At 39.2% G+C, this 57,671-nt stretch carries 58 protein-coding genes and 1 tRNA gene (2 of these 59 running past the window's edge); 8 read left to right on the forward strand and 51 right to left on the reverse strand.

The genetic code is table 11. From position 1 onward, the window contains the following. Positions 1–1,433, reverse strand: the 5' portion of a protein-coding gene (locus EHQ70_RS03170) for a fumarate reductase/succinate dehydrogenase flavoprotein subunit (RefSeq protein WP_135583488.1). Its footprint begins 493 nt before the window's first position; 1,433 of the gene's 1,926 nt are visible here — the first part of the coding sequence; it begins with the start codon at positions 1,431–1,433; its stop codon lies beyond the left edge, outside the window. Between the two features lie 18 nt (positions 1,434–1,451). Continuing rightward, a complete protein-coding gene (locus EHQ70_RS03175) occupies positions 1,452–2,141 on the reverse strand; it encodes a succinate dehydrogenase cytochrome b subunit (protein ID WP_135583489.1) in 690 nt (229 codons plus the stop codon). 200 nt (positions 2,142–2,341) lie between these two features. Between EHQ70_RS03175 and EHQ70_RS03180 the strand changes: the two genes are divergently transcribed. Both EHQ70_RS03180 and EHQ70_RS03185 read left to right on the forward strand, forming a co-directional pair. Beyond that, a complete protein-coding gene (locus tag EHQ70_RS03180) occupies positions 2,342–2,848 on the forward strand; it encodes a hypothetical protein (RefSeq protein ID WP_244288202.1) in 507 nt (168 codons plus the stop codon). A 111-nt stretch (positions 2,849–2,959) separates the two neighbouring features. Next, the gene (locus EHQ70_RS03185) at positions 2,960–5,125 is read left to right on the forward strand and encodes a SulP family inorganic anion transporter (protein WP_135583490.1); all 2,166 of its coding nucleotides are present in this window, start codon (positions 2,960–2,962) and stop codon (positions 5,123–5,125) included. A 127-nt stretch (positions 5,126–5,252) separates the two neighbouring features. Here EHQ70_RS03185 and EHQ70_RS03190 read toward each other — a convergent pair whose 3' ends face one another. Then, positions 5,253–5,636: a DoxX family membrane protein gene (locus EHQ70_RS03190; protein WP_135583491.1), complete on the reverse strand. Its 384-nt coding sequence runs from the start codon at positions 5,634–5,636 to the stop codon at positions 5,253–5,255. A gap of 214 nt (positions 5,637–5,850) precedes the next feature. On the opposite strand from EHQ70_RS03190, the gene EHQ70_RS03195 reads away from it, so the two are divergent. Together EHQ70_RS03195 and EHQ70_RS03200 are read left to right on the forward strand one after the other, a co-directional pair. After that, complete coding sequence (locus EHQ70_RS03195; protein ID WP_135583492.1) at positions 5,851–6,438, forward strand: hypothetical protein; 588 nt, start codon at positions 5,851–5,853, stop codon at positions 6,436–6,438. 987 nt (positions 6,439–7,425) lie between these two features. Beyond that, the gene (locus EHQ70_RS03200; protein WP_135583493.1) at positions 7,426–8,892 is read left to right on the forward strand and encodes a flavin-containing monooxygenase; all 1,467 of its coding nucleotides are present in this window, start codon (positions 7,426–7,428) and stop codon (positions 8,890–8,892) included. 243 nt (positions 8,893–9,135) lie between these two features. On the opposite strand, the gene EHQ70_RS03205 is transcribed toward EHQ70_RS03200, so the two are convergent. Beyond that, positions 9,136–9,885, reverse strand: coding sequence for a L,D-transpeptidase family protein (locus EHQ70_RS03205; protein ID WP_135583494.1), 750 nt, complete (start codon positions 9,883–9,885; stop codon positions 9,136–9,138). Positions 9,886–9,894: 9 nt separating this feature from the next. Then, a tRNA-Asn gene (locus EHQ70_RS03210) sits at positions 9,895–9,967 on the reverse strand. A 222-nt stretch (positions 9,968–10,189) separates the two neighbouring features. Here EHQ70_RS03210 and EHQ70_RS03215 point away from each other — a divergent pair. Further along, the gene (locus tag EHQ70_RS03215) at positions 10,190–13,810 is read left to right on the forward strand and encodes a vitamin B12-dependent ribonucleotide reductase (RefSeq protein WP_135583495.1); all 3,621 of its coding nucleotides are present in this window, start codon (positions 10,190–10,192) and stop codon (positions 13,808–13,810) included. Positions 13,811–14,139: 329 nt separating this feature from the next. Here EHQ70_RS03215 and gspN read toward each other — a convergent pair whose 3' ends face one another. From gspN to EHQ70_RS03285, 14 genes are read right to left on the reverse strand one after another with little or no spacing between them, the layout of a single operon-like run. Next, positions 14,140–15,105: a type II secretion system protein GspN gene (gspN, locus tag EHQ70_RS03220; RefSeq protein ID WP_135583496.1), complete on the reverse strand. Its 966-nt coding sequence runs from the start codon at positions 15,103–15,105 to the stop codon at positions 14,140–14,142. Between the two features lies 1 nt (position 15,106). Beyond that, a complete protein-coding gene (locus EHQ70_RS03225) occupies positions 15,107–15,631 on the reverse strand; it encodes a hypothetical protein (protein WP_100742889.1) in 525 nt (174 codons plus the stop codon). Then, entirely contained in the window at positions 15,631–17,253 is a 1,623-nt protein-coding gene (gene pilM / locus EHQ70_RS03230; RefSeq protein ID WP_135583497.1) for a cell division protein FtsA, read from the reverse strand. The genes EHQ70_RS03225 and pilM overlap by 1 nt, the downstream gene beginning before the upstream one ends. A 2-nt stretch (positions 17,254–17,255) precedes the next feature. Then, a complete protein-coding gene (locus EHQ70_RS03235) occupies positions 17,256–18,356 on the reverse strand; it encodes a type II secretion system minor pseudopilin (RefSeq protein WP_244288203.1) in 1,101 nt (366 codons plus the stop codon). Next, a complete protein-coding gene (locus EHQ70_RS03240) occupies positions 18,319–18,960 on the reverse strand; it encodes a type II secretion system protein GspJ (protein ID WP_135583499.1) in 642 nt (213 codons plus the stop codon). Before EHQ70_RS03240 ends, EHQ70_RS03235 begins: the two co-directional genes overlap by 38 nt. Continuing rightward, entirely contained in the window at positions 18,960–19,487 is a 528-nt protein-coding gene (locus EHQ70_RS03245) for a prepilin-type cleavage/methylation domain-containing protein (RefSeq protein WP_135583500.1), read from the reverse strand. The genes EHQ70_RS03240 and EHQ70_RS03245 overlap by 1 nt, the downstream gene beginning before the upstream one ends. Then, positions 19,465–20,097: a type II secretion system protein gene (locus tag EHQ70_RS03250; protein WP_425270006.1), complete on the reverse strand. Its 633-nt coding sequence runs from the start codon at positions 20,095–20,097 to the stop codon at positions 19,465–19,467. Before EHQ70_RS03250 ends, EHQ70_RS03245 begins: the two co-directional genes overlap by 23 nt. Continuing rightward, positions 20,072–20,533, reverse strand: a complete 462-nt coding sequence (locus EHQ70_RS03255; RefSeq protein ID WP_135583501.1) for a type II secretion system protein GspG — start codon at positions 20,531–20,533, stop codon at positions 20,072–20,074. The genes EHQ70_RS03250 and EHQ70_RS03255 overlap by 26 nt, the downstream gene beginning before the upstream one ends. 5 nt (positions 20,534–20,538) lie before the next feature. Then, entirely contained in the window at positions 20,539–21,765 is a 1,227-nt protein-coding gene (locus tag EHQ70_RS03260; RefSeq protein WP_135583502.1) for a type II secretion system F family protein, read from the reverse strand. Positions 21,766–21,770: 5 nt separating this feature from the next. Then, positions 21,771–23,447, reverse strand: coding sequence for a type II secretion system ATPase GspE (gene gspE, locus EHQ70_RS03265; RefSeq protein WP_135583503.1), 1,677 nt, complete (start codon positions 23,445–23,447; stop codon positions 21,771–21,773). Continuing rightward, on the reverse strand, positions 23,444–25,207 hold the full coding sequence (gene gspD, locus EHQ70_RS03270; protein ID WP_135583504.1) for a type II secretion system secretin GspD: 1,764 nt from the start codon (positions 25,205–25,207) through the stop codon (positions 23,444–23,446). Before gspD ends, gspE begins: the two co-directional genes overlap by 4 nt. A gap of 1 nt (position 25,208) precedes the next feature. After that, positions 25,209–26,123, reverse strand: a complete 915-nt coding sequence (locus EHQ70_RS03275) for a general secretion pathway protein GspC (RefSeq protein WP_135583505.1) — start codon at positions 26,121–26,123, stop codon at positions 25,209–25,211. Positions 26,124–26,152: 29 nt separating this feature from the next. Next, on the reverse strand, positions 26,153–27,151 hold the full coding sequence (locus EHQ70_RS03280; RefSeq protein ID WP_135583506.1) for a peptidoglycan DD-metalloendopeptidase family protein: 999 nt from the start codon (positions 27,149–27,151) through the stop codon (positions 26,153–26,155). A 17-nt stretch (positions 27,152–27,168) separates the two neighbouring features. Further along, positions 27,169–27,534, reverse strand: coding sequence for a type II secretion system-associated lipoprotein (locus tag EHQ70_RS03285; protein WP_135584323.1), 366 nt, complete (start codon positions 27,532–27,534; stop codon positions 27,169–27,171). Positions 27,535–27,654: 120 nt separating this feature from the next. Between EHQ70_RS03285 and EHQ70_RS03290 the strand changes: the two genes are divergently transcribed. Beyond that, complete coding sequence (locus EHQ70_RS03290) at positions 27,655–29,100, forward strand: ATP-binding protein (protein ID WP_135583507.1); 1,446 nt, start codon at positions 27,655–27,657, stop codon at positions 29,098–29,100. Here EHQ70_RS03290 and EHQ70_RS03295 read toward each other — a convergent pair whose 3' ends face one another. The 28 genes from EHQ70_RS03295 to rfaE1 form a co-directional block, all read right to left on the reverse strand. Beyond that, entirely contained in the window at positions 29,101–29,301 is a 201-nt protein-coding gene (locus tag EHQ70_RS03295) for a hypothetical protein (protein WP_135583508.1), read from the reverse strand. Positions 29,302–29,404: 103 nt separating this feature from the next. Then, on the reverse strand, positions 29,405–29,752 hold the full coding sequence (locus tag EHQ70_RS03300) for a YraN family protein (protein ID WP_135583509.1): 348 nt from the start codon (positions 29,750–29,752) through the stop codon (positions 29,405–29,407). Positions 29,753–29,792: 40 nt separating this feature from the next. After that, complete coding sequence (locus EHQ70_RS03305; RefSeq protein WP_135583510.1) at positions 29,793–30,980, reverse strand: HD-GYP domain-containing protein; 1,188 nt, start codon at positions 30,978–30,980, stop codon at positions 29,793–29,795. A gap of 34 nt (positions 30,981–31,014) precedes the next feature. Then, positions 31,015–31,275, reverse strand: coding sequence for an EscU/YscU/HrcU family type III secretion system export apparatus switch protein (locus EHQ70_RS03310; protein WP_135583511.1), 261 nt, complete (start codon positions 31,273–31,275; stop codon positions 31,015–31,017). Then, complete coding sequence (locus EHQ70_RS03315; protein WP_135583512.1) at positions 31,272–31,934, reverse strand: hypothetical protein; 663 nt, start codon at positions 31,932–31,934, stop codon at positions 31,272–31,274. The genes EHQ70_RS03310 and EHQ70_RS03315 overlap by 4 nt, the downstream gene beginning before the upstream one ends. Beyond that, positions 31,915–32,565 (reverse strand): ribonuclease HII, encoded by a 651-nt coding sequence (locus EHQ70_RS03320; protein WP_244288206.1) that lies wholly within the window; start codon positions 32,563–32,565, stop codon positions 31,915–31,917. The genes EHQ70_RS03315 and EHQ70_RS03320 overlap by 20 nt, the downstream gene beginning before the upstream one ends. 113 nt (positions 32,566–32,678) lie before the next feature. After that, positions 32,679–33,122: a 50S ribosomal protein L19 gene (rplS, locus tag EHQ70_RS03325; RefSeq protein ID WP_167481685.1), complete on the reverse strand. Its 444-nt coding sequence runs from the start codon at positions 33,120–33,122 to the stop codon at positions 32,679–32,681. Positions 33,123–33,130: 8 nt separating this feature from the next. Then, a complete protein-coding gene (trmD, locus tag EHQ70_RS03330; RefSeq protein ID WP_135583515.1) occupies positions 33,131–33,784 on the reverse strand; it encodes a tRNA (guanosine(37)-N1)-methyltransferase TrmD in 654 nt (217 codons plus the stop codon). After that, positions 33,774–34,310, reverse strand: a complete 537-nt coding sequence (rimM, locus tag EHQ70_RS03335) for a ribosome maturation factor RimM (protein WP_135583516.1) — start codon at positions 34,308–34,310, stop codon at positions 33,774–33,776. Before rimM ends, trmD begins: the two co-directional genes overlap by 11 nt. Beyond that, on the reverse strand, positions 34,300–34,530 hold the full coding sequence (locus EHQ70_RS03340; protein ID WP_002974362.1) for a KH domain-containing protein: 231 nt from the start codon (positions 34,528–34,530) through the stop codon (positions 34,300–34,302). Before EHQ70_RS03340 ends, rimM begins: the two co-directional genes overlap by 11 nt. A gap of 7 nt (positions 34,531–34,537) precedes the next feature. Continuing rightward, complete coding sequence (gene rpsP / locus EHQ70_RS03345) at positions 34,538–34,795, reverse strand: 30S ribosomal protein S16 (protein WP_002973959.1); 258 nt, start codon at positions 34,793–34,795, stop codon at positions 34,538–34,540. 47 nt (positions 34,796–34,842) lie between these two features. After that, positions 34,843–35,505: a ribulose-phosphate 3-epimerase gene (gene rpe / locus EHQ70_RS03350; protein ID WP_135583517.1), complete on the reverse strand. Its 663-nt coding sequence runs from the start codon at positions 35,503–35,505 to the stop codon at positions 34,843–34,845. Between the two features lies 1 nt (position 35,506). Beyond that, positions 35,507–36,526, reverse strand: coding sequence for a PASTA domain-containing protein (locus EHQ70_RS03355; protein WP_135583518.1), 1,020 nt, complete (start codon positions 36,524–36,526; stop codon positions 35,507–35,509). After that, positions 36,523–37,491, reverse strand: coding sequence for a methionyl-tRNA formyltransferase (gene fmt / locus EHQ70_RS03360; protein WP_135583519.1), 969 nt, complete (start codon positions 37,489–37,491; stop codon positions 36,523–36,525). Before fmt ends, EHQ70_RS03355 begins: the two co-directional genes overlap by 4 nt. A 12-nt stretch (positions 37,492–37,503) precedes the next feature. Further along, on the reverse strand, positions 37,504–39,456 hold the full coding sequence (gene priA / locus EHQ70_RS03365; RefSeq protein ID WP_135583520.1) for a replication restart helicase PriA: 1,953 nt from the start codon (positions 39,454–39,456) through the stop codon (positions 37,504–37,506). A 1-nt stretch (position 39,457) separates the two neighbouring features. Further along, positions 39,458–40,276, reverse strand: coding sequence for a hypothetical protein (locus EHQ70_RS03370; protein WP_135583521.1), 819 nt, complete (start codon positions 40,274–40,276; stop codon positions 39,458–39,460). 1 nt (position 40,277) lies between these two features. After that, complete coding sequence (locus EHQ70_RS03375; protein WP_135583522.1) at positions 40,278–41,630, reverse strand: sigma-54-dependent transcriptional regulator; 1,353 nt, start codon at positions 41,628–41,630, stop codon at positions 40,278–40,280. Beyond that, on the reverse strand, positions 41,630–43,453 hold the full coding sequence (locus EHQ70_RS03380) for an LIC_11548 family sensor histidine kinase (protein ID WP_135583523.1): 1,824 nt from the start codon (positions 43,451–43,453) through the stop codon (positions 41,630–41,632). The genes EHQ70_RS03375 and EHQ70_RS03380 overlap by 1 nt, the downstream gene beginning before the upstream one ends. Then, the gene (locus EHQ70_RS03385; RefSeq protein ID WP_135583524.1) at positions 43,443–43,718 is read right to left on the reverse strand and encodes an HPr family phosphocarrier protein; all 276 of its coding nucleotides are present in this window, start codon (positions 43,716–43,718) and stop codon (positions 43,443–43,445) included. Before EHQ70_RS03385 ends, EHQ70_RS03380 begins: the two co-directional genes overlap by 11 nt. After that, positions 43,693–44,661, reverse strand: a complete 969-nt coding sequence (hprK, locus tag EHQ70_RS03390; protein WP_135583525.1) for an HPr(Ser) kinase/phosphatase — start codon at positions 44,659–44,661, stop codon at positions 43,693–43,695. The genes EHQ70_RS03385 and hprK overlap by 26 nt, the downstream gene beginning before the upstream one ends. Positions 44,662–44,665: 4 nt before the next feature. After that, a complete protein-coding gene (gene rpoN, locus EHQ70_RS03395) occupies positions 44,666–46,087 on the reverse strand; it encodes an RNA polymerase factor sigma-54 (protein ID WP_135583526.1) in 1,422 nt (473 codons plus the stop codon). Beyond that, positions 46,088–46,795, reverse strand: coding sequence for an LPS export ABC transporter ATP-binding protein (gene lptB, locus EHQ70_RS03400; protein WP_135584325.1), 708 nt, complete (start codon positions 46,793–46,795; stop codon positions 46,088–46,090). A 49-nt stretch (positions 46,796–46,844) separates the two neighbouring features. Next, a complete protein-coding gene (locus EHQ70_RS03405) occupies positions 46,845–48,182 on the reverse strand; it encodes an LptA/OstA family protein (protein WP_135583527.1) in 1,338 nt (445 codons plus the stop codon). Beyond that, positions 48,179–48,724: an LPS export ABC transporter periplasmic protein LptC gene (gene lptC / locus EHQ70_RS03410; RefSeq protein WP_135583528.1), complete on the reverse strand. Its 546-nt coding sequence runs from the start codon at positions 48,722–48,724 to the stop codon at positions 48,179–48,181. Before lptC ends, EHQ70_RS03405 begins: the two co-directional genes overlap by 4 nt. A 10-nt stretch (positions 48,725–48,734) precedes the next feature. After that, a complete protein-coding gene (kdsA, locus tag EHQ70_RS03415; protein ID WP_135583529.1) occupies positions 48,735–49,580 on the reverse strand; it encodes a 3-deoxy-8-phosphooctulonate synthase in 846 nt (281 codons plus the stop codon). 1 nt (position 49,581) lies between these two features. Next, positions 49,582–51,204 carry a CTP synthase gene (locus EHQ70_RS03420; RefSeq protein WP_135583530.1) on the reverse strand — a complete coding sequence of 541 codons (1,623 nt, stop codon included), beginning with the start codon at positions 51,202–51,204 and terminating at the stop codon, positions 49,582–49,584. 63 nt (positions 51,205–51,267) lie between these two features. Further along, the gene (gene rfaE2 / locus EHQ70_RS03425) at positions 51,268–51,756 is read right to left on the reverse strand and encodes a D-glycero-beta-D-manno-heptose 1-phosphate adenylyltransferase (RefSeq protein ID WP_135583531.1); all 489 of its coding nucleotides are present in this window, start codon (positions 51,754–51,756) and stop codon (positions 51,268–51,270) included. Further along, the gene (gene rfaE1, locus EHQ70_RS03430; protein WP_425270008.1) at positions 51,753–52,772 is read right to left on the reverse strand and encodes a D-glycero-beta-D-manno-heptose-7-phosphate kinase; all 1,020 of its coding nucleotides are present in this window, start codon (positions 52,770–52,772) and stop codon (positions 51,753–51,755) included. Before rfaE1 ends, rfaE2 begins: the two co-directional genes overlap by 4 nt. A 111-nt stretch (positions 52,773–52,883) precedes the next feature. Between rfaE1 and EHQ70_RS03435 the strand changes: the two genes are divergently transcribed. After that, positions 52,884–53,435 (forward strand): LON peptidase substrate-binding domain-containing protein, encoded by a 552-nt coding sequence (locus EHQ70_RS03435; protein WP_244288207.1) that lies wholly within the window; start codon positions 52,884–52,886, stop codon positions 53,433–53,435. Here EHQ70_RS03435 and EHQ70_RS03440 read toward each other — a convergent pair. The 3 genes from EHQ70_RS03440 to EHQ70_RS03450 form a co-directional block, all read right to left on the reverse strand. After that, the gene (locus EHQ70_RS03440) at positions 53,419–54,090 is read right to left on the reverse strand and encodes an LIC11631 family protein (RefSeq protein ID WP_135583534.1); all 672 of its coding nucleotides are present in this window, start codon (positions 54,088–54,090) and stop codon (positions 53,419–53,421) included. The genes EHQ70_RS03435 and EHQ70_RS03440 overlap by 17 nt on opposite strands. Before the next feature lie 78 nt (positions 54,091–54,168). Next, on the reverse strand, positions 54,169–56,103 hold the full coding sequence (locus EHQ70_RS03445) for an AMP-dependent synthetase/ligase (RefSeq protein ID WP_135583535.1): 1,935 nt from the start codon (positions 56,101–56,103) through the stop codon (positions 54,169–54,171). Between the two features lie 135 nt (positions 56,104–56,238). Next, positions 56,239–56,772 (reverse strand): TlpA family protein disulfide reductase, encoded by a 534-nt coding sequence (locus EHQ70_RS03450; RefSeq protein ID WP_425270009.1) that lies wholly within the window; start codon positions 56,770–56,772, stop codon positions 56,239–56,241. On the opposite strand from EHQ70_RS03450, the gene EHQ70_RS03455 reads away from it, so the two are divergent. Then, positions 56,763–57,158 (forward strand): hypothetical protein, encoded by a 396-nt coding sequence (locus EHQ70_RS03455; RefSeq protein ID WP_244288208.1) that lies wholly within the window; start codon positions 56,763–56,765, stop codon positions 57,156–57,158. The two genes, EHQ70_RS03450 and EHQ70_RS03455, sit on opposite strands and share 10 nt — an antisense overlap. Here EHQ70_RS03455 and EHQ70_RS03460 read toward each other — a convergent pair. Continuing rightward, a protein-coding gene (locus EHQ70_RS03460) for a glycosyltransferase family 4 protein (protein WP_135583536.1) crosses the window boundary here: on the reverse strand, positions 57,141–57,671 show its 3' end. Its footprint extends 612 nt past the window's final position; the window shows 531 of its 1,143 coding nt (coding positions 613–1,143); its start codon lies beyond the right edge, outside the window; the stop codon is at positions 57,141–57,143. The two genes, EHQ70_RS03455 and EHQ70_RS03460, sit on opposite strands and share 18 nt — an antisense overlap.

Below are 57,671 nucleotides of genomic sequence, written 5' to 3' on the forward strand. Positions count from 1 at the left end.
TCCGGTCTGTCTGTGGAGATATTTTTATGACCTTCTTTGGCAAAATAATCACCAATGGTATAAGGAATCACAAAGTATCCATCGGCAAGACCCTGCATCAGAGCAGAGGCTCCGAGTCGGTTTGCACCGTGATCAGAGAAGTTTGCTTCTCCTAGAACGTGAAGGCCAGGAATGTTAGACATTAAATTGTAATCCACCCAAAGCCCACCCATAGTGTAGTGAACCGCAGGGTAAATACGCATTGGCACTTTGTATGGGTTTTCTCCCGTAATGCGTTCATACATTTGAAAGAGGTTGTCATAACGGTCAGCAACGACAGGTTCACCCAATCGTTTGATGGAATCAGAAAAATCTAAATACACACCAAGACGTTTGTCGCCAACCTTTGGACCCACACCAAGACCGTTGTCACAAGCTTCTTTTGCAGAACGTGATGAAATGTCCCGAGGTGCTAAGTTTCCGTAAGAAGGATATTTTCTTTCGAGGTAATAATCTCTTTCGTCTTCTGGAATTTCATGAGGAGCACGAAGATCATCTTTTTTCTTAGGAACCCAAACCCGTCCGTCGTTACGGAGAGATTCAGACATAAGAGTTAGTTTGGATTGGTAATCTCCTGCTTGTGGGATACAAGTAGGGTGGATTTGCGTATAACAAGGGTTTGCAAATCCTGCACCTTTTTTATAAGCACGGTAAGTAGCAGTTACATTCGATCCTTTTGCGTTTGTAGAAAGGTAAAATACGTTTCCGTATCCACCAGATGCGAGAATGACTGCATCTCCTGCATGGGAAGAAATTTCACCAGTGACTAGATCACGAACCACGATTCCTTTGGCATGACCATCCACGAGGACTAGTTCCAACATCTCTGTTCTTGGATACATTTTGACTGCACCACGAGAGATTTGTTTTTCTAGAGCGGAGTAGGCACCAAGCAACAACTGTTGTCCGGTTTGTCCTTTGGCGTAAAAAGTACGGGATACTTGCGCTCCACCAAAAGATCTGTTGGATAGGGTTCCACCATACTCACGAGCAAAAGGAACACCTTGTGCCACACACTGGTCAATGATGTTTGTGGATTCATGAGCCAAACGATAAACGTTTGCCTCACGAGCTCGGAAGTCACCACCTTTTACAGTATCGTAGAACAAACGATAAACGGAGTCACCGTCGTTTTGGTAGTTTTTTGCCGCATTGATACCACCTTGGGCAGCAATGGAGTGAGCTCGTCTTGGACTGTCTTGGAAACAGAAAACAGAAACTTGGTATCCAAGTTCTGAGAGTGTAGCAGCAGCAGAAGCTCCCGCAAGACCAGTTCCCACGATAATGACTTTATACTTACGTTTGTTTGCCGGGTTTACAAGTTTGATGTCTTGTTTGTGTTTGTCCCATTTTTGTTCTAATGGACCCGACGGAATTTTTGCGTCTAATTTCATAACTTCTCCTAAAAACCCTTAACGAACATACCCGAGTAAAATCGAGATTGGCATGGAACAATTTCCAAGGAAAACAAGAAGACCAAGTCCTGTAGAAACTTTCTGAATGGCTGGGTTGTGTTTTGGTGCAAGGATTCCCAAAGTCTGAAACATTGATCCCAATGCATGAGAAAAATGTAGAGCAAGGAAAACCATGAATACGATATAAGTTCCGGAAATGATTGGATCTTGAAATCCTAAGATTACCATCGCATAAACATCATGAACCACATCACCGTTTTTGAGGATGTATTCAAAACTGTAATGTTCTGGGTTAGTGATTCCTAAAGTAAAATGTGCAAGGTGGTACACAAGAAACGTAAGGAGAAGGAGTCCGCTATAAGCCATTGTGCGAGAAGCTACAGAGGCTTGGATGGTAGAACCCTTAGCATAAGATACGGGCCTTGCACTAGAGTTCTCAAATTTTAGAAGGATGGCTGTGCAAACGTGACCAAAAAAAGCCACAATAAGTCCAATCCTTGCTACCCACAGTAGGGGTCCTAAATCCTTGAGAAACTTTGCATAGGTGTTTAATTTTTCTGGTCCTTGGAAAACTTGAAGGTTTCCGACCATATGAACGATCACGAATCCAAACCAGATAAATCCGGTAATGGCCATTATGATCTTCTTTCCAATTGAGGATCGAAAGAAGTCTAGACTCAACGTCATGGAAGAGCTCCTGATAGATTATAGGTGTAAATTTTTCTATTACGTCCAGTTTCAGACTGATTCCACTTCCCGTAAATTCATAAATCTTAGTGATTCAAAACTTAGGAATTTGAGTTTGTTTCTCAATAAAAGTATGTTGGAACATATCTCCTGGAAAAGGGGTTGAGCCAGGATCCAAAGCCAATGAATCTTGGAAAATCTTGCAAAGTAAACAAAGAGGGAATGTCCGGTTTCTAATCATGCGGGTTTCGACTCCCATTTTGGTTCTTTTTTGGTTCCCTCTATTGTTATGCTCCAAACCAAGTGGAAGTTTTGCTGAAAATCGTAAGGCCTATTTAAAAGAAGCTGGCCTACCGATTTTAGTGACAATCAATCCTCGTCATAAATTAAATGCAAAAGAACTACAGTTATTTATCAAAACAGAAAACCTAACAAAAGATAGTATTTCGAAGTTTCAAATTTTATTTTTTGCCAGAGACAAAGAGAACCAGATTTTGATTCCGGAAGACAAAAAAACTCCTGAGTTAATTTGTGCGATCGAAAAAAACATCCAACCTAACGTGATCATTAAATGCCATGTTGGTCCTTATGTTTATCCAAACCTTTGGTCATCCATCCAAATCCAATCCATTTCCTTTACTACTGAGAACCAAATTCGACATGTCATCAGCGAGGAAGACTTGGACGATGTGACCATCTGGTTGTAGATATTAGTCATTTTATTGCAAAAAAATTTGTTTCAAATTTAAAATTCTCACTGAACTAAAATCCAATGGGTTGACACCCATTAAATGGAATTTTAACCTTCCTAGACCATTATGTTTTCCAAACTCAAAAATGATCTTCCCGCAGGCCTAGTTGTCTTTTTAGTCGCACTTCCTCTCTGTTTGGGGGTGGCTTTAGCCAGTGGGGCACCGTTACTTTCGGGGGTAATCTCGGGAGTGATCGGTGGGGTAATTGTTGGAATTCTCAGTCATTCGAATACTAGCGTTAGTGGTCCTGCTGCCGGTCTTGTTACTTTAGTATTAGCTTCCATTGCTGGACTTGGGGATTACCGAACCTTTCTCCTTGCTGTTTTTCTTGCGGGGTTCATTCAAATCGCAATCGGATTTTTACGCGGTGGATTTATCGCTAATTACATTCCTTCCAACGTAATCCAGGGTTTACTCGCATCCATAGGAATCATCCTTATCCTCAAACAAATTCCCCATGCAGTAGGATTTGATGTGGATCCAGAAGAGGACTTTATCTTTTTCCAAAAAGATGGTGAGAACACTTTCTCCGAACTTTTTAATATTATAAACTTTTTCTCATGGGGTGCCGTCACCATTGCCATATCTTCTCTTATTTTAATGATTGGTTATGACAAAACGAAATGGAAACCTTTAAAGTTTTTACCATCACCAGTGCTAGTCATCCTTTTGGGAGTATTTCTCAACGGTATTTTTCAAAGCTTTTTTCCAGAGTTCTATCTCACCGAAAAACATTTAGTATCCATTCCCAATATCAAAAACTGGGAATCTGTTTTTTTCTTTCCTAATTTTCCAGCAATTACGCAAACCAAAGTTTGGTACTATGCCTTTACCATTGCAGCATTTGCAACTTTAGAAACTCTATTAAATTTAGATGCAGTAGAAAGAATTGATCCCCACAAAAGACTAGCTTCGCCAAACAGAGAACTGGTGGCACAAGGAGTAGGGAATTCTATATCTGGTTTGATTGGTGGTTTACCGATTACTTCTGTGATTGTCAGAAGTTCCGTAAATATTTATGCGGGAGCGGAATCTAAATTATCCACTATCTTTCATGGAATTCTATTATCTATCAGCGTAGTATTTTTTGGATCATTTTTAAATCTAATCCCTTTGTCCTCACTTGCAGTGATTTTGATTGTCACTGGTTTTAAACTCACAAATATCAACCTTTACAGATCCATTTATAAAAAAGGTTTTTATCAATTTTTACCTTTTATCGCGACTATCATAGCAATCATTTTCACTGATCTTTTGACGGGAGTTCTGATTGGACTATCCATTAGTTTTATTTTTATTCTTAAAAATAACTATAAAAACCCATTTTCAGTAGAAACAGAAACATTAAACATAGGCGAAACCATTCGTATCGAATTACCAAACCAGGTTTCATTTTTAAACAAAGCATCTATCAAAGACACTCTCTGGGCCTTACCTGAAAATTCCAAATTGATTGTGGATGCATCTAACTGTAATTTCATCGACCATGATATCTTAGAAGTATTGGAAGAATTCAAAACCGTTGTGTCCGTCGAAAAAAAGATCCAATTAAACTTGATTGGGTTAAAAGATTCTTATGAACTCAGTGACCAGGTTCAGTTTGTCAATATCTTAGATAAAGATGCCCAACAAAAACTAACACCAGATGAAATTTTGGATTTTCTAAAACGTGGAAATGAAAGGTTTGTTAAGGGAAAATGGTCTGAAAAATATTTCAAACACCAGGTAAATGCTACTGCCTTTGGTCAAAATCCGATCGCCGTGGTTTTATCTTGTATAGACTCCAGAACAAGTCCTGAGATTATTTTTGATGCAGGCCTTGGTGATATCATTTCCATTCGAATTGCCGGGAATATCGTCAATGACGACATTCTGGGAAGTTTAGAATTGTCTTGTGCCAAAATTGGAACCAAACTCATCGTAGTGCTGGGTCATTCCAATTGCGGTGCCGTTTCTAGCGCTCTTTATGCACTCCGCGAAGGTAATATTGCGAATATCACAAACAAAATTCAAAAAGCAATCGATGAATCAGAAAAAATCATCCATCCCATCCAAAAGGAAAATGAACATATTTTCAATCATGTAGTAAAAGCAAATGTGAAAAATTCAATTGGGGAAATTTTAACTCACAGCGCATTCCTTTCAGAAAAAGTGAATTCAAAAGAGATTCGAATTGTCTCTGGTTTTTATGATACTTCTTCAGGCGAAGTACAGTTTTTTGATACAATCTAAGAATGATGTAGTCAAATTACGATAAAGAAAAAAGAATTTAACATCCAGAAAAGTTCGAAAACCAATTCAAACCCAGACAAGGAATCAAAACATTCCAATTGTCTGGGATATGAATTAATTACAAAATTTATTTGTAAACAGCAACAAACAGTGGTTTGTATGCATTACGATTCACGTAGGCAATAAACGCATTGGCAACCACTACAAAAATTCCAACAGGAATTCCTTCCGGTGCAATAGTTAGGTGAACAAGTAAAATATTGATGGCTACTGGAGCAATGACAACGGCAGCTAAAGGAACAAACTTGCCCGAAATAAAGGCAATCGCCACAACAAGTTCTGTTACTTTAATCAATGTCATTAAATAACCAGAAGCTTTGATTCCGTCATTAAATACCTTTAAATCTCCGGTAGTTTCTGGCTGCGGAACCAAGTTAAAGAGAACTACGACCGAAGAAAACAAGAATAATGCACCAAGCAAAACCCTAACAATTAAATAAGCAATTTTCATACCATTTTCCTTTAGATGACTGTATTTCTAATCTAGGTTTTACTAGAACCATCCTAGATTTGGAGAAGTATGAACCAAAGAAATAGAAAGTCATCTCGTTTTCTAGAAACTGCCTAAATCCCCACAAAAGCAAAATTAAACAAAATTAGGGATTTTACCGCGTCCATTTGCAATAAACTCGTTGTTTGGTGGCATTATTAAGTAGGCCATACTTATGAAATTTAGATTTGTATCAATCCTTAGTTTTGTTATTTTGATCTCAAACTGTTTGGCCACGCACCAAACGGATTCATCCGAAATCGAAAGACCAGAAAAATCACTACAACTTCAATATGCAGAAGAACTGGAAACCAAAGTACTAAAAGTGGGACCCGCACAAGAAATCACCATCGGACAATTAGCACTCAAATCCTTTTCAAATACAAGTTCTCGTCTATTTTCCATCAACTCGGTTTCTCCACTCAAAACAAATGATCCAATTGAACCAGGTGCCATCGTTTTAAGGAAAGTTCAGGTGGACCGGTCTTTAGAGTTTGAAGAAGGAACAACGAAGTTTCATCATGCAACCTTTGCATCCATTGTTGAATTTCTGGTCGTCAGTCCAACTGGGGAACAAAAACGAATTCTAGGACATTCGGAACAAATCACATCTCGCACCATTCCATTTAGTGCAGAAGATACGGAATCAAAAGACAAAATCGCAACAAGCATCCAATCGGCAATCGAAGAAGGACTCAGCCAAATCATTTCACTTAAGGATTTCCGTTTACTATACAAAAGCCAGAATATGTTTCAAAGGTAATTGACTTATCCCATCCTAGTCGATGAGTAAGAAATCCATCTTTACCATAACAAAACTGTAAAGGATGTACGATTACACTCAAAAAACGCGCATCCGTAATGAGACATAATACTAATTATGGGAAGTTGCATATTGGATCAGTTACAGAAAAAACCTGGTTTGCCTTTCTCCTTTTATTAAGAGAAATTAGGACAATACTTTTTTACCACTATTTGATATCTATATTTAAAGATATTCTTTTCAGAACTAAAAGAAACACATATTGTGAATAAAAACAAAAAGATCAGCACTGTAACCTTAGTATCACTTATTACGCTAATCCCAGATTTTGTTTTATACTCATATATCGGATTATCACATTATTTTTTTGACCAACTTTTAAAAAATGAATTTTATGAAATCTTATTTGGATATGTTTATTTATTCAAAATGGGAATTCCATTTTATATTGCCTTAACGTTAGGTCAATTTTTTGGAAGTGGGAACATTGCGAGCATAATATGTTATACTCTCAGGATATTAGTTGCTTTAGAAACGGGGTTCGTTGCATTTTATTTTAAAAAGGATAAACCGATTTCTCTTTCAACTTTATATTCTCTGATTATTAATTATCTATTATCTATAATATTTATAATTTTAACATTTTTAAATTTTAATTTTGGTCCCCCCGATTAATGATTAGAGATTTTTCATCTGATAGCAAGCGTACTTTCACTTGATTTTATTGCCTTTTTTTAAAATATTTTCCGAGAATTACGCCTAACAACCCTTAGTTAAATACCCCCTGAACCAACCTACCCGTTGTTCAGCGACTGATTTTCTAGAATCAGTATGATTCCAATTATAAATTTACTTTTACCTTTTTTATCACATTTATGTTTTTTTTATTGCAAACGTTTTTTAATCCGATGTCATTCTCTCCATTGAGGGAATTCGGAACAATGTTCTTAATAGAAAGTTTCTAGAATTTCAAGAATGAGGAAACATATGACAACAGCAATACTTAGAAATCCTTCCGTTGTGGTGATTGGTGCTGGAATGACCGGTATCCTTCTTGCCATTGAATTGGAAAAAGCAGGGATCACAGACATTACAATACTCGAGAAAAAAAATGATCTTGGTGGGACTTGGAGAGAGAACACTTACCCTGGTGTTGCCTGTGATATCCCCGCTCATATGTACACATATAGTTTTGAGCCAAACCCAGAGTGGAGCAATCGTTTTGCCCATGGAAATGAAATTCAAGCCTACTTCAAACATGTGAGTGAAAAATATAAGGTCACTCCCAAAATCCATTTCAATGAAGCTGTTTCAGAAGCATCATATAACAATGGAAAGTGGACAACCAAAACCAACCAAGGAAAAACATACGTATCTGATTTTCTAATTTCTGCAACTGGGATTTTGCACCACCCTGCTCGCCCCAACATTCCGGGACTAGATTCCTTTCAAGGAAATTGTTTTCATACTGCCGAATGGGATCATTCGATTGATTTAAAAGGAAAACGAATTGGAATCATTGGAACTGGTTCCACTGCAGCACAGGTCATCCCAGAGATGATCAAACTGGGAAAAAAAGTTTCTGTATTCCAAAGGACACCACAGTGGATTGTAAAGGTTCCCGATACCAATTATACTGAAAAGGACAAAGAACGTTGGAGAAAAGACAATCACATTCTCAAACGATTTCATAAGTGGTATACCTTTGCCGTAGAACAAACATTTTCAAAAGCTGTAATTGGTAAAAAACTCCCCCATATGCTCATGAGTTTTCTTTGCAAACGTAACTTACGTAATTCGGTGAAAGATCCAGTCCTTCGCGCTAAACTAACACCTAACTATAGAGTAGGATGCAAACGTGTGATTGTAAATGGAACCTTTTACGAAGCCATCCAAAAACCAAATGCTGATTTGGTCACAGAAGGAATTCAAAAAATCACTGAAAAAGGAGTGGTTACCAATGATGGAAAACTACATGAACTTGATGTTCTCATCCTTGCTACCGGATTTCACCCTTTTAACTTTATGCGCCCAATGAACCTAACAGGAAAAGATGGGGTTTCCATTGAAACTGTCTGGAAGAAAAAAGTGCAAGCCTATCGTTCCCTATTCATCCCGCATTTTCCAAACTTTGTGCTCATGCTCGGTCCAAACACTCCGATTGGAAACTTTTCTGTCATCGCAATGAGTGAAGTACAAACCAAGTATGTTCTGAAAATCATCAAGGATTGGAGAAATCGTAAATTTGATGCGATTGAAACCACAGAAGATGCTTTAAAACGATTTGCCGCTTACCTGAAAGCCGGTATGGGAAATACGGTTTGGCTTGGTGGTTGTCAAAGTTGGTATTTGGATCCAGATGGTGACCCTGCGATGTGGCCTTATACATGGAGTCGATGGGAAAAAGAAATGAAAACGCCTGACTACAAAGACTTTGTTATGAAATCCTTTTAACTAAAATTTCAATTCCTAAACAACATATTTTGCCGGTATTGGAAATCCATACCGGTTTTTTTTGCAATTTTTTTACAAAACAAATCAATCAAATACAAAAAGATTCGGTTCTTATTTTTTCTTTTTACGCCTCGCAATTCAATTCAATCGCGATCATTTAAACTTTAAGCGATCCCGCTCTTCGTTCCAATCTTTGCATTCGCAAAGGATTTCCACTGCGATCGGTGGCATGGAAAAGTATCCTTAATCCAAAATTTGGATTAAAATATTAGGTTTTTTATTACCATCTAACACGGAAACTAAAGTCTCTAAAACTTCTTTGGAAACACCCACACAACCGGAAGTTGGTTTGTCCTCATTCCAAACATGAAGAAAGATCATACTTCCCAAACCAGGGATAGCTGGATTTGTATTATGTTCGATGACAAAAAATAATTCATAAATATAAGAATCCCAAAGAGAAATGGCACCTTTCTCCTTATGTTTGGTCAGTTGGTTATAATTTTTAGACTTAGGATTGTCATTCCAATGGTAGTTTTTTCGAACTTCAGTGTATTCTAAATTTCTAATTTCTTTTTTACTTTTACCAAGAATCCTTTTGATGGGAAAAATACCTGAAGGAGTGTGTCCATCCCCTTCTCGTTTCTCAAATCCTTGAATGAGTCCATTTCGTCCCAGACGTACGGGGATTTTTTCGATCACAGAAATCCATTCCCCATCGGATAAGGTGTAAAAATCTAAACTTCCAATGGTTTCGCCGGCTCTCGCAGTAACAAAAAGAATCTGTTCTGGATTTTGGATAGGCGATTCTTTCAGTGGATTTCCTTCGCTAGCAAGAGGCCAGAAGCAAAAAAAGGAGAGGAAAATAAAAAGAACAGCGGTAAATTTGATTTTATGGCACTGAAATTGCTTGGTTTTTAGGGAGAAGCCTAGAAAGTGGAGAAAGGTTGTTAGGGATTTCGGAGAGTCGATGGATGTAAAACTCTGGGACAATTCGATCTGCTCCCCCTGCTGGGCTCGAACCAGCGACCCAATGATTAACAGTCATTTGCTCTACCGACTGAGCTAAAGGGGAATCTCGAATCTGTGACCATGCTACGTAGGAAGGTCGCTAGGTCAACGAAAAAAAATATTAAGAGCCAACAGAAATTTTGCAAAAATTCTAAAAATTCAGGAGACCAAAGCTTAAAAAATGGATGTTTCCAACTAAAGACACCTTCATTGTGACATAATCCTCTCCGCTCCTGGTAGGGGAAAAAAAATAGAAATTGTATATGTTGTTGTAGATGGGGTCTGCATGAAAATTGAGAGGCATTTTACCAAAGGGAATAAGGGTCTTTACCCGAATTTAACTTGGGTCCGTAAGGATTCTAAAATTACGAATACTGACGGGTCAGTTGTATTTGAGGCCAACGGAGTGGAAGTTCCGGATTTTTGGTCACAGGTAGCAACGGATATCCTCGCGCAGAAATACTTTCGCCGGAAAGGTGTTCCCAAATATTTAAAGAAAGTGGCGGAAAAAGGAATTCCGGAATGGTTACAACGTTCGGTTCCGGATGATGAAAAACTTTCCGCTCTCAATCCTGAAGACAGATTTGTTGGAGAATCGGATTCCAAACAAGTATTCCAACGCCTTGCGGGATGTTGGACGTATTGGGGTTATAAATACGGATATTTTACTGATGAAGACAGTGCCCGTGTTTTCTATGAAGAAGTTATTTTTATGCTCGCAAGCCAAATGGCTGCACCCAATTCCCCACAGTGGTTCAATACAGGACTCCACTGGGCCTATGGAATTGATGGAAAGTCACAAGGACATTACTATGTAGATCCTAAGTCTGGGAAACTTGTAAGATCAGCCTCTTCTTACGAACACCCACAACCCCATGCTTGTTTCATCCAATCTGTGGATGATGACTTAGTCAATGAAGGGGGAATCATGGACCTTTGGGTTCGTGAAGCTCGTCTTTTCAAATACGGTTCAGGAACAGGAACAAATTTCTCCAATCTACGTGCAGCCAATGAATCTCTTTCTGGTGGTGGAAAAAGTTCTGGGCTTATGTCCTTTCTTAAAATTGGAGATAGAGCCGCAGGAGCCATCAAATCGGGAGGAACCACTCGTCGTGCAGCGAAGATGGTTTGTCTTGATATGGACCACCCAGACATCGAAGAGTTCATCGATTGGAAAGTGCAAGAAGAGAAAAAAGTGGCTTCCCTTGTTACGGGATCCATTCTCAACAACCGCCTTCTCAATGATATTATGAGTGCTTGTTCTTCCGCCAAACAAACACTTGGTGAAGAAGCAGCTTACGACCCAGCTGCCAATTTAGATCTGAAAAAAGCGATCCAAAAAGCAAGGAAAGCATTTGTTCCAGACAATTACATCAAACGAGTCATCGACCTTTCCAAACAAGGTTACAAAGACCTACTCTTTGAAGAATTAACTACCGACTGGCAATCAGAAGCTTACAACACAGTTTCAGGACAAAATTCCAATAACTCCGTGCGAATCACAAATGAGTTTATGGAAGCTGTGGAAAAAGATCTCCCTTTCCATCTTTACAATAGAACCGAAAGAGAAAAAGCAAAGGCTGGGAACAGAGAAGCAAAACCTGCAAAAACACTTCGGGCTCGTGATCTCTGGGAAAGAATTGCGAATGCTGCATGGAACTCTGCAGATCCAGGAACACAATACCATAGCACCATTAATGAATGGCATACTTGTCCAGAAGACGGTGCCATCAATGCATCGAACCCATGTTCAGAGTATATGTTCCTCGACAATACTGCCTGTAACTTGGCTTCTGCAAACCTTGTAAAATTTTTAAAAGAAGATGGGTCTTTTGATGTAGAAGGATACCGTTACTTAAACAAAGTTTGGACCATTATCTTAGAAGTATCTGTCCTTATGGCGCAGTTCCCTTCCAAAGAAATTGCGGAACTATCTTACAAGTTTAGAACACTCGGACTCGGATACGCAAACCTTGGTTCACTTCTTATGGTCATGGGAATTCCTTATGATTCACAAGAAGCGATGGCTGTGACTGGTGCGATTTCTTCCATCATGCATATGACTTCTTATGCAACCTCAGCAGAGATGGCAAAAGAACTCGGACCATTTGCCGGATACGAAAAAAACAAAAACCACATGCTTCGTGTGATTCGTAACCATAGACGTGCCGCTTACAATGCACCGAAAGAAGAATACGAAGGCCTTACCATCACTCCAGTAGGAATCAATCCGTCTTTTCTTCCTTCTTACCTTTTGGAAGCTGCAAAAGAAGATTCAGACAGAGCCTTGGAACTTGGTGAATTGTATGGGTACCGCAACGCACAGGTGACTGTGATTGCGCCAACAGGAACCATTGGTCTAGTGATGGACTGTGACACTACAGGAATTGAACCAGACTTTGCTCTAGTGAAATACAAAAAATTAGCTGGTGGTGGATATTTCAAAATCATCAACCAATCAGTTCCAGTAGCACTTAAAAAACTTGGGTATAGCCAAGCAGAACAAGATGCCATTGTAAACTACTGTAAAGGCCATGCTACTTTTAACGGAGCACCTGGAGTCAACACTGCTCGTTTGAAAGAAAAAGGTTTTACAGAAGATGTATTGGAAAAACTCGAAAAACAACTTCCATTTGTTTTTGATATTCAATTTGCATTCAACAAATTCACGCTAGGTGAAGATTTCCTATCTAAAACCTTAGGAATCGATGCAAATGTTTATAACTCTATGAGTTTTAACCTTCTAGAGACACTCGGTTTTTCTGCAGATGAAATTTCTCAAGCAAATGATTATGTTTGTGGAACCATGACCATCGAAAACGCTCCTTTCATCAAAGAGAAGGATCTAGCTGTTTTTGATTGTGCAAACAAATGTGGAAAATACGGAAAACGTTTCTTATCTTATCAATCACATATCCGAATTATGGCTGCGGCACAACCATTCATTTCGGGTGCGATCTCCAAAACGATCAACCTTCCCGAGGAGGCAACCATCGAGGATGTGAAAAATGCATACCTCATGTCTTGGAAAGTGATGATCAAAGCAAACGCTCTTTACCGTGATGGATCTAAACTTTCACAACCACTTAACTCCGTATTCCAGTTGTTAAGTGCTGTGGGAGAGGAAGAGGAAGAACTTCAAACTTCTTCTGCTCCAAAAACGGTTACAGAAGTTGCAGAAAAACTTGTTTATAAATACATTGCGGAAAGAAGAAAACTTCCACACCGCCGTGCAGGTTATACACAAAAAGCAATGGTTGGTGGTCACAAAGTATATCTCCGCACAGGAGAATACGAAGACGGCCAACTAGGTGAAATCTTTATCGATATGCATAAAGAAGGAGCGGCTTTCCGTTCCCTTACAAATGCGTTTGCGATCGCAGTTTCTCTTGGTTTACAACATGGAGTTCCACTAGAAGAATTTGTAGAAGCATTCACTTTCTTCAAGTTTGAGCCAAACGGTATGGTTTCCGGCAACCCTCATATTAAGATGTCAACTTCTGTGATCGATTACATCTTTAGAGAACTTGCCATTACCTACCTAGGAAGATACGACTTGGCACAAGTATCTCCCGAGGATCTAAGAACAGATGAAGTAGGAAGAAAAGCAGATCCAACAAAGGATCTAGTGGGAAAGCAGGAAAGTAGCGGACTCCGTGTTCCGCTACAAGTTTCTCCCATTTCCATGAAGTCTGTTTTGGAAGAAAAACCGGAAGTTGTGGCAGTGGCTACTGGAACACAACCAACAGCAGCACAATCGGCAGCGGCAACTCTGAAAATCATTGGGGAAGCTAGAACCAAAGGATACACAGGAGATTCCTGTACTGAATGTGGTTCCTTCCAAATGGTTCGTAACGGAGCTTGCCTCAAGTGTATCTCTTGTGGATCCACAACTGGTTGTTCTTAAAAACAAACACCACTAAACTCTAATCTTAAAGGTTAGAGTTTAGAATTAATTAGAAAAAAGATCTCGAGGAATCATCCTTGAGATTTTTTTTTATCTCCTAAATCAACTACAGTTCGCATTGAATTTAAGATACCTGTGAAATCTTAGCTGTTGGTAATGAGAGATGAATTTAGAATCATCGGGATTTAAGCTAGATTCACCGGTAAGTGATGTCCGGAAAAATCTAGAAAGATTTAAAGAGCAGAGACAATTCCCTTAGCGAAAGCATCACAAAGACAGTTTTTTCGCCAAATCAAATCATTTTGATCAAACTAAGCGATAAGCGAGACTTAAGGAACTGGAGCCGGTTCTATAGAAGTATCTTCTGCTTTGGGAGCGCCACCGCCACCTAACTGATTCAAGTTGGGTAGATCGACCTTGGGAGCAGAAAAAGTACCACGAATCGGAATACAGGTTTTTCCACCTTCTTGAGGGAGAAGTGCCACCATTCCAACAAGGTCCTGGCGTTCCTGAGCGAACTTTTCCGTCAAAGTAAAACAAACTTTAAGATCCAATTGTGAAAAGGAGAAAGTATCCGATAAACGCACCACACCTTGGAATTGAAATTTGGCAAGAGACGATTCCAAACTTCCCCGTTCGATCAGTAACTTTCCGGAACGAATTTTAAATAAAACATTCGCCTTACGGATATCAGTTCCTTTCAAACTACCCAAAAACGGGATCTCTGCTGATTCTTTGATCTTTCCACCGGATAAATCGATTTCCCCTTCTCCATTCCATTTTGTAATTTTATCATCGATAGGAGAAAGGCGAAGGGGAATTTCCAGAGTTTGGATACTCATAGCCCATTCACTCCCTTCAAAATTAAAATATCCAATATTGGCATCACCGTCTAACCTCGACTGTAAAAGCCCCAGAAGAGAAATCCCTAAACTAACTTCTTCTGCTTTGATCGAAGTTCCTGTTGGAAAACTGGCAACAAAACTATCAAAAGATTTTCTTCCAATCATTGGGAAATGGATTTCTTTGGCATCCATAAAGATACCGGTTTCTTTTCCGGTTTTGATTAGAACAGAACGAACAATTTCATTTAACGGAAAAATAAAAAGAGTAAATACAAAAAAAGAAACAATGGCAATGGTTACCAAACTCAGAATTTGTTTGCGATTTACTTTGGAATGTTCTTCATCCCCATCTTCATCAAACAAATCACCATCGTCTTCTAAAAGACTTTCCTGAATCTCTTGGTCTTCTTCGTTAAGGAAATCTTCTTCCAATTCATTTTCTTTTGGCATATTATTTCCCTTTAGACAAACGACTGTAAGAAGAAACCTTTAAGTTAACATCGTAGATTTCTTTTTCAGCAAATGGTTTGCGAAAACTCAGTAAGTCCACTTTGGCTTGAATTTGTTTGTTTTTTTCTATATCGTAAACAAGTTTGATGATGTCTTGTAAAAGTACAGACCGAAAGGATACGTCGATTGTGATTTTGTTATAATCCTTTTGGATGACATTACTTGTATCCTTCATGGTTTGAACTTTGTCTTTGAGATTGTAACGAACTAGGATTTGATCTAGTTTCGAATACATCACACTCACATCTTCTTCACTTCCACCGGACTGCAAACCACGTAAATAGTTATATTCCCGAATCACTCGATCAAGTTCGCTAGCTTGAGATCTGGTTTCGAAAATTTCTTCCGTAAGACTATTCCTTAAATCAGAAAATAAAGTGATGATAGTATATATTCCAAGGAGGGCCACAAAACTAATGAGTCCTGTGACTAAAACACGTTCTCTATCATTTAGGCGATCAAACATTATGGTTCATCCTTAGGAGTCACAACATCCATTTTGATTTTAAAACTGACTTTGAATTTATTGACCCCAGTGATCAGTCTTTTGTTTTGAATTTGTATATTGGTAAATTTTTCAGATTTTTCTAAAGCAGATTGGATGGTTCCAATTTCCCCAAATTCATTCACCCGACCATAAATTTGGATTTCCTTTTCTTCGAAATTAAACTGATCCAAAATAAAAGGCAAAACTTCAGGAGATGGAAATTGTTCTGTGGCTTCATTCAAAACATCCAAAACACTTTCTTGCGAGAGAAACAAACGGTAAATTTCCGTTTTCTTTCGTTCTGCTTTTAGTTTTTTGTTGGCCTCTGCCAGAGGATCTTCTTCTTCCCCAAGTTCTCCACCAATTCCGTTTTTATACTTTTCAAATAATACACGTTTGTTGGCGGAAATTTTTCGTTTATCTAAAACAATTCCGATTAAAAATACCCCAAATAACAATATCAAAGAGATACTAACAAGAATTAGATGCGGCTTAAAAGCCGATAACTTAAACCTGTTGGTATGAATTCTTTTTGCAAACCCAGTTTCTAAAAAATTGACGCGGTTACGAGATTCAAAATGTGTTCCAGTGGCAACAGCTGTCACAAAACTAGGATCACTAATTCCTAAAAATTCATAACGACCTGTTCTGATTCCTAATTTTTCTTCTAAATATGCGGTAAGTCCTGGATATAAACTCGCCCCACCAGACAATAAAATAAGACTTGGTCTCTCCGTTTCGGGAAGAGAAAAAATACTATTTTCCACTTCATGGATGAGTTGGTCTAGTTTTGCTAAAATAAACTTACGAAGAGATTTCCATTGAGTAAAAGAAATATGAAAACGAGATAAGAAATTTGTTTCTTCCAATTTTTCAATCGTATCAAAAAGAAAACCAATAGGTAAAGATTCCTTGATAACCCGTGCATCTTCCAATTCGATTTTAAGTAAGTTTGCGATCTCTGAACTCACTTCTTCACCACCAATATAAATTTGGCGGGTATGGCGAAGTTTTCCTTCAAAGAGTACATTCAAAATGCTATACCTTCCACCCAAATCAAGTTGCAAAATAGTTTGTTCTGCAAGTAAAAGAGGATAGTTTTTGGTGACTAGTGATGAAAGGGCAAAGGAATCGAGAGATAAACATGATAAGGAAAGATCACCCTTTGCAAAAGGTTTTAGGGCTCGAAGTAATTCCGAATGATGAACGTTGAAAGAAATAACATCAGAGTTTTCTTTATTTCCTCTCCAAGTTTTACCAATGACTTCTAGTTCTTCCATAGGGTAAGGAACAAGATTTTCTACCTCAAAGGGCAAAACTTCCTGAATTGCTTTTTCGGAAACCAAAGGAATTGTAAGGTCACGGACAAACAAATTGTGGATTCCTAAGTTTAATAGGAATCTATTTTCTTCTGGAAAAAAACTTTGAATGAAACGAATGATATTGTATTCGAACGGATCCCCTTCCGAATCATCTAGTTCCACTACAGGAAGACTTTCTGTCCGAAGGATGACAACTTTCCCAAGAACCTTTTTAAAAAGGACTCCTTTTAGAAACGTAGAACCATAATCGATAGCTAGGTATTGGTCAAATGATAACATAATTAATCTTCAGTATAGTATAACATTTGGTTGTTGGTAAGGTCAAAAAGACCAGATACCTTACGAACCACTTTATCCTTTATAATCCCAACCCCTGTGATTTTATAAACTTCGCCTTTGGTTTTGATTCGCCCACCAGAAACATCCGTTCCCTCTCCCGCAAGTTCCTTATACAGAGTGAGATCCCCTGTTGTTTTGACTTGGAATTCTGGTTCGGTCTCCAGATCTTTCAATTCTTTAATATAGCCTCCTTTCTGCAACTTGAGTTTCAAAATTTTCATGGCGGCCTGTTTGGTCATAAAGTCGGAAAGGGAAATCAGGACAAAATACGGTGCCGTGTTGATATTGATCCGGTCATCATAAGAATCACCCGCAGGCAAATAGGCGGTAACATTATTGGAGAGCACATAATCTTTATCGGAACGAAGGGCTCTTTCCTCCTCTGTCATAAAGTCTTTGGAGTTATTTTTATCATAATCTTTGGGTTTTAAACTTTCATAAACCACAGAACGATCGAATCCTTTGACATTCAAAAGCTCTGAAAGGGAATAAAAGGGGGCATTTTTGATTTTCCGCGGTGGAGTAAGCCTGTTGTAGTAATACTGCTCGGCGCCTCCCCCCGTTTCCTGGTGGTTCTCATCAATCCAGTCCAAAATGGGGGAAATCATTTCTCGTTTTAATCCAAATTGGTAAAAAAGACGGGTCACCATTTCAATCGTTCTTTGGTTGGGTTGGTCATCATATATCTTCACGAGAGAGTTAATATTAATCTTTCCATCTTCAGGACTCATGGTGTAATAGATGACACCTCCACCAAGCGGGATCGGAGGTGGATCCATGGCAAGGCCTGACTGGTATAAAACTTCCTCGGGAATTTTTTTGAGTGCTCCGACTGCCCCCATAAACCCTGCTTTGGCGAGCATATGAGCCCGAAATCCATCAGCCTGGGAACGTGCCACACGGTATTCAGTTGCGGCGTCTTCAAAGAATTTTGAAGCGGTAAACAAAGATGCCGTACCTATGGCCATCACAAGGAGATAGACCATAAATCCTTTTTTCGCGTTTTTATTTGTAGAGGATAACCGGATGCGCCAGCGATTCATATTTAACAAATGCATTCCCCACAAGTGATATAATTTCAAACCGAATCAGTCTTGGAATTTTTTTTGTCGTACGGGAATTCCAATCATCAACCCATTTGTCTCCACGTTCCGAAAACTTCATTTGGAAACTTTTAACATTTTCAAGTAATACATGTTCGACTCCGCCTTGGGTAGGAAAGGTATCAATCATTTCATCTTCTCGTCGAATGAGATAAGACAATCCTTCCATTTTTGGATTTGGCATCTTACGTAAATAAAAAGAAACTTCACGAACCGATGCCTGGCCTTCTTCTTCTGAATTGGGATTGGCGGAGGCAAATACGACACGATCATTTCTAGAACCAGTGACTCCATCTTGTTTACCTACAAACAAAATTCGTTTTTGGTTATCGATAAAATAAGTTCGAGTCAGAGTTCCTCGAATATTCTCCATTGCATAAAGTATGTCTTTACGATTTGCGCCTTTATTTGAGGCACCTTTTTTAGAAATTTTATTCGCTGTATAAAATACAGAAAATATTCCCGTAAAAATTACCGCCATAATCATCACTACGATGGAAATCTCCACAAGAGTAAATCCACGTTTACGGCGATAAACGAACATTAGTATTTCGTACTCCTAAATGTTTCTACACTATAGGTTTCTTTTTTGTTTCCATCCATAAAAAAAATGGAAACTTTCACTCGAAATACTTTTAATACCCCACCAGTTTCAAAACTTTTTTTCTGGCCCCTTTTTTTCATGAGGTCACTAAAACCGACATCTTTATCACCTAACATATCTTTTGGTGCTTTATTACGAAGGGCTTCTGCATTTGGTCCACCGGCAAGTTTCAGTAGATCCATTTCTTCTTCTTTGATTTCTGTTTCGAATGTATATCCTGGAAATGCTTCGATGGAACCACGAGAGGTATCCGTTTGCATAGTTGTGGAAGAATCCACTTGGGCCATTTTGATTTTTGCTAAATGAACTGCATTGGCAAGTAATACGGCCTTCTTTTGATACGAAATTCCTTCCGCAATCAGTGAATAAGTATAAGTCATTACCATAGCGGCCATTGCCATTGCGATCGTGACTTCAAAAAGAGTGAAGGCAGAACGAATTTGATTATTTAGGAGGGGTTTTTGCATTGGAATCAACCTGTTCATCTCGTTCATCTAACCCATAGGAAATTTTTTGAATTTGGTTTGTTTCGGGTTCAGGAAAATATTCTGTTTTATGGATTTTGATTTTTCCACCATACCTATAAATTTGAATGGTTCTTTTGATTTCAGTATCTGAACCTACATACAAAAATAAATCGGTAGTAGTTCCTTGCGGTGTGAACACAATTCTAATTTTCCCTTCTGATTTGGGTTTGCCACCAATGTCCCGTACGCTGACAATTTTTGAGTAAAAAGGAAGGGTCACTTTTTTTAATATTGCTTCTTCCTCTAATCCACCTTCCTCTCTTTTTAAGAGAAAAAATTGGTATTCCCTTTTTTCAAACTCATATTGAAATAAAACGGCTTGGTTGGTGAGTTGGGCTTTGTTGTATCCGAATTTAAAAGATTCCTGTAACTTAACAGCGATATCTTCAGTAGAAGGAATGATGAGATTGCGGAGGGTTCCTCCCACAATCACCATAATCAATCCAAGAATGGAAATTACAACGGCGATCTCAATCAGAGTGAGACCATCGCGTAACTTCCGCTTGGTTTTCAAAACCGATATTTTATCGGAAAGCTGCTGGATAATCATCCGGTGAAAGGATATTAAAATCTTTGTTTTTTCCTTCTCCACCTTCTTTTTTGTCTTCACCCAAAGTAAGAATTTGAGGAACAGCTCCTTCAAACTTCAAAACATATGCCGTTTTCCATGGATCTTTTAGAACTGCCTTTTCACGAATGATTGGTTCGTAATCATCACCAATTTTGTCGTCATCTGGTTTTTCGATCAAAGCCTGTAAACCTTGTTCTTCTGAAGGATATTTATCATACACTTCTAAGTAACGTTCCAGTGCCGTTTTGAGAACAGCGCTATCATTTTTAAGTTTCAGTTTTTTTTCGCCTTCACCCCGGTTTCCGATACTGGAGTAAAGAATCGCCATAAGTGAACCTAAAATCAGCATTACCACGGTAATCTCAATCAAGGTAAGTCCCTCGCGAATCTTTCTGTGTTTCCCTTTAGTTTTCATAAACCCTACATCCCCTGGATTTCTTGAGTTAGTTTGTACATTGGCGTCATAATGGCCGCCATGATAGTAAAAATAATTCCACCCATTACAATGATCATCATTGGTTCTAATGATTGGGTCAAAGATTTTATTGCCGTATCCACCTCGGATTCATAGATTTCCGAGAGTTTATTCATCATTTCGGGGACTTTATCAGAGGCTTCCCCTGCACTTAACATCCCGAGAACCATTTGCGGAAGGACTTGTGATCCTTGTAAAGAATCAGAAAGTTTTCCCCCTTCCTTTATTTTGACTATGGCTGATTCAATTTCTTCCTTAAAAACAGTGTGTCCTACGACGTCAGAAACAATGTTCAAAGAAACAATGAGGGGGACTCTGTTCAAAAGCAAAATGGATAGATTCCTAGCAAAATTGGAAACCAGGATTTTGCGAAGTAAGGTGCCAATCACTGGTAATCTTAAAAGAAATTTGTCCCAAGTTTTTTTTCCTTCACCGCCACTTTTCCATTTCAGAAATCCGAGAAATCCACCGGCAATGGCTCCCAAAATAAAAAACCAGTAATTGGTTAAAACATAAGATAAGAAGATCACACTTCTTGTGAGTAGCGGAAGTTTGGCATCAAAGGAAGCAAACAACTGTTCAATTTGTGGGATCACGACAACAAGAAGGAAAATGGATACACCAAGAGAAAGTAAACCCATAATCATGGGGTAAATCATGGCAACTTGCACTTTGGATTTTAACTCAGAGGATTTTTCCTCGAGTTCTGCTAACCGGTGCAAGGTGTTCTCATAATTCCCCGTTGATTCACCCACGGAAATCAAACTAGGATATTGGTCAGGAAAAACAGTTTTGTGTTTTTTCATGGACTCAGAAAGGCTCATCCCTTCCGTGATGTCCGCTCGCATTTCAATCAAAACTTTTTTGAAGTAGATGTTTTCGACTTGGTCAATGATAGAAAGCAAACATTTATCAAGAGGTATGCCGGCTCCAAGTAATGTTCCCAATTGTTTACAAAATAGTCCGACTTCTTTTCTTGGGATTCGGTATAATAACTTCGATAAAAATGGGAAAAGTTCTCTCTCTTCTTTTTCACGGTCTTCTTGGATGGAGCGAACATACAGACCCTTCGCCTTTAGTTTGTTACGCGCCGCCTGAAGATTAGGGGCATCGATGATATTTTTTTCTTCTTTGCCTTTTCTGTTGAATGCAACGTACGTAAATAATGGCATAAAAATTAAGATACCCGAAGGACTTCTTCTGGGGTTGTGACACCCTCAATTACCTTATATTTGCCGTAATCTTGCAAAGTAGAAAGACCATTTTTCAAAGCGATTTCTTTAATGCGATTAGCATCAGCACCCTGCAAAATGGCACGTTTGATTTCATCGTTCATGGTGAGAAGTTCATACAAACCAGTTCGTCCTTTGTACCCAGAATTTAGACAGGAAGAACATCCTTTCCCACGATACAAAACACCATTTTTTAGTTCCTTTCTTTGGATTCCAAGACCCGCTAAATCTTTGTCAGTGGGTTTGTAACTGGTTTTACAATCCTTACAAATCACTCGCACCAGTCGTTGTGCCATAAAACCTAACACGGAACTTGTGATAAGATAAGGTTCGATTCCCATATCCACAAGCCTTGTCACGGCTGAGGATGCATCATTGGTGTGGAGAGTTGAAAATACTAAGTGACCAGTGAGGGATGCTTGGATGGCAATTCTTGCCGTTTCCTCATCGCGGATCTCCCCTACCATTACCACATCCGGATCTTGACGAAGGATGGAACGTAAACCCGCTGCAAACGTTAAGCCAATTTTTTCGTTCATTTGCATCTGCGAAATTCCATCCATTTGGTATTCCACCGGATCTTCGCAAGTGATGATATTTCGTTCTTCTGTATTAATTTCGGAAAGTGCGGAATAGAGAGTTGTCGATTTACCAGATCCAGTAGGACCTGTGACTAAAATAATTCCATAGGGTTTATAAATTAAGTTTTTGAAGTCATTTAAGATTTCTTTATTAAAACCCATGGTTTCGATAGAATACTTTTGGTCTGTTTTGTTTAGGATACGCATTACAATACGTTCCCCAAATTGACATGGAATGATGGAAACCCGGACATCCACGTCCTTTCCAGCCAACCTGAGTTTGATCCTACCATCTTGTGGTAAACGGTTTTCCGCAATGTTCAAATTCGACATGATTTTGATACGAGTGGAAATTCCCGCCAAATAGGATTTAGGTGGATTTAATACTTTTTGTAAAACCCCATCCACACGATACCGAACCACAACTGATTTTTCGAATGGCTCGACGTGAATATCGGATGCTCTTTCAGAGACAGCTTGAGATAAAATAACGTTTACCATCTTAATGATGGGGGCTTCGTTTGATAGATCTAAAGCATCGGATTCAAAGGCATCAGAGAGATCACCAAAACTCCCATCCATCTCATCCATCATCTCTTTGGCTTCGGCGGTGGTTTTGTCGAACTGAGAGTGGATGATTCTCATAATTTCGTTTTCGGTAGCGAGAACGAATTGGATTTCATATCCTTTGAGAAAGGACCTCATATCATCCATGGGATGGAGGTCCGTTGGGTCAGAAGTGGCAACTACTACTTTTTTGCCTTTGACTGAGACGGGAACAATTTTGGATCGTTGGACAAGTTTTAAGGGGATTTTCCCAAAAACATCTTCACTGGCAACAAACTCAAGTTTGTCGATAAACTCCATTCGATGAAGTTTTGCCAATGCTTTGAGAATGTCTGTTTCGGAAGCGAGACCTTTTTTTTGGATGATATGAGTGATGGGAAGATTGGTTTTTTCCTGTTGTTTGGAAATATCTTCGAGATCCTTTACTGTAAGGATCCCATCTTCTAATAGAATTTGTCCTAAACTCTTTCTCATCGTAATTTCTTTTCTCGTTCGTCGACCATCCTTTCTTGTTCATTTTTCTTTTGGATGGTGATACGGTCTGACTTATCTCGGTCGTCTAGAATGTGCGGAGTTAAAAATACCATCAAATTTGTTTTACGATTTTGATTTGTGGTTCTACGGAATAAGGTTCCGAGTAACGGAATCTCCCCTAAAATTGGGATCTTTTGGACTTTCTTTTGTTTGTCATTGGAAAGTAATCCCCCAATCACAATGGTTTGGATATTGTCTACAACGATGGTTGTTTTGATATCTCGTTTGTTAAATGTCGGGTTTCCCCCCGTAGCTTCCGAAGAAATCCCTGCTACGTTTTTAATCTCCTGGTAAAGATCCAGAGTGATGCGGTTATTTTTATTGATATGCGGTGTGAATTTGAGTTTAATCCCTGTTGGGCGGTATTCAAAGTTGGCAACGGTAACAGCGTTGTCCCCACCAAGACCAGCATTACGGTTTTGGGTTCTAACGGGAACGTCTTGCCCCACATTGATTTCTGCTTCCTGGTTGTCCAAAGTCAAAATCTGAGGAGCAGACAATACATTAAAATTTTCATTGGTTGAGTTTGCGTTTAAAATACCAATGATCTGTTGGCCCCCACGGCGAATGAACCCGAGGGAAAATCCAGAGAGTGTGTTTACATTTGTGGGCCGACCATTTTTATCAATCACCCCACCTGTAGCCGCAAGACCAGTGTTAAACTGTCCATAAGCCAACTCCTGGTAACGCCAATCGATACCAAAGTCGTTGAGGTCAGTAGAACTTAACTCAACAATCAGAACCTCAAGTAACACTTGTTTTCTGGCAGTATCTAAAATTTTTATGATTTTTTTGATTTCTTCCCATTCTTGGGGAGTAGCCGTCACAATGAGTGAGTTGGATTCTTTATGAGCCACCGCTTTGATTTTATCTTGTTTGCCAGGAATTTTGGCTGCTTGCGCCACTGGTTGTTGTGGTTGCGGAGGTTTGCCATCGGGACCAGGTTCCCCTGGTGGTCCTTGTGCAGGTGCCACTGGCGCATCAGGCATATCCAACTTTACTAAAATGGCAGCCAGCTTTTCTGCTTCATTGTATTCTAAAGTATAAATATGAATATCACCCGCAGAGGAAATGGAACCTGGGCCATCAGCTCGAACATCCAAATTATCAACTAACTTGAGTAACTTGTTAATATCAGATGTAGATCCTGAAAAAATCAAAGTGTTTTGGTTTTTGGGAATGATGATATCTGTGTCTTGTGAGGTAACTCGTTTTAAAATGGGTTCCAATTCAATGGCATTCGAAAATTCTAAGGGAACAATTTGAGTGATTGTTTTATTCAGTGATACTTCTGATTCAGAGACAGGTTCTTTTCCAATACGAACCACCGGTGACTTGGCAAGTGCATCTTTGATTTTAACTACTTTGATGAGATCATTTTCTTCAATCAGACCAAACCCTTGTGTTTCCAAAACGGATTTCATAAATCCGTAAGCATCTTCGATCTTGACTCGTTTCTGAGAAATGATAGTGATTTTTTTTCCTTTCACCGCATCATCAATGAGAATGTTTCTTTTGATGATAGCACTCATCCCCATTAAAAAATCTTTGAGTTCTGTATCGCGCCAATCAGCAGTAAAACTAGCTGGTTCTGGGGAAGATTTAGCTTTGGGTTGTTTCCCTTTCTCTTGGGAAAAGCCAGGTGTCGCAAATACATAAAGGCAAATACTGAGTACAACTAAAGGAAGACGATTTCTCATTTTAATTCCGAATGATAAATTCATATGTGATTATTTTGCCTTGTCTCTCTAAATCCACTGTAATTTTCGGAGCTTGTTTGATCGAACCCCAAATTTCCAACATTTTCTCTGTTTCGTTCAGCGGCATACCATTGACACGTTTGATGATATCCCCACCGCGAGCACCGAGGGAATAAAACACATGGTCTTTAGCCACCTGATAGATCTTGTAACCCTCGATCTTTCCGTCTACCAAATGAGGGCCAAACCTTGCATTTTTATAGATAGTATTCGGGTCTTTCAATTTGCGATTCACGTCCTCACGGGAAAGAACTTTTTGAACCGTTTGGCTGGATGGTCCTAAATTAGAAATGGCTGCGGCATCTTTCGGCCGAATCCTTTCCTTCGCTTGGGCCGGAGTTTCGCCAATATTCACTCGTAGGCTAAGACCACCCTTTTTTAGAACCACATAATGTTGTTCGATGGCCTGGACTTTATAACCGCCGACCATCTCGCCCGTTCCATATTCTTCGGAATCGTTGTTTTGTTTTTCGCGGATGGTAGCCCGAGCAAAAGACCAGTGTCCAGACAATGTCCCAGTCAATAACATTTGGTCATCGTCGCCATTGTCCTGAGCAATTTCTGGGTCGAGCGGTGTCCCATCTGCCCCACGTTTGGTGGCATCGTTAGGGTCATAAACCTGACCACGAATGAGATTTCCTGTAACGACATCTTCATAAGTGCTAACGGCCAAGATTACTTCTTGGCGCATTTGTTTGGGACGAGTGTTACTAGCAACGCTGATTCCAGTTTCTGTGGAAAACAAAAGTAAAAGTACTAACTTTAATAGGTAAGCAAGAGAAAAGGAAAAGAGTAAAACTGCCGGAATCAACGTCAAAAACTGACTCGACTGGATTCTTTGAAGGATTAAATTCATGCTCTCCACAAACCGGAGATAGGCTCCGATTACATTCCGGCTACTTCAGATTTAGGAAGTCGGGTGACTTGTTTTTCCGTGATGCTAAGAGCCGATTCAGGATTCATAATTTTCCCGTTTCGAAACACTTCAAAATGCAGATGTGCTCCTGTTGCTGTTCCTGTCCTTCCGACAAGGGCAACCACACGACCCATCTTCACCGTTTCCCCAACCTCAACTAAAATCTGTGAACAATGGGCGTAAACTGTTTTATAACCATTTTTATGTTGGATGGTGACCGAATTTCCATACCCACCATTACGACCCGTAAAAACAACTTCCCCATCTGCCGACGAAAGGACAGGAGCCCCAACTTTTGCCGCAAGATCAAGACCCGTATGATACACTCGATTGTATTTATTAAAAGGATCCACACGTCGACCATACCTTGAGGTAACACGACTTTGTGGGACAGGCAGAATAAAAATCTTTTTCAAAACAACTCTCGAAGAAGAAGCATTCTTAACTTGGACTGGAACTTCCAAAACTTGGCCAATTTTTAATTGGTCATTGGAAAGCCCATTGTGTTTTTTTAATTTAGCCAATTCGATCGAAAAGGAACGGGCAATCTTTGATAGATTGTCTTTTTTTTGGACTATATATTTTTTTAAGATGATACCGGATTCGTGGACGACTGTATTACTCACAACAGGAGAAACATCGATGTATTTTGGTAAGTCGAGGGAAGCAAGTTCGACTTCTTCCTCTTCACCAGAGGTATTGACACCCACAGAAAACAATTTGTGGATTTCCGCATCTTGCGTTTGGGAACCAAATAGGCGAAACATTCCGGATTCGCCACCAGGAAGAGATTCATTGATTTCTGAATGTATTTTTTGAAATGGATTGGCCGTTAGAGTGGTCCCAAAAAGAACCAAAAGAGAAATTGTTGCCAATCGGGAAATCTTCACAAATAAAATATCGGGTTTCGAGGGGAAGAATCTTGAACCAGAAACAAAGAAAGAATGAAAACGAACTACTTGCGACAAGACAACATCCCTAACCTTTATTTCTTTTTTTTGACACTGGACTCAACAAGAGTGAATTTTTTACCAACCCACTCTTCTATATCTTCCAAGTCATACTGCCTTTTCTTCACATCATCATTGATGATGTAGGCTGCTAACTTCCCAAGAGAAGACTCTCGAGACTCAGCTACAGGATAAACCTTTAATTTCAAAAGAGATGGTGTCGATTCTATATAAATCTTAACCAGAGTCCCTTTCTTCCAAACTTCCGTTTGGGAAAATTTGATATCCTCTTGTGTCGAATAAGTCTTTGCATCATAGTATTCATTGATTTCTCTTAGTTTTTCTTTTTTGATCAACCGCTGGGAACAATGACTGAACGCAAGGAGAAGAACGAGGGGAATTACACGAATGATACTACAATTCAAAGCAAACTCTGAGGAAAAGTCACCATGATGCCTTAATTATGAAAAGCCTTTTTTATTTTTTGGCCCAAAAGAAGGATATTCAGACCAAACTTAATTGTGATCCCCAAACGCGCAGAAGTTGGAAGTTTATTATACGAATGGAATGGAGCCAAAGAAATCCAAGTGGAAGTGGGAATTCGAAGAGGTCTTCCTCAGTTCCAAATTTTAGGCTGTGCCTCTCTATCCACAAAGGAGTCCAAAGATCGCATTCGTTTGGCTCTAGAGGCGTCTGGTTATCAATTCCCATTGGAAACCATCATTATCAATTTAAAACCTGCGCATATCCCGAAACGAATGGTTTCTTTGGATTTGGCAATGGCTGCCGGTATCCTTCTCGCAACCGACCAAATCCCAGACCCACCCTATCCCATCCGGTTTCTAGGAGGCCTTGGTTTGGATGGAAGGATTCTAGGAGGCAAAGAACTTCTTCCTTATCTTTGGCAAAGTCCCGAATCTTCCGAACATTCGATTTGTATACCGGCAACTTTGGAGAAAGAGTCTCTTCCCAAAGGGCGATACCAATTTTTAAACCACTTGGAAGATTTAAAAAACCTACCCATTACAACTCCTAGTGCTAGGGAGGTGGAAGTTCCTTCGACCACTTCCCTGGATTGGGATACAGTCTACTTAGATCCATACCAAATGAAAGTGTTTCAAGGACTCCTCTATTCGCTTCTAGGAAACCACCATAGCCTAGTTTTAGGAAGTCCAGGGTCAGGAAAAACAATGCTACACCGGATGCTCGAATCCATACTTCCACCGAAAAAGAATAGAGATACATCCAACCAAGGAGTATGGACAGTAGAGGGTGAATTTGAAGTCCCATCGGAAAAACGCCCCTTTCGTTCCCCCCACCATTCTGCCACGGAAGTAGGACTTGTGGGTGGAGGTCTACCCTTCCAACCAGGAGAAATATCCAAAGCCTACGGAGGAATCCTTTATCTAGATGAAGCTTTAGAATTTAAGGATCGTATTTTGGATAGTTTGCGAATGCCTATGGAAGATTCCTATTTGGAAATTGTCAGGTTGAACGAAACTACAAAACTAAAAACAGATTTTACCCTGATGCTTTCTGCAAACCCTTGCCCTTGTGGAAATTACCATAGTCACCAAACCTGCCATTGTTCTTTACAAAAGATTCGTTTGTATTTACAAAAAATCAGCGGAGCGTTTTTGGATCGGATCACCATCTTTCAGACGTTATTCGAAACTACGAATGACAGGTGTATCAAACTAGAAGAATTAAAAATGAGACAATTCATTTTGGATCGTTTTGTTTTTCGAAATACCAGATCCATTCCCTTAGATGAAGAAAACAAAATTCAAAAAATTTTAGACACGGAACTCCAAACCAAACAACTATCGTTAAGAAAGAAAAAACAGATTATTTCTCTTTCCCGTACGATAGCAGATTGGAACCTCTCCTCCCGAACGAAGGAAGTACACATCTGGGAGGCTGTAGAGTATTGTATCGGATACCAGTGGATTTATAGTTTGGGTTAATTACTTCGAAATAAAATGCGAAATTTCCATCGCGATTTTATTAATCGCATAATCCATGTAAGCTGGATCATCGATCTTTTTCTTGTAATTTTCGAATTTTTTCTGAATGGTAGATGCCATTCCCCTTTTCCGGAGTAATACCGGATCTGGCCCAAATTCGTCGGTTTCTGCTAAATTCCCAAAAATAGTAAATTGACTCATGCGGTTACTTCCTTGTAACAATCAAACTCTCATCCTTGAGAGCGTTTTCCCTTATGGGATACATGTTCAATCGGTCTGGTACAAAAATCCCTTGATGAAGTATTTAGAAGATTGACGAATAAAAAAGAACTTCCTTTTTTTCAGTGATATGGATCAAATTAAACGAAGGTGTTAGGTGGTAAAAGGCAGGAATCTCTTTTAATAAATAGTAATATACCTTCCGCATTCTCCTGCGTTTTGTCTCATGAAAACATTCTAAAGGGTGAAATCCGCTACTTTCGTTCCAAAACTTCACCTCTGAACAATGTAGAAAATCATTCGAAATACTAATTATGTCTAATTCGCCAAAGGCCTTTCGGTAGTTTTGAAAAAGGATCAGATGCCCCTGGAATTCCAAATAAGCTGCGGCAATTTCCTCACCGAGCCGTCCTCGTTTTGTTTTTTCACGCATTTTCGGAAACGTTTGAAAATAAAATCGAATCGATTTACTTTTAATAAATCTGAGAAAAGGGAATGGCTTGTTGGATATAGAGATTTAGATCCTTCATCAGATCCACAAATTCTAAATGTTTTAGGCGTTTTCCTTCCGCATCTTTTGTGACTCGAATGACGGGACGAAGGGGTTTGTCTTTATTGGATTCAATGACCATACCCATTCTGAGGTCAGAAAGAATGACTCCGGACCCCACAGGGAACATAGAAAGTTTATTTAAAAATAGTCTTACCATTTTTAAATCAAAACGGTTCACGTTTTCGCTGATCATAATCTTCATTGCTTCATAAGGAAGAATGGCCTGTCTATAGGGCCTTGGGTGGATCATGGCAGCAAATTGATCGGCAATCATAAATACTTTTGTGAGTTCTTCAATTTGGTTGGCTAAAATTCTCTGAGGATAACCAGAACCATCCACAGCTTCATGATGTTGTAAGGCAACAATAGCGAGTGAGTTTTTTAACTTCAATCTTTGGGTGAGGATTTGGTAACCGGTCACTGGATGGCGTTTGATGGTTTTGAGATCCAGTTCGGAAAGAGCACCTTTTTTTTCAGATACTTCTTCAGGAACCGTCACCATTCCAATGTCGGCAAAAAGAGAGGCTAATGCCAAATCAATCAGTTTGGGTCGAGAAAACTCTAAAAAGTTTCCAAGCATGACGGAAAAAAATGTCGCATAACAGATGTGAGTGTATAAAAAATAACCTGAGTGGGAATGGGACAAAAGTAAAATGGGAATTTGTGCGTTTGCTTTGGTATGGTCTGCAATCCTTTCTGCAATTTCCCGAAACTCTCGAATCTCCGTATAACGACCTTCAGATGCTGACTTGTAAGTTTTTTGAACCAAATCAAAACAATCTTTAAAAACAGCATTGAATTCCACTTTGGTGGTATTTGCTTTTTCTAATAAATATTTATATCGTGTGGAATTTTCATCATCCTGGTAAAAAGGAAGGTTGGTATCGAAGTACCCAGGCCCTGTACCTGCTGAGGTTTTGTCCCCTCCATCGGCCATCAACCTTTCCCCGTCCGTTAGAACAAAGGTAATGCCAAATTGAACCAATCGGTCTAAGTCTTGTTGTGTGATGGGTTGATCAGCACCGACAAAAACAGTATCCTTATCCAGATAAATTGACTTAGTATACTTGGATCCAGGTTCTAAGTCACGTATAGAGATTTTCCGCATAATTGCGTAAATCCTAGTAAGAAGCGTAGAAACTTCAATTGTTTTTCTTTTGTCTCTCTAAAACAAGGATTCGAAAGACTGCAGCCACTGCTTCATACAAATCCCTGGGAATTTCTTTCCCATTAGGGAGATGATCTAAGGTTTGTATCATCACTTCATCTTGAATGATAAGAACTCCCGACTCACGTGCGATGCGAATCAAATTCTCTGCAAGTCTTCCTTCTGCTTTCGCCACAAGTTTCGGTGCCGCATGACGGATCGGATCATAAGCAAGGGCTGCCATTTTTTGTTTCATCTATAATCTCCGTTAAAGGATTCTTCCTTCCAAGTTTCCATTTGCACCGAACGAATTTGGGGAAAGTCCCGAATCAGACCCACAAATGACTTTGTGAAGTCCTCTCCTTGGAAAGATCTTTCTGTAGTGAGTTGTACGAGGATTGGTTTTTCTTTTTCAGGATCATAATGGAACTGGATTCCCATAGCACCAGTCTCTTTGGATTCCCAAAATACATAAAGAACCAAACCTTTGTTTTTCGGTTCGACAACCATTTGTAATGATTCTTTCGCATCCGGATCAATGTAAGAAATAAGGTCAGAAAATCCTGTTTCTCCTAGCAGATAATTCCAAAGGGGTTTTAGATCCGAAACCTCAAGCGTTTTGGAATCTGATTGTGCCGCCATCCACTGGGCCCAACGCAAACGATTCACTACTTTCCCTGGATTGGTTTGGACTTCCTGATCGATTCCTTTTGTTTGGAGAGAGATAGAATGATTAGGATCCTGTGATTGCGAAGCACTAGTTTTGGACTTGGAACGATTGCCTTCCAAAGGGAGGAGTCCTAGTTGTGAGGTGCTAGTTTCTTTTGAGAAAAACTGATCCTTTCTCTGGTGGGCCAGTTTTCCCATAGAGAAAAACAAAGGCAGAGGGCTAAGATTAGAAAAGAGTGGGCTCACTCCCATCATGTCGGAGAAATTTACAAAAACTCAACCTGTGTATGGGAGAAATTCCCAGTTTCATAAGGGCCTCTCTATGTTCTTCGGTTCCATACCCTTTGTGTTTGGCAAACCCATAACCTGGGTATTTTACATCCATTTTTTCCATATATTCGTCCCGATAGGTTTTAGCAAGGATGGAGGCCGCAGAAATGGAAGGGATCAAATCATCTCCTTTCGGAAGAGAGAAATAACCTTCGATGGGTTTTGTGATCTTTAGTTTATAATTTCCATCAGCGAGGAGATAAGGTCGACTGATTAACAATTTGTCTTCATTGCGATTTGTCTTTTCTTCATTAGTAGAAGCGGACAAATTCAATTTTTCATTCATCTTTCTGTTTGGTTCGAATGGTTCTGGGTTTGTCGGCAAACACCGGTTCATCCCATAAAAAATAGCCTGATTGATATTGAACTGATCAATGAACTTTGCACTCACAAAGGTCACACGAAAATAAGAAACATACTTTAGAATTTCTGTACGGAGTTCCATTCGTTTGGGTTCAGGAATTTTTTTGGAATCGCGAAGTCCTTTTAGGATTTCACCGTTTTTGATTTTTTCTAAGGTGGAAAGGGAGAAGGAAACACAACCCACGGATACTGGGCCGGCGAGCGTACCACGACCTGCTTCATCCAGTGAAAAACAGGTCAGGTGAGGGATTTGAAATTCAGGAAAGAACGGTCGCGTAACGACCGTTTCAAGAGAAATTATGCGCTAGGTGCTTCTGCTTCTGCAGCTTTTGCTTGAGCAAGAGCAGCTTTAGAAGCCTCATCTTGTCTCTTTTTATCTCTAGCAACGATCGCTTGACCGCCTTTTCTTTCTTTGATACGTCCCGCTTTTCCTTTTTTATCACGGAGATAGAAAAGTTTTGCACGACGAACAGATCCTTTACGAACGAGCTCAATCTTTGCAATTCTTGGGCTATGAAGTGGGAAAATTCTTTCCACTCCGATATCATAAGAAACTCGTCTTACAGTAAACGTTTTGCTTTGTGATTTGTTTGCAATGGAGATCACAACGCCTTCGTAAACCTGAACCCGCTCTTTACCAGATTCAACGATTTTGTAGTGAACTTTTACAGTATCACCAATTTCGAAATTAAGTTCGTTCTTTGCTTCGCCTGCGAGTGCTGTTTCTAGAATCTGATTCATGACTTCCTCTAAGAATGATTTCTTGTTTTGCGGTTTTTTTGCCGCCATTTCCGGATCTCTTCATGATGTCCACCGAGGAGCACATCTGGAACAGTCCAACCCATAAAATCATAGGGTTTTGTATACTGGGGGTATTCTAATTCTTCCGTTTCGTTGTGCGATTCTTCGAGAAGGCTTTCTTCTTTTCCTAAAAACCCCGGAACAAACCGAGAAAGGCAATCGGCAACAACGAGAGCAGCTAAATCCCCCGATGAAATAACATAGTTTCCAATGGCCACTTCCCTGTCAATTAAATGCTCCGCGACACGATGGTCGACCCCTTCGTAATACCCAGAAATTAAGGTAATGGTTTCTGAGGACTCGTAAATCTCTCGAGCGAGGGTTTGGTTGAAAAGTTCCCCCGAAGGGCTAAGGAGGATGACCTTCCCTTTATCTTCGCCAAGGGATTCTAAGGCCCTGTAAATCGGACCCACTTGCAAAAGCATGCCCGGGCCACCCCCATAGATGGTGTCATCCACCTTTTGGTGTTTGTTGTCTGCGAAGTCACGGAGATGGACGGTATTGATCTCGACCACCCCTTGTTTCACCGCTTTCCCGGGGATTCCGGTATCAAAATAGGAGGTGATTTTTTCTGGGAAAAGAGTGATGAAATTAAACTTCAATCCACTGCTCCCAGCCTATGATTTCTAAAGTTTTGGTTTCCAAGTTCCAATCACCGACAAACCGATTGAGGAAAGGAATGAGGACAGTTTCCCCTTCGCCGTTTTTTGGTTTTAGTTCCAAAATGGGATGAGCGGGATTGTCAATGACTTGGGTCACAACATAATCCAGAGAAAGATTTGTTTCTTTGGAGATGGCAAGTAGTCCCACTAGATCTTCAGTGTAGATTTCACCATCAGTCGGTTTAGGAAGTTCGTCTCTTTTCCATAACAAAGAAAATCCACGGTATTTGATCACAGTTTCCGGTGTTTCAAAACCCTTTAGTTTTAAAAGGTAATGATTTCCATTCAGTTTGATCTCGTCGATTTGAATGGTGGACTGGTTCCCACGAGGATCCTCTACAGTGCAGATGATTGGAGGTTTTACGGAATTTAGGGTGTCACCTTCTGTAAAAAGTTTGATGAACCCTTTGATTCCATGTGAGGATCCGATGACCCCCACTTTCACTAAACTTGGTTTAGTCGACAATTTCTAAGGTATAGTTTTTGCCTTGTTTGGTTCCGGCTGCCTGTAATACAGTTCGTAAAGATTTTGCAATCCTTCCGTTTTTTCCGATCACCTTACCTAGGTCTTTCGCTGCTACCCGAAGTTCGATCACTGTTTCTTCCTCTCCGGGGACTTGGTTGACAGCCACTTGTTCTGGTTGGTCAACGAGAGATGTAACGATATAACGAACTAAGGATTCCATGTATCAATTAACCTTTGAACTTTGACCAAACGTCGTCTTTTTTCAAAAGAGCAAGAACTGTATCAGTAGGTTGAGCACCTTTTTTAAGCCAAGAAAGAGTTTTTTCTTCATTGAAAGTTGCTTTTTTAACAGAGGAAGTGGATGGGTGAAAATGCCCAATCGCTTCAATGAACTTTCCGTCACGCGGAGCACGGATATCAGCTGCTACGATGCGATAGTGCGGGTCTGCTTTTGTTCCCGTTCTTTGTAATCTTAATTTAACCAAGGAAAAATACCCCTTTTATAGCGAGTTTTTTGAATAGGGACGATATGTCAAGAGCGAGTTCTAGCACTTGCAGCGAGATCCTTTAATTTTTTGCCCTGTGCGTTTGGATCCCCTGTTTTATAGAGTCCAGAACCCACAACCGTGATGTCCACACCGAGTTTTGCCAATTCTTCCATATTGGCTTCGTTCACGCCACCATCCACTTCCAATTCAATATTGTAAGGCTTAGTGAGTTTCCGAACGGCAGCAATTTTTTCGAATCCTGATTTCACAAAGGACTGCCCGTAAAATCCAGGATCCACAGTCATGAGTAACACAAGATCCAAATAAGGAAGGATTTGGGAGATGGATTCTGGAGGTGTTTGTGGGTTGAGAGAAACCCCCACTTTGATTCCTGCTTTTCGGATCTCTTCTGCAAGTCTCACAGAGAAGTTCGTAGTTTCAATATGAAAGGTAATACAATAGGGATTTAGGTCAAAGTATTTAGGAACATGGAGCTCAGGATTACTCACCATAAGGTGCACATCTAAAGGAATATTCGTATGGGATTTGACTTCTTTGGTAAAAGCCTCTCCAAAGGAAATTTGTGGGACAAAGTTTCCGTCCATCACATCGATATGAATGAGATCGATATTTTCTTTTTTGTAAGTGGGAAGCTCCTGAGAGAGTCCCGTAAGTTTTGCTGCGAGGATTGATGCAGAAATTTTCATATTAATAAGTTCCCTTTAATTTCCAAACCTTTGCCACACCGGTTTCTTTACCGATTAAAGTGATTTTTACATTGCCTGCTCTATGGATGAGAAAACGAACCGGCTCATCTTCTTTTAGTTTTTGGTTGGTTAAAATTTCTTTTTCGATCTCTGTATCTTCCCCAGGTTTTGTATAACTTACTTTGGCTGAGTAGAGATCGTCATCATCTACTTCATACTCAAGAAATTCATAATCTTGAACGAGAGACTCGGATGGTTTTAAAAAGAAAGCACCCACTTCTGCACCTGTTGGTTTTAATTCAAAAGAAGAAACAAGACCATGTGAATCACGAAACTCTGGTTTGGTGGCTTCTTTCAAACGGTAAGGGATCTTTTTTCTTTGTAAAAAATCGACAACAAACGGAACCGGAGTTCCCACAAACTTTGTGGAATCCAATGGATCATTTGCTGACTGGTTGGATTTTTTTTCTGTATTGGGTTCTGTTACGAGTAAGTAGATTTTTTCGCCGGAATGTGTTTCTTTCCCAGGACCAGGAATTTGGTCAACGATGGTGTCGGCAGGTTCATCACCCACTGCTGGCACATAAGTGATCCCACCAATTTGTAAAGGAACGTAGACTTCACCAGAAAGTACTTTTTCTAAAATAGCCTTGGCTCTTTTTAAATCTTGGCCTTTCACGTCAGGGATAGTGACTCGATCAAATCCAATATTCACAGTGAGATAGAGTTTGGATCCTGCTTCCACTTCCTTACCTGGATCAATGGATTGTGCGAGAATGATTCCATCAGTTTTTTCTGGAATTCTTTGGGTTTCTAAACGGACTTTGAGTTGGAGTCTTTGTAATTCGTTATGGACCTCAATGTAGTTTTTACCAATCACATAAGGCATCATCACCTTTTGTTCTTCTTTGGTTCGCACCACTACTACCATAAAAGCTGCCACAAAAAAAACAAGGAGCCCTAAACCAACAAATAGAACATAACCACTGTAAGGTAGGATTTTTAGAAACTTTTCTTTCACGTAAATGATTCTCCGGCTAAAACCCGCGCCCCATTGAAAAACTCAAATCCTTTCATGGGTTTTTTCCCTTCGGGTTGTAAGGTATCTATACCAAGCAGGTTTCCGTCTCCACAGAGGCAGAAAAGCCTTTTTTTCTGGTATAGAAAAAAGGAACCAGGACTTAGATCCAAAGGGATAGGAACCGGTTCCTCATCCTCTTTTAAAAGAAAGGATGAAATCAGGATCAATTTTTTCCCCCGAAATTCAGTCACGGCCAATGGATCTGGATAGAGGGCTCGGATCCGGTTGTTGATGTTTTTGGCAGGTTCCGACCATTGGATGGGGCGGTCACTCGCGGTGATTTTTTTGCAGTGGGTCGCTTCGGTTGCATTCTGCGGTTTTGCCACCCAAGGAGATTCTTTGGATTCTAATTCTCGCAAAAGCCGAATGAGTTCGGCTCCCCCTTCCTTGGTAATCGACTGCAAAAGAGATGCGGTGGTTTCTGAATCTGTCACCTTCCAAGATTTTTGAGAAATGATATCTCCTGAGTCGACTTCCTTCGCTAAAAATTGAATCGTAAATCCTGAACTCTCCTCTCCACTCAAAAGAAAACTTTGGACAGGGGAAGCGCCGCGGTATTTTGGGAGCAAACTTCCATGCAGGTTGATGCTTCCGAATTTCGGATCTTGGAACACAATTTCAGGAACAATCGATCCGTAAGCATACACAATATGAACAGGAGAACCGTATGATAAAATTTGTTTTTGGGCTTCCTCATCGGTTCGGAGTTTCGGCGATTGGATGACTGGAATGCCTTTCGCGATCGCAAGTTCCTTGACGGGAGTTGGTGTGATGATTTGTTTTCTTCCCACAGGTTTGTCGATGTTGGTCACAACAAAGTCTACTGTAAATCCAGCATCAAGTAAGATAGAGAGTAATTCCTTGGAATGTTCTGGGGATCCAAAGTATCCAATTGAAAGTTTCATAAATTTTTCCTATTAAACAAGTTCCAGAGGATCCAAATCATATTCAATATAACATTTGGAATCTGTTTTAAATTTGGTTTTGGTTTCACGTAAAAGATTGCGAAGTGAGGTAATGGATTTCGATTTTAACAAGATATGGTATCTAAAGTTATTATCAATCTTATAAAAAGGACATTGGCTTGGTCCAAGCAGGGTGATGGATGCATCCATATTTTCTTTTAAAAGTTCAGAATAAAGAACAGATTGTTTGTTTGCAATTTCTTCATATTTAGACCGAAAGACAAGTCTCGCCAAACGAGAAAAAGGTGGATAGGATAAATCTCTTCTAAAAACAAGTTCCCATTCAAAAAAAGCAGGATAGTTTTGTTCCATTGCCATCTTGAGAACAGGGTGTTCGGGATCATTGGATTGGATGATTACTTCGCCTTTTTTCTCTCCCCGTCCTGCCCTTCCCGCCACCTGCGAAATGAGAGAATAAGTTCTTTCGCTACTGCGAAAATCAGGAACACCCAGACCATGGTTGGCATTTAAAATTCCGACAAGAGTGACGTTTGCATAATCAAGTCCTTTAGCAATCATTTGCGTTCCGGTAAGGATGTCTAAATTTCCTTCGCCTAACTTTTCTAGGACATCGCGGGTGACTTCTTTGTTTTTGGAACTGTCTTGGTCTAAACGTTCGATCCTTGCTTTCGGAAAATGAGAAAGTAAATACTCTTCTAATTTTTGTGTTCCAGCTCCAAACAAATCCAAATCATCTCCGTGAATCTGTTTTAAATTATGTAAGGTAGACTTGTACCCACAAAGATGGCAGCGAACGGTTTTATCTGAATGGTAACAAAGAGTTGCTGTACATTTCGGACAATGGACAAATTCTTTTGTGGTTGTGGAATAAATAAAAGGGTTATAACCCCGACGATTGAGAAGAATGATGGTTTGTTCTTCTTTTTTCAATCGATCCGCCACTTTAAATTGTAAGTCCCCCGAAAGAAGTTCGTTATCTTCTTTTTTCTCTGTAATTTCCACAGTAGGCAACTTGGCATGAGGATTGGCACGATCCTTTAGTTCAGAATATCCAATCTGACCTGCTTTTGCTAAATAATAAATTTCTAAACTCGGTGTTGCGGAACCTAACAACAATTTACCGTTAGTTTTCAAGATTCTTTGTAAAGCCACTTGCCTGACATGATACCGCGGAGAGCCATGTTCTTTGTAAGAACCATCATGTTCTTCATCTAAAATGATAAGTGCAATGTTGGACAAAGGAGCAAATACAGCGGAACGAGTTCCGATACAAATTCGTTTTTTTCCTTCTTTTAAATCCAAATAGTTTTGGAACTTTTCTGAAGTTCTTAAATGTGAATGTAAAACCGCCACTTGGCCAGGAAAGATCCTTTCAATCCTTGTGATGGTGGGATAAGTTAGAGAAATTTCAGGAACAAGAAAAATTACGGATCCTTTGGGTTTTCGGAGTATCTCTGCCATCAGATGCAGATACACTTCCGTTTTCCCGCTTCCTGTAATTCCGTATAACAAATGAGTGTTGGATTTCCCATTTGCATTAATTTCATCCAAGGCTTTTTTCTGCGAAGCGTTTAACGGATGTAACAGATCTGATTGGATTTGGACGGGAGTCGGTTTTTCCTTTTTTCGTTTTTTCCCTTTGGGAACCATTAAAAACAAGGCTTCCCCGAGTGAGGATAAATAACTGTCTGCCATCCAATGAGCTAGTTCCAATTGTTCTTCAGTAAGAACAGGATCTAAATCAATTTGTTTTAAAATGGAAAGAGTTTCATAATTTGGCTCATTCGAATGAATCTCGATCACCACCCCTTCCCATTCTTTTCCATTTAAAGGAACAAGGACGCGGACTCCCCTTGGCAGAGTTTTTATTTCTTGTGGAATTTCATAAGTGAGAGTTCGACTTTCCCAAGATAGATTGAGGGCCACTTCCGCATATTGGATCATACTAAAGATAAGGTTTTAAAAGAGATAAATGGGAAATAAAACTTTCTTCCAATTCTTGTTTTTCTTTTCCGTATTGAAATAGATTTGTTTCAGAATCAGCTTTTTTTGCCTTTTCACCAAGGAAAACAAGAGCTTCAGGAGACCTTGTTGTGACAATGGGAATGGAGAGTCCGGATAAATCCCACTTGGTTTCTTTACCCAGAAACTCTTTTGCTTTATCGGCACCAAACAAAAGCTTGGCGGATGAACCCAAAATCACAATGGACTTGATCCCATATTCTTCTACAGTATCTTTTACATGGAATTTACAATTTTCCACTCTGGTTTGCCAATCTGTTTCCTTGGAATCAGTATTGGAAAAATTACAAGCTGGATATTCTTGGTAATAAAACTCTTCAAAAGAAAACCCAAATACTTTTTGGATTAGATCGTTCCAGCTACTTTCGGTTAGTTTGTCTTTAAAAATCTGATTGGGTTTTGTTTTTGTAAATGGTTTTTCTTTGGGACTGGTTGCCCCAGAATAATGGAGAACAAGAACAGGTTTCCTTCCTTTATGTAGGAACTGGCGTACACCACTCAGTTTTCCTTGGCAAAGGGTACAAGAAAAATTAACAAGATCCTTGTTTTTTCTTTGGTTTTCTTTTTGTTGTTTCTTCTGGATTTCAATAGATTCTGGAACTTTGGATTTCCATGGAAATACAATGTCATTCGGATCTTGTTCTTCCTGGAAGCGGTAAACAGAAACCGATTTGTTTTGGATTAAAAATTTTGTTTCTGTTAGAATGTCGGCAAAACGCCCTAATATTGATTTTTGATCCATACTAACCTTCGTTCAACTGTTCCACTGATATATTTAAGGAACGTAATTTTCTATACAAATGGGTTCTTTCAATGCCTAATGCCTTGGAGGTTCTTGTCACATTCCCCTCACAAATTTGTAGGGTTTTGATGATGTATTGGCGTTCGAACTCTTCTTTGGCATGTTTCAAATCCCCACGAGCCACCATTTCATTGGCTTTTTTAAATCCATGTAGAGCTTCCTTTACATCCTTGGCGCGGATGGTATCTCCTGGAACCAGAATACTCAACCGTTCTAAAATATTTCCGAGTTCTCGTACATTTCCTGGCCAAAAATGAGTGGTGAGAGCATCAAGACCATCTCGATCAATGGTTTTCGGAGAAAGTTTATTTTCCGAAATAGACTTTTTCAAATAATATTCGGCAAGTAAAGGAATGTCCAAATTCCTTTCGCGTAACGGCGGTAATTCTAATGGAATCACACTCAAAGCATAGTATAAATCTTCGCGAAACCGTCCTTCCTTGATGGCTTCTTCCACATTGGAATTGGTCGCGGCAATGATACGAACATCCACAGATATTGGATCCTTTCCGCCAACACGATCTAGTTTTTGTTCGAGAATTACCTTTAAAACCTTTGATTGGATGGAAAGTGGCAGATCACAAACCTCATCCAAAAACAAAGTTCCGTTCCCAGCTGCTTCCCATTTTCCCATTTTGATTTCGGATTTGGTTTGGGTTCCATGAACTTCATACCCAAATAACTCTTGTTCTAAGGTCTCTTCCGGAATGGCAGCACAATTGAATTCGATGTATGGTTCTGATTTTCTTTTAGAATTTTGGTGGATCGCCCTTGCCGTTAATTCTTTTCCCGTTCCATTTTCACCAAAGATAAAAACTCGGGCATTGGTTTGTGCTGCTTGGAATATAGCAAACTTCACTCGTTTGATGGAAGCTGATTCTCCTAAAATTTCATCCACTTCCAGCTGGAACTCGGGAATCTCATGATCTTTGGTTTTTTCTAATGCTGATTCAATGGTTTGGATTACTTTTTCAATCGAAAGAGGTTTTTCTAAAAAGTCAACTGCCCCTTTTTTAGTAGCATTGACTGCAAGCTCAATCGTTCCGTGTCCAGAAATCATAACAATTGGCAAACTAGAATAGAGTTTTTTACATTCATCTAAAATGGTAAGTCCATCTTCTTTACCAACCCAAACATCTAGTAAAACAAGTGAAGGTCTTTCCTTTGCAAGTGCTTTTAATAAAGCTTTCCCATTTGCAAAATCTTCCACCGTATAATCTTCATCTTCCAAAATCACCCGTAATGATTTTCGAATTTCCTTTTCATCATCTAGAATATATATGAGTTTTTGCATTAGTGATTATCCAAAGGAAGTTCAATTCTAAATTTACAACCACCTAACTTAGAATTTTCTACAACAATATGACCATGATGATCGATTATGGTTTTTTGAACAATGGCAAGCCCGATACCCGATCCATGATTTTCCTTGGTTGAAAAATAAGGTTCAAATATTTTTTCTTTCCATTCCTCTTTTAGTCCGGGACCTGAATCATCGATTTCGATCACAATCGACTTTCGAAGAGCCTTTTTTTGCAACTTGGACATGATTCTAATTTTTTTTCGTTTGAGACTTAAAATGTCCATTTCTTCTTTGGAATTTTCTGCAGATTGGATTGCCTCAACTGCATTTTTGATAAGGTTATTGATCACTCCGAGAAACAATCTTTTGTCCAGAAATACTTCCGGTAAATTTTCTGCTAACTTTAGTTCGAATTCAATATCCGTTGTATCTCGAAACAAAGCAAAAGCTTCTTCCAAAATGGGATTTAATTTTTGGTTGATCAGCACAGGTACTGGCATCCGTGCAAATTCACTAAACTCTTTTACAAGATGTTCTAACACTCGCACTTGCCCAATGATGGTTTCAGTGGCATCAAAAATAACGGATTCTAAATTTTCAGATTTTGGATTTTGGAATTTTCTTTGGATCCTTTGTGCAGACAATTGGATGGGAGTAAGTGGGTTTTTAATTTCATGGGCCATACGCTGCGCAACTTCTTTCCAAGCTGCAATCCGTTGGGTATGCATTAACTCTTCAGACTTCGCATCCAAGTCACTCACCATTTGATTGAAACTATCAATCAGGATTCCCATTTCGCCTTCTTCTGTTTTTTCCAACCGAATGTCTGAATCACCTAACGAAACTTTTTTGGTGGCATTGGCTAAGTTGATGATAGGGCGGGAAATTCTTCTCGCAAATAAAAAAGAAAACAAAATGGCAATGAGAAACATCGCAAATGAAAAAGAAGCAATCGTAATCCGAACACTAAAGGGGATTTTTTCTTTCCAAAGGCTTACCTTTTCATAGGTAGAGGTCGCGTTCACGATATTTAAAACATCGGCTTCCATCCCTTTATGAATCCTTTGACCAACATAAACCTCCCGACTTTCATCCAAAAAAAACTTACAAAACAAATAAGATTTGTCGTTCGTATACAAACGAGAGGTATAAATTCCAGGCCGATTTGATTCTAAAAATTCCAAACCCAAAATGTATCGATAAATACCTTTTGATTCAAAATTCAGAGTTCCTGATGTTACAAATCCCAAATAATATTCATTTTTTTCAAACAGTCCATTTTCGATACCTTTTTGAAAAACTGTGAAACCGTCGGATTTTTGTCCTTTCAAACGAGAACGTAAAATATTTACTTTTTCGATAAATTCAGATTCAATTTCCTTTTCTTCATTTTGAATGATAAGATTTGCAGACCTGAGTGCATTGGAAATATCAACACGGTAAAAACCTTCAATCAACCTTCCTGTTAGGTTGGAGGAAAGAATGAATATTGGCAAAGAAGGAACAAGAGCCACAAACAAAAAAGCAAGCGTTAGGCGATACCGAATGGAACTACGTATTTTTCCCGTTTCCCTGTTACGTCGATTCCGATAAACGTAACTGAGAATCAAAGATAAAATAAAAAATGGGATTAGAATGAATACATAAGTATCCACCTTAGAAAAAAAGGAAATGTCTTCCTCTTGTCTAAAAAAAACTAACTCAGAAAAACCGACAGAAATCCCTAAGGTAAGGAAAAAAATAAAAATATCACGTAGATAATATCTGTTTTCGTCAGAGAGACGTGGGATGAGTTTGAATAACCTAATTGGCATTGGTTTCAAAATTACGACTAACCAAAGCTTCTAAAGCAAGAAGAGCCTCCTCTTCTCTTTTCCCATCAGCCTTTACAGAAAACTCCGTTCCAGGTCCAAGTGCTAACATCATTAACCCCATAATGGATTTACCGTTTACTTCAATATCATCTTTGAGGACAAAAATTTCACATGGGAAACTAGCTGCCATCTTTACAAATAAAGAGGCAGGTCTCGCATGAAGCCCCGAACTATCTTCTCTAATCTTTAACTGGATTTGTTTCAATGGAATTCTGTTGGATATAGGTATTTAGTTTATTCGAAAATTCTTTAGCGCTGTTTTTCCCCATTTTACGCAGACGTTGGTTCATCGCAGCCGTTTCTACAATGATTGGAATGTTTCTTCCTGGTTTGACGGGTATTTCAATATACGGAACAGAAACACCTAAAATTTCTTCCATACTTTGTTCGATTCCCGTTCGTTCATAATCACCAGAAGTTTGTTCTTCCCATTCTTTTAAGTTAATGATTAGTTCAATGAGTTTATGATCTCTTACCGATCCAACACCAAACAGATCTTTGATGTTTAAAATTCCAAGGCCACGAATCTCCATATGGTGACGAAGTAAATCGGAACAAGATCCTATGAGATAACTTTCACTCAGACGGCGAATCTCCACCATATCATCGGCCACAAGTCTATGACCACGTTCAATCAGTTCAAGGGCAGTTTCACTTTTACCCACACCCGAACGACCGGTAAGCAAAGTTCCAATTCCAAAAACCTCAATGAGTACTCCATGGCGCATTGTTCTTGGCGCAAGGGCACGATCTAAAATTTGAGAGATTAAAGTGATGAATCTATGCGTAGCAATTTCTGTTTTAAAAAGAGGAATCCCTTTGGTTTTGGCTCTTTCGACAAAGGGAATTTGTGGTTCATTCCCATGTGTATAAATAATACAATTCAAATGGAATTCAAAAAACTTCTCCGTAATTTCATGGAGTTTGTCTTCTGATAAAGAATTGAGATAAGCCCATTCCCCTTTACCTAAAATCTGAATGCGATCATTGGCAAAAAAATCAAAAAATCCTGTGAGCGATAATCCGGGACGATTGATTTCAGCATTGTTGATTCGATTTGATAACCCGGCTTCTCCCGTGATCAAATTCAATTGTAGATCCTCATGATCTCTTAAAATTGTATCAACTGTGATCCCTGGAACTGGCATTGAATTACCCCTTTAGAGAACTGATCCTCTTCCTTTCATTCGAAGGAAGGATTCTTAAGACCTTTCTATATTTTGCCACCGTACGTCGGGCAATTTCAATTCCTTTTTTCTCCATAAGTTCAACGATATCCTGATCTGAGAGAGGATTGTTTTCATCTTCATCCTTCACTAGATTCCGAATGATTTCATGAATTTTTTTAGAACTTTCTTTTCCACCTTCGGTAGACTTAACCCCGGACGAAAAAAACCATTTGAGTTCAAATATTCCCCAGGTAGTTTGAATATATTTATTTGTTGTTATGCGAGAAATTGTAGATTCATGTAAATTTAACTTTTCTGCCACTTCCTTTAGAGTTAAAGGTTTGATAAAACCAATTCCGCCTCTAAAAAAGTCGACTTGAAAATCAATGATACAACTCACAACCCGTTGTAAAGTTTGTCTTCTTTGTTGGATGGAACGAATGAGCCACTGCGCTGAGCTAAATTTTGTTTGGAAATATTCCTTTTCTTTGGGTGGTAATTTGTGATTTAAAAGTTCTTTATATTCTTCCTGGATCGAAAGTTTAGGCAACCACTCATCGTTTATAAAGATATTAAACTCGTTTCCTACTGCTTTTACAACTACGTCCGCAACTACATAATCAATTTTTCTTCCTTGGTAGGTAGTCGCAGGATAAGGTTCTAATTTTTTAATCAACCTTGCTAAACTTAAAATTTCCTCTTCTGTAATTTTAAGATTTTTTGCTATTTTTTTATAATCAACTTTTTCTAGGTCTGATAAAAATTCACCAATCAACTGGTGCAAAAGGATATTATCGGGGAAAAGAATTTTTCCTTGGATGAGAAGGGTTTCCTGCATATCCCTGGCACCAATCCCAATAGGATCAAGTTCATTTACAACCTGCAACACCCGCCGTAACTTTGTTTCAGGATACCCCATTTCTTTCGAAACAACTGCTAAATCGTCGGTGATAAATCCTTTATCATCAATCATACTGATAAGGACTTCACCAATTTCAAACTCCAATTTTGTCAGTTTGATGAGTCTTAGTTGGTTTAACAAATGTTCTTCGAGAGTTTCGCCGCGTGTAGAGGATTCAATGTACTTTTGGTTTCTGTCACTAGCTTCCGTATCATAAGAACGCGGGCCTTCTAAGGAATAAGAATCTTGCCAATTGACATCCGTACTCTTTTCATGATTTAATTTTTCTAATCGTTTTACTTCATCGATAGAAAAAAGTTCCGGCATTTTTGTTTTTTCATCTGCACCCACTTCATCTAAAAGTGGATTTTCCAAAAGTTCGTTTTGAATTTTATCAGAAAGCTCTAAGGTAGATAAAGATAATAATTCGATGGACTGACGTAAGTCCTGGGTCATCACTAATTTTTGCGTTTGGCGTTGTGAAAGTGAAGCCCCGAGTTTCATTTATAGTTTAAAATCCTCACCTAAATAAATTCTTCTAGTTTCAGGATCGTTTATCAAATCATCAGCAGTTCCAGAAATCAAAATTCGTCCACTGTACATGATATAGGCTCTATCTGTAATTTTTAAAGTTTCTCTTACGTTATGGTCTGTAATCAAAATCCCTAGTCCTCTATCCTTTAGAGATTGGATAACGTTTTGAATGTCTTTGACGGCAATCGGATCCACACCAGCAAATGGTTCATCAAGTAAGATAAAATCTGGATTGGTGACAAGGGCTCTTGCAATTTCACAACGTCTTCTTTCACCACCGGACAAAGTGTATCCTTTTTGGTTAGCCACCCGCATGATCTGTAGTTCCATAAGGAGTTCGTCCCTGCGACGAATGATTTCATCACCTGGCAAATTCATAGTTTCCAAAATGGCTTCTAAATTTTCAGCAACTGTCAGTTTGCGGAAAATACTCGCTTCCTGAGCCAAATACCCCACACCCATTCTTGCTCGGATATGCATGGGTGCAGTCGTAAGGTCTTCGTTGTCGATAAATACATGCCCTTCATCAGGAGTCACAAAACCAACACTCATATAAAAACTGGTGGTTTTTCCGGCACCGTTTGGACCAAGAAGACCAACAATTTCGCCTTTTCTGATATAAAAACTAACACCATCTACAACCTTACGTTTGTTATAGATTTTTACTAAATTTTCCATCCGGAATGTTTTTACATTCGGATCCATTTCTTTTTGAATCGTTTGGATTTTACTTTTTTTCGCCATTCGGTATTACCTTAAGCCCATCCGTGAGGAAGGCTTTGTCCGATTTTGGAAAGAGAACTATCTTTCCTGCAGAGACTTTGGTGTTATCTTTTACAAGAGTCGGATTCCCTTCCAACACCAACTCGTCCCGTTTTTCATAATAAGTTGCATATTCCCCGGTTGCAGTTGCCGTTTGTGTTTCTACCTGAACATTACCTCGAGCAACAACTTCAAAACGTTCATCAAACCTTTCTAAAAAAACTGCCGTTAACTGGCCTCGTTCACTAAGTTCTTTTTTGTCCAAAAAAACGATCCGAGGAGATTCTGTTAAATAGGAGTAACCTTTGTCTTTGTCATAGGAAAGTAATCCCCCTTCCATTCGATATCCATTTTCACGATCCAAATAACTGACATTTCCAGTGGCTTTGATATCTTTATTATTACGACGGCTTTCCAATAAGTTGGCTTTAAATTCAGAACTAGTTCGATACATAAAGGCGTCACCATTCATGGATGTAATGGTTTCTTTTCCTTTGTTCTGGTGCGTTAGAGTTTTACCTGTAAACAAAGTGACAACACGTTCTTTGGTTGTGGTATCTTTTTCTTTGTCTTTTTTATTTTCGTAAGATACTTGGTAAATGGTAGCATCCCCATCCAATTGAATACTCCCTTCTTTTACAAAACAAGAGAGTGTTTTACCGATCAGGAATCGATTTTCCGAAAACAGAAATGGTTCCCCCGCTAGATCAATCCGATCTTCTTTTTCAGAAAACACGGCATCCTCACCAAACACCTGAAATTCGTCGGAGGTTACTACTACTTTTCCAGCCAAGTTCGTTTTCGCTTCTTCCAAATACCGAACAATGGATTGGCATTGGATTTTGACAACCTTGCCATCTTTTTTTTGATTTAGGACTGGATTATTTTCTAAACTAACCGTCCCAGCCATTTTATCGTAAACGCCTTTTGATGCGGTTAAAGTAACACCATTTTGAAAGTCTTCAACAATCACTTGTCCTTTCAAATTTCCAATGAGTGCATCTTCTCCAATGATTTCGATCTCTCTTGCACTCAGTTTGATACTTTTATGCATGATATAAGCACCGCCACCTAACACAAACACTTTTACAGGGAATCCATTGATGGTTCGTTCTTCTTGGGTAAGACTACTCCCACCCCAAATCACAGGAATTTTATCCTTTTTATCTTTCTTTTTTTCTGGAGAGAATTGATTGTTTTCTTTTTTTAAAAGATCTTCCGATCCGTACAAGACGGGTATTGGTGATGGATTGGCATGAAGGATTGAAACAAAAAAACAAAACAATACTATATGTTTTTTCATTGTTTTTCCTTCAAGGGATTACTTCCACCCACAGTCACAGCTTTAGGTTTGATAATCGTAAATTTATTTAAACTTTTATCTGCCCGAAGCCCTTTCCCACGAATCGTGGTTCCATCTGAATAAACGAGAACATCCTCTTCTGAAGATAATGTTTTTTCATCTAAGTTATAGGTTAGTGACTCTGATTCTATGAATTTTCCATCATTTGTTTTTAATCTCACCTTACCGCTTAGGACAACAGTTTTTGTAGAATGGTTGATTTCCCCTCGGTCCCCTAACATTGCAGAAGTCACGTTTCCCTTTTCAAATTGTTTGAACTCAAATCCATAAACAATGGTTTTGTTCTCTTTAGGGAAAATATAGGATTCAGCACCTTTCAACACCCACTCCAATTCCCCCGATTCTTTATAAGAAGAACGAGAAAAGTTTCTCATAGAAACCATTGAGCCCGATTCTTTTTCTGCATCAATGCGAATGTATTCCTTATCCTTGCAACTAACAATTGCTAAGAGCAAGAATAGGATCAAAAACCTTCGCATCATAAAAGAAAGTTTAATCCTCTAAAAACTTGGTTTTTACCAAACGATCTAATTCCAAAAGTTGTGTTAAAAGATTTTTTGCCTTCGCTAATGGAAACTGTGTGGTCGCATCCGATAATGCCTTTTCTGGATCAGGATGTACTTCCATAAAAAGTCCTTCTACTCCAACAGAAACAGCACCACGCACCATATGAGGAATGAATTCACGAACCCCACCAGTGATATTTCCTGCAGCTCCTGGAAGTTGTGCAGAATGAGTGGCATCAAAAACAATGGGAATTCCATGTTTGTGCATCATGGGAATTCCACGAAGGTCAAACACCAAGTTTCCATATCCGAAACTGGCTCCTCTTTCGGTTACCATATACTTCTCAGATCCAGACTCTTGGATTTTTGTTTTGATATGACGAGTGTCATCTGGAGCCATAAACTGGCCTTTTTTTACATTCACCCATTTTCCAGTTTCCGCTGCCTTTGCGATTAGATCGGTTTGGCGGCTAAGAAAAGCTGGAATTTGAAAGATATCAACCGTGTCTTTTAAAGGCTCCACTTGGTTTGTTTCATGGATGTCAGTGAGTACAGGAACATTGTATTTGTTTTTGATAAAATCAAGAAGTTTCCTTCCTTCTTCTAGCCCCGGTCCCCTGTAAGAATTGATGGAAGATCTATTTGCTTTATCAAAGGAGGATTTAAAAATATAAACAATCCCCAAGTCATCACAAATGGCTTTCATCTCGCCGCAAACTCTATCGAGTAAATCTTTGTTTTCCATGACACAAGGTCCGGAAATTAAAAAGAAGGGATTACGACCCCCGATTTTTTTACCGAAAAATTCTCTTTCTTCAATTAAATCGTACATCTTAATCCTCCGTTTTTTTAGCTAGTTTGGATGCTGCTCGAATGAATCCGGCAAAAAGTGGATGCGGATCTGTTGGTTTGGATTGAAATTCCGGATGGAACTGCACTCCCACAAACCATGGATGGTTAGCCACTTCCACTATCTCCGCCAAACTTCCATCAGGTGAAAATCCAGCTAAATTCATTCCTTTTTTCTCAAATTCATCTTTGTAACGCAAAGTGAATTCAAATCTATGTCTATGTCTTTCCGAAATTCGTTCTGCCTTGTATTCAGAATAAGCAAGACTTCCCTTTTTTACGATACAAGGATAAGCCCCAAGTCGCATGGTCCCACCCATACGTTCGATTTCTTTTTGTTCTTCGATCATAGAAATCACAGGATGATCTACATTGGGTTTAAATTCAGTAGAGTTAGCATCCTTATAACCCAGAACATTTCTTGCAAATTCAATTACCGCACATTGCATCCCTAGACAAATTCCGAAAAATGGAATTTGTTTGGTTCTTGCATATTGAATGGCAGCAATTTTTCCTTCGATTCCGCGTTCGCCAAAACCACCAGGAACCAAAATTCCATGAACACCTTTTAAATGTTCTTTGATATTCTTTGCATCAATATCTTCTGGATTGATTTTGATCACATTCACTTCAACATCGTTAGCAATCCCACCATGAGCTAGAGATTCATAAACAGAACGATAGGCATCTTGCAAAGAAATGTATTTCCCAATTAACGCAACTTTTACGGTCTTTTTCGTATTACGAATTTTTTTTACCATATTTTCCCACTGGGAAAAATTGAGTTTTCGAAGGTCCATACCGAGAGCATTTAAAACCACTTCATCCAATTTATCTTCCCGATACATAAGAGGAATTTCGTAGATCGAAGTATCAATATCAACAGCAGAGATTACGTTTTGTTCTTTTACGTTACAAAAGAGAGAAATTTTATTTTTCATCTCCTTGGACATTGGTTTGTTAATTCTACAAATTAAAATATCAGGTTGGATACCAAGGGCCAACAACTCTTTTACAGAATGTTGTGTCGGTTTGGTTTTGGCTTCGCCGGCTGCCGTAATGGTTGGAACAAGAGTTAGATGCAAAAACAACACTTGGTTTGCACCGTGTTCGTAACGCATTTGTCTAATGGCTTCCAGAAAAGGAACTGACTCAATGTCACCCACAGTGCCACCAATTTCCACAATCACAAAGTCTGTTTCCTGATCGCGTGTTAGGTTGTAAATTCGATTACGAATTTCATTGGTGATATGTGGTACAACCTGTACAGTTCTTCCTAAATAATCACCTTTTCTTTCTCTTTCAATCACCGCGTGATAAATTTGCCCCGTGGATACGGAATTTTTTCTAGAAAATTTAGATTTTGTAAATCGTTCGTAATATCCTAAATCTAAATCTGTTTCAGCTCCGTCTTCGGTTACATACACTTCCCCATGTTGGTACGGACTCATTGTACCTGGGTCAATGTTGATATAGGGATCCATTTTTTGTAAAGAGACGGTATAACCCCTGGCTTCTAACAAACAACCGAGAGCTGCAACGGTAACGCCTTTTCCTAAAGAAGAGGAAACACCACCGGTAATAAAAATATATCTGGTCTTGGACAAAATGGACCTCAAAAAAGAATGTTTTTTACAGAGTGGTGGGATTTGGGTCCAAAATCAATACGTTTAGGAAGGAGATTTGGCTTTTTCTAAAATCTTGGTTGTCGATTTTCCTGAGACAAAGGGTAAAATTTGAATATCCGCTCCCATCTCTTTTAAAATTTGGTATTCCGGAAGGGTTTCCACTTGGTAGTCTCCACCTTTGGAATGGACGGATGGTTTTACCTTTTTTAGGATTTCGAGAGGGGTATCTTCAGCAAAAGAGGAAACAAAATCCACAGAGGAAAGAGCCGCAAGTACAGTCATTCTGTCTTCACAAGAATTGATGGGGCGAGTCTCCCCTTTTAGTCGCCTAACACTGGCATCTTCATTGACTCCAATCCATAGTAAATCCCCTAAATCACGAGCCTGTGCCAAATAACTCACGTGACCAGGGTGTAAAATATCAAAGCACCCATTGGTAAATACAATGCGTTTTCCTTCTAAAGCCTTTCTTTTGGATTCAATTTGATCGGAGGAAATGATTTTCGAATTTAAATTTTCGTAAAAACTCATGTTGTTCCTTCCAAATATCCCAATGTTTGTAAGGCTTCTTCAATTTCGGTTTGTGTGACAGTAGCAGCACCTAACTTACCAACAACGATTCCTGCACTCACATTGGAAATAAGAGCTGCATCCGCAATAGACATTCCCGTAGCAACAAAGGCAGTGTATGTAGTAATCACTGTATCTCCCGCGCCCGTCACATCAAAAACTTCCTTGGCAACTGTCGGAATGTGGTAAAAGGAATCTGTCTTTCTTTCATAAATGGACATTCCTTTTTCCCCACGAGTGATCATCATCGCATCGGGCGTGAGTTTTTCAGAGATCTCCCGACAAGCGATTTCGATTTCAGAATCAGTCATTAGTTTTCTCGACAAAGCTTTACCCGCTTCGTGGTGGTTCGGGGTCATGATATGTATATTTTGATATAAGAAAAAATGGCTGACTTGTGGGTCCACCGTCACGATTTTTTTCTCTCGGTTGCAGATGGCAATCACCGACTGAATGAGGGAAGGAGTCAGATACCCTTTATCGTAATCCGATAAAATGACAGCAGAACATTCTTTTATTTTTGATTCAAATTGTTTGAGAACAGAACTTTCTTCTTCTTTTGTCAGAGGAACTACTTCCTCTCTGTCCACCCGACAAATCTGTTGGTGGGAGGCAATGATCCTTGTTTTTAAGATAGTAGGTAGAGTTTTGGATTTTAATAATACTAAATCTTCTTTAGAAACCGAACTTGCGAGGAGTAAACCTTCTAAAGAATCACCAGCTTTATCGGTTCCAATCCTTCCAAAAACGGCACCTGCAACACCGAGGGATGATAAATTCTGTACTACATTGCCTGATCCACCTAAGGATTGTTTTTCGTTTCGAACCCATACCACAGGAACCGGTGCTTCGGGAGAAATCCTATCGACAGAGCCAATCAAATACTCATCCAAAATCAAATCTCCGATCACAAGCACTTTGATTTTGCCTAAATCCTCGAAAGATTTACGAAGTGAAGTTTTCTTTATTTTCAACAAAGCCAGATCCTTGAATTGGTTTACAACTAAACAGAGAATCTAAAACCTTTCTCTGTGTCAACCTTCCCCTTACCTCTCTTCCCCCTACCAGATGTATTTCTGTTTCCGGGAATGTTTTTGCCTCTCCATATCTTTGAACCTAGGTATCGGATGATGCTCGATTTTTGTATGGAAAATGGTGGGGAACTGGGAATGGCTCCTTATCCTAAAAATTGGATTGGAGCGGGGCTCCCTCCCATCCCAGAAGTTGTGGGGTATGGACATATCATCCAAAAGGAATCCTTACCTGATGGGAGATCCAATATCATTTTGGAGGGAATTGGAACCGCTGAGATTGTAAGTTTGGATTCTACAGAACCATTTTATATTGCACAAATTGTACGTAGGGAACATGAAAGAAATAAAAATGTACCTGAGGTTTTGCGAGAAAAAATTGAAGAGTTGCTTGTTCTCACCAAACGAATCTTACTTGCAGAAGGTGCCGAAGAAGATTTAATCCTAAAAATGAATCAAATTTTGGTTCATCCTTTTCCGGTCGATTTTATAGCCTCACTCATTTACTTCGATTTTAAAACCAAACAAACCATTTTGGAAACCACACATTTAGAAACCAAAGCGGATCTTCTCAAAACAGTTTTGCTTGGTCTTAATTTAAGTGAGTAGAAGGTTTTGTTTTTAACTCAGCGACTAAAAATAAAAACTCTGGCAAATCTGTTGGATTTTCCCGAAAAAATACTCTTGGATTGGATTCCTTAGAATTCAAATACAAATAACTCGAGTTTTCTTTCCTGATATAAGCTCTTTCTAAATAATGATTGGCCTGAGAATAATGTAAAAAATCTTTCATCAGATCACTAATCGCAATGTCACCTTCACTTTGTTTGTTTGTGGCTGAAAAGAAAACCGATGTTGTGTCTTTCTCTTCTCTTTCCCAATGGAATTCGCTAGTCCAGTGCCCTTTCCCACCAAACGCTAACGTAGGTTCTAAAGAATCAGAAACCAAATTCGGAATGAATTCTTGGGATTCCCAAGGAATTCCTTTCCCTAAAAAATTCACTTTGGCAAGATATGTTTTCCAATTTTTGGAAAGTCCCTTTACTTGGAGTTTTGGCAAAGACAAACTTTCTCGTAAAAAACCTCGTAAGGTCAAAAATCCTAAAAATCCCAGGTTCACCTGAGTTACGGATTGGAAGTCCCAAACTTCTTCCTGTTTCAAGTGCGATAAAAACAAGGAATCCATCGCATAAAAGTCCTGGTGTTGGTAGGGGTAAAAAACGCCTGTAGATGAGGAAACTAAAGATCCGTCCGATCGATTCACAATAAGAATATCGACGGGAGGTGAAAAAGAGAAGAGTAAAAACCGCCCGTGAACCAGGCGGCTTAAAATTAAATTTACTTAATCAGCAGCATACAAAGCTGTAATTTTGTCTTTGTATTTTTCAGTGATCAAGTGGCGTTTCATCTTAAACAAGTTTGTCAATTCATCACCCACTTCAAATTGTTTAGTAATGAGAATGAACGGAGTCACTTGCTCAAAAGACTTAAATCCAGTTTTGGTATTGTTGAGAGCTTTGATTTCCTTTTTGTAGAAATCAAGAACCTTCGGATTTTCAATGAGTTTCTGTTTGTCAGTCTCGGAAATTCCGTTTTCTTTTGCCCATTCCGTCAATTTATCAAAATCAGGAATCACAAGAGCACCTAAGTTCTTTTGGTCTTGTCCAATCACCATCACTTGTGCAATGAAAGGAGATTCAGTGAGTTTGTCCTCAATCGGAACCGGCTCAACGTTTTCCCCACCAAGTAGAACTACAGTATCCTTCGCACGGCCAGTGATGGTAAGGGTCTTTTTGAAATTGAACATTCCAATATCTCCAGTATCCATCCAACCATCTTTCAGAACTTTTGCTGTTGTTTCTGGATTTTTATAATAACCTTTCATCACTTGCGGTCCACGGATGTGGATGACCCCACGAGCTCCGTATTTTCCAGAAATGAGTTTTTGGTTGGCATCCACATGTGTGAGAACCTTTCCCAAATCATCTCGGATTTGCACCGATGTTTCAGGAGTGATCACTCCAACAGAACCTTGGACTAACTTTTTGAAAGTTCTTACAGAAATTACCGGAGAAGTTTCCGTCATTCCATATCCTTCCAAAACATTGATTCCAATATCATTGAAGAAAGCATCCACATGTCTTTGGAGAGCTCCACCACCGGAAACGGAAGCTTTTAGTTCTCCACCAGTAGCCTCTCTGATTTTGGAAAGCACCACTAAATCCAATAGGAAATAAGGAACAGCCAAAACGATAGCAACTGTTAAGTAGTAGAACCCTTTGAAAAGAGAAACAATGGGATTTCTTCCAACGTAATCCACTTGGTTCCCTTTTAAAAACCTTGTGGCTGCATTGAAATGTTTTGAGAAAAAATAAGCCATGTTGAACAAACCACGACGGATCGCAGGAGTTTGTTTTGGATCATTGATTCTAGTATAAATTCCGTTGTAGATACTTTCCCAAAGTCTTGGAGCAGATGCCATAAAAGTCGGTTTTGACTTTTTCATGTCATCGCGAAGGTCACGAACATTGGTATAGTATGTGGCACAACCAGCAGCAATCGCTAAGTATTCAAATACTCTTTCGAATACGTGCCAAACAGGAAGAATGGATAACATTCTTTCATCTTGTTTGATTTCGATCATACTTCCTAAAATGACAGATGTTTGGTGGATCATGTTGCTGTGTTTCAACATAACACCTTTTGGCATACCAGTAGTTCCAGAAGTATAAATGATAGTAAAAAGGTCATCCGGAGCGATTGCTTTCATCCGCTCTTCCGCTTTTTTAGAACCCTTCGCACGAAGTTCCTTACCTTTTTCGATAAGTTCGTAAAGTTTTAAAACACCTGTTGCAGTAGACTTGTTGTCCATTACGATCAGAGTTTTTGCAAATTCCAATTGTGAGCGGTTCTTTTGGAATTTCTCGAGCATTTTATCATTCTCAAGAAACACAACTTTCGCTTCACAGTGATTTAGAATATAAGCAATTTCTGAATCGGTAATGTCCGTTCCTCTCGGAACATCACAAGCACCACTCATTAGAATTCCATAATCGGAAACGATCCACTCCAATCGGTTATCTGCAAGCAAGGCAACATTTTCTTTTGCAGAGACACCCAAATCAATGAGAGCTTCTGCTAAGTTGATACCAAGATCATATACTTCTTTAAAAGTGACGGGTTTATAGGACTTAGATTCGTCTTTACTGACGAACGCGGGGCGGTTCCCAAATTTTTCAGCACTCTGCTGGAAGAGTTCGGGCAAATTGGCTGGCATTATTCTGACTCCTTTCTCAAAAGAAAACGTAAAAAGGTATCTTTAAGGGACTTTTTTAACGAACATGAGTCAAGACATTTTCAATCTTGTCATTGAAATCAATAGAAAATCAAATTGTTGTTTCGCATTGCACAATTATGGCAGTTCCGTCGCCGCCCATACATGTGAGCGTATCACAAGCCCTGAAAGGTCTGATTCAATAATTCCATACTGCCTATATACGATTTTACCCGAACGATCAAAGACAAGAAGGCATGGGATTCCCTCGACATGATAAAAATCAGTCATTTTCCAGTCTTTGTCCAGTAAGGTGGGGTAACTCATTTTCAGTCGTTCCATATCTTTTTTAATTTTTTCTAAAGGTTCCGTAGTGTCAGTGTTAATCCCTCGGAATACAAAATCCTTTTCGGATACGGAAGACTTCCATTTGTTGATGGTGGGGACTGCTTTGGCACAGGGTTCACACCAAGTAGCCCAAAAATCCAAAACCACGACTTTGCCCTTAAAATCTTCTAAACTTTCCGTTTTCCCAAGAACAGTGGGAAGTGGTTCTGTATAAAAATCACTAGTGGGCCCTTCTGGTTTACAAAAAAAGAGAGAAAGGATAAAGATAAGATAAAACCTGGATTTAGACTGTCTGAAAATTTTGGTGATCATTTTTGAATTCATTGATTTATAATTACTTCTCCAACTTAGACGAATGGAATGATTACGTAAAGGGAAACTGGAAGGGAAATGGAATTTCTATGATTCCTTCCTCGGTGCAACCCTATGAAACGGGAGATGAAACAACCGTTATCTGGAAATCCAATTCCAAAGAAACCAAGGCTCATTTCAAACGTGGAAAACAAAATTTTGAATTTGTTTGGCTTATAGGATCTGAAGTTCTTTGTGATAGAATCAAATTAACCGCAGTAGACGCAGATTGGGAATGTGAAATTCAGGCAATGACAAGAGACCGGTTTCATCTGCATGTCCAACCAAAATCCGATAAATCCAAAATTCTTTATTCGGGAGTGGTCACAAAAAAAACTGGTTTATTCTCCTTCCTCTAAAACCTTTCTAAAAACTTCTTCCGTAATCTTTGCTGCATTTTCCCAAGTAAACTCGGAGATGGAAACTTCTGGTGGACTTGGTTTCTCAAAGAATTTTTTGATTGTTTCCGCCCAGACCTTTGCATCTTCCTTGGTTTGGTAAGGAAGATAAGTCACACCATCCTTTCCAATTTCATGAAATGTGGGAATGTCTGAAACCACACAATTCAAACCATGAAAAATGGCTTCCACCATAGGAATTCCAAATCCTTCGTATTTACTCGCAAAGGCAAATAATCCAGCTCTTTTGTAGAGATGTTGTAATTCAGAATCAGAAACAGAATCTAAAATATGAATGTCTTTAAATAGAGCACGTTCTTGTCTTAACTCCTCAATGAATTCAGAAGACTCCCAACCAATTTTTCCAACTATCACCCAAGGTCTGTAATGGTGTGGTTCTGCTTTACGATATTCACGAAAAACTTCGAGTAAAAAAGGATAGTTTTTTCTTGGTTCGATAGTAGATACAGAAAG

The organism is Leptospira congkakensis (genome assembly GCF_004770265.1).
Taxonomy (GTDB): domain Bacteria; phylum Spirochaetota; class Leptospiria; order Leptospirales; family Leptospiraceae; genus Leptospira_A; species Leptospira_A congkakensis.

Bases quoted from the DNA above. Each gene is read 5' to 3' on its own strand.
- EHQ70_RS03175 (WP_135583489.1), bottom strand. From the start codon at position 2,141: ATGACGTTGAGTCTAGACTTCTTTCGATCCTCAATTGGAAAGAAGATC.
- EHQ70_RS03185 (WP_135583490.1), top strand. From the start codon at position 2,960: ATGTTTTCCAAACTCAAAAATGATCTTCCCGCAGGCCTAGTTGTCTTT.
- EHQ70_RS03190 (WP_135583491.1), bottom strand. From the start codon at position 5,636: ATGAAAATTGCTTATTTAATTGTTAGGGTTTTGCTTGGTGCATTATTC.
- EHQ70_RS03195 (WP_135583492.1), top strand. From the start codon at position 5,851: ATGAAATTTAGATTTGTATCAATCCTTAGTTTTGTTATTTTGATCTCA.
- EHQ70_RS03200 (WP_135583493.1), top strand. From the start codon at position 7,426: ATGACAACAGCAATACTTAGAAATCCTTCCGTTGTGGTGATTGGTGCT.
- EHQ70_RS03215 (WP_135583495.1), top strand. From the start codon at position 10,190: ATGAAAATTGAGAGGCATTTTACCAAAGGGAATAAGGGTCTTTACCCG.
- gspN (WP_135583496.1), bottom strand. From the start codon at position 15,105: ATGCCAAAAGAAAATGAATTGGAAGAAGATTTCCTTAACGAAGAAGAC.
- EHQ70_RS03225 (WP_100742889.1), bottom strand. From the start codon at position 15,631: ATGTTTGATCGCCTAAATGATAGAGAACGTGTTTTAGTCACAGGACTC.
- pilM (WP_135583497.1), bottom strand. From the start codon at position 17,253: ATGTTATCATTTGACCAATACCTAGCTATCGATTATGGTTCTACGTTT.
- EHQ70_RS03235 (WP_244288203.1), bottom strand. From the start codon at position 18,356: ATGAATCGCTGGCGCATCCGGTTATCCTCTACAAATAAAAACGCGAAA.
- EHQ70_RS03240 (WP_135583499.1), bottom strand. From the start codon at position 18,960: ATGTTCGTTTATCGCCGTAAACGTGGATTTACTCTTGTGGAGATTTCC.
- EHQ70_RS03245 (WP_135583500.1), bottom strand. From the start codon at position 19,487: ATGCAAAAACCCCTCCTAAATAATCAAATTCGTTCTGCCTTCACTCTT.
- EHQ70_RS03250 (WP_425270006.1), bottom strand. From the start codon at position 20,097: ATGATTATCCAGCAGCTTTCCGATAAAATATCGGTTTTGAAAACCAAG.
- EHQ70_RS03255 (WP_135583501.1), bottom strand. From the start codon at position 20,533: ATGAAAACTAAAGGGAAACACAGAAAGATTCGCGAGGGACTTACCTTG.
- EHQ70_RS03260 (WP_135583502.1), bottom strand. From the start codon at position 21,765: ATGCCATTATTTACGTACGTTGCATTCAACAGAAAAGGCAAAGAAGAA.
- gspE (WP_135583503.1), bottom strand. From the start codon at position 23,447: ATGAGAAAGAGTTTAGGACAAATTCTATTAGAAGATGGGATCCTTACA.
- gspD (WP_135583504.1), bottom strand. From the start codon at position 25,207: ATGAGAAATCGTCTTCCTTTAGTTGTACTCAGTATTTGCCTTTATGTA.
- EHQ70_RS03275 (WP_135583505.1), bottom strand. From the start codon at position 26,123: ATGAATTTAATCCTTCAAAGAATCCAGTCGAGTCAGTTTTTGACGTTG.
- EHQ70_RS03295 (WP_135583508.1), bottom strand. From the start codon at position 29,301: ATGAGTCAATTTACTATTTTTGGGAATTTAGCAGAAACCGACGAATTT.
- EHQ70_RS03300 (WP_135583509.1), bottom strand. From the start codon at position 29,752: ATGCGTGAAAAAACAAAACGAGGACGGCTCGGTGAGGAAATTGCCGCA.
- EHQ70_RS03305 (WP_135583510.1), bottom strand. From the start codon at position 30,980: ATGCGGAAAATCTCTATACGTGACTTAGAACCTGGATCCAAGTATACT.
- EHQ70_RS03310 (WP_135583511.1), bottom strand. From the start codon at position 31,275: ATGAAACAAAAAATGGCAGCCCTTGCTTATGATCCGATCCGTCATGCG.
- rplS (WP_167481685.1), bottom strand. From the start codon at position 33,122: ATGAATCAGATTCTAGAAACAGCACTCGCAGGCGAAGCAAAGAACGAA.
- EHQ70_RS03340 (WP_002974362.1), bottom strand. From the start codon at position 34,530: ATGGAATCCTTAGTTCGTTATATCGTTACATCTCTCGTTGACCAACCA.
- rpe (WP_135583517.1), bottom strand. From the start codon at position 35,505: ATGAAAATTTCTGCATCAATCCTCGCAGCAAAACTTACGGGACTCTCT.
- fmt (WP_135583519.1), bottom strand. From the start codon at position 37,491: ATGAAACTTTCAATTGGATACTTTGGATCCCCAGAACATTCCAAGGAA.
- priA (WP_135583520.1), bottom strand. From the start codon at position 39,456: ATGATCCAATATGCGGAAGTGGCCCTCAATCTATCTTGGGAAAGTCGA.
- EHQ70_RS03370 (WP_135583521.1), bottom strand. From the start codon at position 40,276: ATGGATCAAAAATCAATATTAGGGCGTTTTGCCGACATTCTAACAGAA.
- EHQ70_RS03375 (WP_135583522.1), bottom strand. From the start codon at position 41,630: ATGCAAAAACTCATATATATTCTAGATGATGAAAAGGAAATTCGAAAA.
- EHQ70_RS03380 (WP_135583523.1), bottom strand. From the start codon at position 43,453: ATGCCAATTAGGTTATTCAAACTCATCCCACGTCTCTCTGACGAAAAC.
- hprK (WP_135583525.1), bottom strand. From the start codon at position 44,661: ATGCCAGTTCCAGGGATCACAGTTGATACAATTTTAAGAGATCATGAG.
- rpoN (WP_135583526.1), bottom strand. From the start codon at position 46,087: ATGAAACTCGGGGCTTCACTTTCACAACGCCAAACGCAAAAATTAGTG.
- lptB (WP_135584325.1), bottom strand. From the start codon at position 46,795: ATGGAAAATTTAGTAAAAATCTATAACAAACGTAAGGTTGTAGATGGT.
- EHQ70_RS03405 (WP_135583527.1), bottom strand. From the start codon at position 48,182: ATGAAAAAACATATAGTATTGTTTTGTTTTTTTGTTTCAATCCTTCAT.
- lptC (WP_135583528.1), bottom strand. From the start codon at position 48,724: ATGATGCGAAGGTTTTTGATCCTATTCTTGCTCTTAGCAATTGTTAGT.
- kdsA (WP_135583529.1), bottom strand. From the start codon at position 49,580: ATGTACGATTTAATTGAAGAAAGAGAATTTTTCGGTAAAAAAATCGGG.
- rfaE2 (WP_135583531.1), bottom strand. From the start codon at position 51,756: ATGAGTTTTTACGAAAATTTAAATTCGAAAATCATTTCCTCCGATCAA.
- EHQ70_RS03435 (WP_244288207.1), top strand. From the start codon at position 52,884: ATGTTTTTGCCTCTCCATATCTTTGAACCTAGGTATCGGATGATGCTC.
- EHQ70_RS03445 (WP_135583535.1), bottom strand. From the start codon at position 56,103: ATGCCAGCCAATTTGCCCGAACTCTTCCAGCAGAGTGCTGAAAAATTT.
- EHQ70_RS03450 (WP_425270009.1), bottom strand. From the start codon at position 56,772: ATGAATTCAAAAATGATCACCAAAATTTTCAGACAGTCTAAATCCAGG.